The following is a 57671-nucleotide window of genomic DNA, read 5'->3' as shown; positions in this document are numbered from 1 at the left end:
ACTTTACGTTCTTAATGGGAGATCAGGTTTACCTCGATGTTGGTATTGATTCGTTAAGCCCTCGAACCGAAGACATCCAAGAACGTATCGCACAAGATTACGCTATTCACTGGAATGGGCTGCAAGGGGTCTTAAAGCATGGAGCAACGTGGTTTTTAGCCGACGATCATGAGTTTTGGAATAATTTCCCCTTTATTTCTGGAATTTATCCTTATATTCAAGCCCTACGCTTCGAAAGCATTCATAATACTTGGTTAGAGACTGCACGAGAGGCAGTGGATAATATTCAACGAGTCGAAAACATTCGTTTTGTTAATATTGGTGACGATTTGTCTTTTTGTCTCGCGGATTTTCGAACCCAGCGAACAGCAACGCATCTATTACAAGAAAAAGATTTTGAGCAGGTATTGTCGTGGATGGCTACGTTGAACTCTCCAGGCGTCTTAGTGATTTCCCAGCCGCTTATAGATGAGTGCAACAAGGAAGATAAAAAGCTTCCTGACTATGCGCAATACGGACAATTGCTTCAAGCAATACAACAAGCACCTCATGATATTTTAGTGTTAGCCGGCGACTTACATTGTGGCCGGATTTGTTCTTTTCAGTTCCAAGAGTCAAATAAGCATGGAGAACAAAGGGTGATGCATGAGGTGGTTGCGTCACCGTTATCGAACCTGTGTGGTCCTACAAGCTTAGCGGTTAGAACAACATGTCATCTTGATCGTCCTTGCAGCTTTCCCCCTGTGGAGGTGCCTTCTGTCAAGCAGGCTGAGCTTTTCTACCCAAATGATTGGTGCGTATCAACGGAATATTCTTTAATGGATGTCCGTTATTTTAAAGAGCGCACAAAAGAACACTTTAAAACCCTGAATTTTCAAAAAGTTGATAACGGAGTTGAAGTGAAAGTGAGGACTTGGCTTGTGCGCGAGATCGACCAGATGACAGGATTACCGAAGCAAGATTGCAGCGATCCGGTGACTTTATTGTTGCGTTAAGCGTAACAGTAGGCTTCGCTTACTTTTGGCATTTAGGGCAATAAACGGACGCTCTGTTATTTAGTTTAATGTCTTTCAGGGTTGTGTTGCAGGTGATACAGGGCAAGCCTGCACGACCATAAGTTAATAGCTCTTGCGCGAAGTAACCCGGTTTGCCGTCACCGCCAATAAAATCTTTGAGTGTTGTACCACCTTGGTGAATTGCATTTTCAAGAATTAATTTGGCAGCAGACACAAACTTTTGATACTGCGCTTTTGTCACTTTTGAGGCGGGTTTGTCGGGTCGAATACCAGCGCTAAATAAGGCTTCTGTCGCGTAAATATTGCCAATTCCAACAACGACTTTTTGGTCCATAACGAACTTCTTAACAGCACTGGATTTACCTCTTGAGCGCTGCCATAAATAATCGGTATTGAAGCTTTCCGATAGTGGTTCAGGGCCCAAATGGGCGAGCAGATTGTGGGAGAGTGGATTTTCTCCTAGCCACAGTACACAACCAAATCGGCGGGGGTCGCAATACCGAAGAGTTGTCTCATCTTCGAAGACAATGTCAAGGTGATCGTGTTTTTGCGGTGCAGCGTCATCTTGTATAACGCGTAGATTACCCGACATGCCTAAGTGGATCATCAGCGCACCGGCTGTCCCCTCTTTTTCAAATGTCAGCAGCAAATATTTGGCACGACGTTCTACAGTATTTAATCTAGCGCCATCCAGAATCGACTCTAAGTTATCCGTAATGGGCCAGCGTAGTTTAGGCTGGCGCACAATGACATGAGATACGTGTTTGGATGTTAGGTGAGGCTCAATGCCACGTTTGGTGGTTTCAACCTCAGGTAATTCTGGCATACAACTATTGCTTATTGTTGAACTTTTCTAAAAGTGCTTTTTCTACGATAGGGTGACAGAATTCGTTCACTCGTCCTCGGTGTAGAGCCACCTCTTTTACGAGAGTGGAGGAAATAAATGAATTTTCCTCCGCAGGTGTGAGGAAGACGCTTTCTAGGTCACGGTTTAATCGGCGATTCATATTAGCCAACTGGAATTCGTATTCAAAGTCCGAAACTGCTCTTAGGCCCCGAATCAAAATGCTGGCATTTTGTTCTTTCGCAAAATCAGCCAATAGCCCCTTAAACCCAATCACTTCCACGTTATCTAAGTGGCCTGTAATTTGTTGAACAAGATCGACTCTTTCTTCAAGTGTAAATAGTGGCTTTTTACTTGGACTATAGGCCACACCTACGGTTACTTGATCAAAGAGTTTTGATGCACGCTCAATGAGGTCGGCATGTCCGTTTGTAATCGGATCGAATGTACCGGGATAGATAGCTTTATTATTCATAAGAGGTTTCTGTCGGCATAAATTTTACTCTGCGAGTTCATACTTTAACGCATCATAATTGAGCATTCCACAGCATGGAATCGCAAAAAAGAGCGGAGCATTATGCATGAGCCGGAACAAATTTGCACATTTTACTGATTTTCCCGAATTTCATTAAAGGAGGCAAGCATATCGGTTACTGTGATGTCATTGATGATGGAGTGCCCGAATAGCACTTTGTTTGCATTAACGGGCTGCCATTGCTTTGCAGATTCCCTCATGAGTACAAGCTGATGGGCATTCAATCCTGAGGCTAGATGCATCACGGCGGTTTCTACGGTGATAACAACATCGCTTTGTAAGATAAGGGCTGGCAATTGAAAAAAATGTTCAATGGCAGAAAAGGCCGTAATGTTGATGCCATTGAATGCTTGAGTTTCGGCAATTTTGTTTTTGATTGGCGTGAGTTCTGCGGGAGGCAGATTTAATACAAAAGCGTACTCTGGGAACTGCGTATGAATGCCCGAAATCAATTTAACCAAATGGTTCCAAGATAAATCTCGTTTAGGTGTTGTTGATAAGTGGTTAACCAATACAAGCTTGTTTGTTTCTGCTTGCTTGGCTTTAAAATCCTCAACCCATAAGCGCATACTTTCTTGCTGCTCAGACGGGACATCTAACCCCAAAATAGGCATATTAGCGTCGAATTTAACGCCAAATAAGCAGGAGAAATGCAGTCGGTATTTATCGTTGATATGAGCAACTTTAGGGCTATTATCAATATTGATGTAATCATTCAGCTTCTTGAACGCAAAAAATTTCTTTAACCACTTTTGTTTTGGCTTAGCCAATGTGCCAACAACCCAGCCTTTGGGGGCGATCTGCCTAGCGATTGAGGCAAAGTTTTCCGTTCGCTTATCAGCGAAAAAGATTACCAAATCGTAATTTTCCTGAACGGCTTTTTGTATTGTTTCTTTACGTTCTTTTTTGCTCGCTGCAATCGGATAAATTCGACGAATATGTGGCTCGGTACTCAGCCATTGTCCTAGCACTTGATTTCTTCCGGTATGCCAAGATTTTGGGCGATAGCGGCAGTCATCAATCCATATATCTAATTCGATATGTGGGTAGCGCCTTTTTAAATCAGCTAAAAAACCACGCTGATAATAATAATCACCAATGGCAAGGTGTGTCATGTACAACACTCGCTTGGCATCTTTCCATTGTTCATCGGAAATTAGCGGCTTCAATTCATCTTCCTCAAAAAGGTATTACCAACGGTAGAAACCTGAAACGCGACTAAAGTTATCGCCGAAAACGTCTCGTCCAGCATATACGCCTACACCCCAAAATCCTTGAGATGTTGCATAGCTGTATTCTGCTTGTATTTCATAAGCCGTTTGATAATTGGTGACAGTATTGTCTTGATTACGGGTAGCGCGCAATGTCACATCCAGAATCTGATTGGGCGCTAAATTCCAATTCACATTAAAGCTATGAGCTTGTGCTGGGGTATCGTCGTTAAATGTTCGATTATCACCACCCCAATGGCCCAATACGTTGCCTTCATTGGTGTAACCTTGTTGGTAGAGGTGGTGCACATACCAAGCGGTGGTCCAGTCGGAAAATTCGTACCGGACAGCAATATCATCGGTTAGCATGGGGAGATAAACACCTAAAGAAACAGCGTTGTTCCCGAGGCTAAAGTTACTGCGGTTAACGGTATCTTCCCCCGCGTATTCAGCATAAACCGAAATAGGTATCCCCAAATTGAAGTTATATTTAGCCGTAATTGATGCCTGTTGATTACCAAACTCAAAATTAGGGTCCGTACCGTCCGTGCCATCTATATTGTCTTTTCCTGATGGGTCAAACAGCGCCTCAAAAAAGTCGCCAAAGTCAACCGAGCGTTTTCCGCCGCCAAATTGCAGAGTCCGGTTTAAGCCAATGGTGAGGTTATCAATGGGGGAAAAACTGATGTGTAACCCTGCATGCCGAGGCTTTCCGGGAAAGATTTCCTCTCCCAAGCGAATCCCTTCTACACGCTCAAGTTCGCTATAAAAGATCTCATAACGAAAATCCCAACCTGTGATGGGCGTTGCATTGCTGATTGTAATTGAAGGAGAGGTTTTGGCATTGGTGCTCACTAACATGGCGCTGTCTTGAAACGGAGAAAACCAATGCTCGCGAAATCCCACTTCAACTTGGGCGTATTCAAAGCCAAAGCCAATGTGCGTGCTGTGATGCTCTAATCCTTTATCATCTGAATATTGCGCGCCCACCGCAGCGTATAAATAGGGATTAATGAACGCATAGGCGGACCCAGCAATTTGATATTGGTTTTCAGCACTTAAACCGCGTTGGTTGGGTAGTGATTTTGTGGTGTCATTGCTGGCTGCAATTTCACTGTTTAAGTTGGCGACAAATATTTTCGTTTTATAGCGAGCTAGGTAAGCACTCACTCTTGAAAAAAGCAAAGGGTGGCTGTGCTTGATAAGCTCCAGCCGTGTCAAAATGTCTGTTGCTTTGTAGGGTTTACTTAATGGTGCGCTTGGGGTTATTGCGAGCACTTTTTCAATATGTGCTTCAACTTCTGGCGCCATTTTTAAGGGTAAATAAGGAGAAATACCTTGGGCTGCAACAGATGCGCTAAATAGCGGTGCAGCGATAAGTAGTGAAGCGATAATATTGCGTTGCATTGGAAGTAAGAAATCCCTTAGGACAAAAACTGCGGCTATTCTACCAGCATGGTTGAAAACATTCATGTAAGAAGCGTGAACTCCTGTAAAAATGTGTGACCCACCGTTAAATGACGTTTTCCGTCGAAAACACCTGATAAATACGAATTATCTCTGGGAAGAATAATTCACTCAAACTTACTCTTTAACCTCCAGCACAAAACGTAATTGCGTTTGGAAGGTTTTCGCTGTGCTTTTGGAGGAGAAGGGTCATGGTTCGTAAGAAATTCATCGTTTTATTAGCTTGGAATATAGTCTTTTGGGCGGGATCTTCTCTGGCTCATTCTAACGAACTTTGGGTGTCTGTGAAAAAAGAGGTTTGGGACAACGCAGAAGTTGGAGAGGCTTCGAATACGGCTATTTACCTTTATTCTGAAATTCGACAAAGAGAGCAAGAACGTCAAATTTACGGTGCATTTAACGGAGTTGTTTTGCGTCACAATATCAATCCTTTCCTGCAAATTGGTGCGGGCATTAAATACATCACATTTCGTTCAGAACGAGGAGGATTTGATCCTAGATTTAGAACTGAATTGGAAGTCACATCCAGCACTCTCATCGGTGATGGAGAGCCAATAAAACTAAGTCTACGGAATCGTTGGGAGTTATTTAAAAATCGAGGAAAGAAGGATGTTAACCGACTACGCCACCGTATTCAGCTTCAAGGTCATTTACGCGCAGATTATGGCCTCCACGGTTGGTTTATGAGTCATGAATTAATTTATACACAAGAACGTGGGGCCTATCATTTTCAGCAATATCGCTTTACCCCGCTCGGACTGAAATTCAAGCCATCAGAATCCGTACGAGCTGATCTTTTTTACATGATAACCCGACATTACGTAGGGCAGTCAGAAGATGGATATGTCCACGTTCTCGGGTTGAATGTCACTTTTTAACAGGAGAGTTAACATGCACAGTCAAGAATTGTTGTTGCTCTTCGACAGCGTTCGGCGTCATGCCGAAATTGCCATAATTTACTCAGGTGATCCTGATGATTCGAAACATGTTTTGTATCGCAGCGTGAACCCGAGGAACTGGAAAAGCTATAAGGATGTGGCGGGTAATATTGCGTCGGCATTAATGTCCTTAGGATTTAAAAAAATACATCTGATGGAAGAGGGGGCGGGACTTGCCGCAGAATTGAAAAAAAAGCGGATACAATATGCTTGGCTAAACACAGCAGGGGTTCAAGGTTTCGATGCCGTAGGGCATTGCGCTGCATTACTGCAAAGTCTAGGGATTCCTTATGTTGGGCATCTTCCTCTGCAAACTGCATTGATGGACGATAAGGAGATCTTCAAGCAGTTTTTAACTGGAGCGGGATTCCGTACCGCGCCTTTTGTTACTTGGCACCCTCGTCAAAATGGTTCACCTCAATCAAAAGAGATGTTTTATCAAAAACTGAACAACATTCTGCCGTGGCATAGCGGCAAGTGTGTGGTGAAGCCTGCTTCTGGGCGGGCGTCGCAACATGTTTATGTGGCAAATAAACCGGCAGAAGTGCTTGAACTTGTGCAACATGTCTATTCCGAAACTGGCAATAAGGTGCTAATTGAGCAATTTCTTTCAGGAAAAGAATATTGTATTTCGGTAATGGGCAGCCTGATACAAGAAGACAGTAGTCAAGGCCCAAACTGGATGACTCGTCACCAATCGCCATTTTGCTTTGGGCAATTCGAACGTGTTCTCGATAAAGACAGCGATATTTTCACTTCAATGGATGTTCGTCCAATTAGTAAAAATGTGGTGCATTTTCTTGATCCCATTCATAACGGCAAGGTTATTCGGGAACTGAATCATATTGCAAAATCAATATATACCCGTCTAGGGCTACATGGGTTAATTCGTTTGGATTTACGCATGGATGCAGCCGGTCGAATGCATGTTTTAGAGGCTAATCCTAAGCCCGATTTGAAGGCGCCAGAGCAAGGTGTGTCCAGTTTAGTGGCGATGGGAATTGAGCAAATTGGTTTGGATTATAACGAACTGATTCGCCAGCTTTTTCTGCAAAGTTTAGATTATCAGTTGTCCTATACCGTTGTTCCAACTCAACTTAGTTGGATGCATGGCGAGATAGAGGCTCAATGGCGAAAGCGAAAGGCATTGCTATGAAGACATGGCTGGACTTTTCGACCACCGTGAAAAATATTATTTCGCTGCAACTGGTGATGGGGCTATCAATTGGCCTGCTGTTTTTCATTGGTGTTGGTGAGTCGTATCGGGTTGCACCGTCCCTCATCCTGACCAATGTTTGTAATCAAGGAGGGTTATTAAAAGAAGCGATTAATAACAGCCTCAAATTGGGCTTACCAATTGAGTTCCCGGGGTTTCAAACTCGCGCGGCAACGCTGTATTTGCAAAGTGATTACATTGACTACGCAGAAGTGCTGACTGATAAAAATCAGATAACGAGAGACGATAAAAGTAAGCAAGTGCTTACATGTAACATTGCTGGTGAATCGCTGCTGGAAATTATAGAGATAGATTGGCTGGGGATATTGTTGCAACGCGAGCCTAAGCAGGCGTTTGAAATTCAGTTGCTATTAGAAGATAAGTTTGGCCCTGTTGGACGCCTACGCATTGTAACCGAGCAGGGGGTTTTTAGTCAGGATATTAACCAGATTTTTAGCGAAATTTTTATCGTTTCATTGCTGGAGGTGTTGTTGGTGCCTATTTTAGTTTCCCGCATTCAAGGTTACTTAGGTAAATACCAACGGTGTCAAAGCATCATTCAGAAGGGGCTCTATCACGGCGCCTTTGTGTTGGTTGCGCTTATTATTATCGATCATCAAATTGCGCTATATGCAGAACAAATTAAGTCTCAGTCTCACTCATTAGCGAAGAACCTTGCAGAGCGCCTAAGCGTATCGGATCAACTTGGCTTTGATTTACAGGAGGATTTCACCGGATTAGAGCGGTTATTGCATGCTTATCGCGCTGAAAGTCAGGATATTAGCCACGTGTATTTATTGCATCATGGCAAGGTGATTGGCAGCGCCACATCCTCCCAATATCAATCCTATACAACCACGGAAAAGACATTTGCGTCGCCCTTTCAGTTTCTAACACCCGAACAAAACGCCGCTTGTGTCTCGTTTAAATCATCGCACGATCAGGGCGACTTTATGATGAGTTGTTTACGTGTCGGGGGCTCTCCTTATCAAGTTTTAGTTCAAACGCCTTGGAACACGGTGTATGGAAAAATATGGCGTTCTAGCCGCAATTTCTTCATGTTATTTATCGCATCAGCGTTGATTTCTAACATCTTTCTTAATGCGTTAGTGTCGATTCGAAGCCGGATTGCTAAAGCTGAAAAATGTAATTCTCCCGTACTCGATTGCGATGTTGAACCTTTGCTGGCTATGCAACTGGTTAAGCCCATCTTGGCATTGGGTATTCTAATGGATGCGCTTAATATTGCATTTTTACCTGCTTATCTGGAAACCCTATTTTTTCGTTCAGATTGGTCTGTTTCTAGCGTATTTGTTGCTTATTTCATTGGTTTTGCTGTCGTATTAATCCCCGCAGGACGCTGGGCAGAGTCCAACAATTTAAAGTTAATGATGTGGGTGTCTCTTTGTATTAGTGCAAGTTCTTTATTTGGGATGGCCGCTACTCAATCACCTGTCTTTATTTTGGTGTTAAGAGTGCTTGCTGGGATTGGTCAGGGCATTTTTTTCATATCGATGCAAAGTTACTTAATCGAGATTGAAAGACAAAATCCCGGAGTCTCTGGGCCTCGGCAATTAGTGATTGGTTTCAATGTAAGCACGGTTTCTGGCGCGGCAATTGGCGCGTTATTAATGCCAATGTTAGGAGAAGCGATGGTCTTTATTTCAGGGGGAGTCATCGGTTTGGTGTGTGTACTTTATACGCTGCTAGTCATTCAAGATTTAACTCAAAGCTGGTCGCCAATTCGACGCTCTCCCACTAGAAAATTACCACGAATACAAAGAATTCAGCGCTATTTAGCGGAGCAACCAAAAAAGTTACGCAGCCACCTTTCATGTTTATTTACCGATATTGAATTCAGTAAAACCCTCTTTTTTATCGGTTTGCCCACGAAAGCCCTATACACCGGCTTATTGATTTTCATCATGCCTATCTTTTTGAAAAGCTTAAACTTAAACACGGAGCTAATCGGGCAAATATTAGTTTTTTATTACTTTGGCGTACTATTAACAACATCCCTAGGTGCCAAGTTTAAGCAATGGGCTTGGCCTCCAAGAATTCTCATACTTGCAGGCGCGCTAGGCAGTGGTGTTGGGTTGATTCTTATTGGCGTGAGTGAATGGGTGCTAGCTTATTACAATGTTCCTGTCTCCCAAGGAGAGAGTCTTCATAACTGGCGCTTGGCTTTGGTGACAATTGGTATTTTAGTTTTAGGTTTGGCTCATGGTTGTATTCATGCTCCGGTGGTGTCTCATGTTACGCAAATATCATTAGCGAAAGTCATTGGGCCAGCAACCACAGCAACCTATTATCGTTTTTTTGAGCGAATAGGTCATGCCTTTGGACCTAGTTTAGCCGCAGTGTTATTCATTGATTTGAACGGGAAAACGCAGCCTCAGCAATTCCTGATGGTTGGCTTGAGCCTCATGCTGATGGGATTAGCCTTTATGTTAATAAGGCCCATTAGCTGGTCCCGAAAAGGCGCGGCGCAAGGGCTGAAGCAGTCAACGAGGGAGAAACACTCATGAGTCGTTACTTTTACCTACTGTGCTTGATTCTTCCATGCTGCGCTGCTGCCAATGTCAATGTGATTGATGTCACCTTTTGTGAGCGCATACAAAATGCTCTTTCTCTGTTGGAATCTGAAAACAGCGTGCAGAGGGTCGATTCCAGTTACACTTGCGAAGTTGCTCCTCGGTCTTGGTTATTTGGCCTGAGGCCCGACGACGCCTTTTCAATGCCGATCATTATTAAACCAAAGGCTTTATTAAATAAGCGAAAGGCAAGCTCCGAAAATGTAAAGCCTGTGCTTCTATTATCGCCTAAATGGTCAGATGCTTACGATGAAGCCAGTGCCACCATTATTGATCAATTCACCAATAAAGGGCTGCTGAGAGAATATATTCTGTTTAATTACCAAGGGCAGGAGTCTCAAGCGGACAATATGATAAAACAGGCAGAGCGCTCAGGCGTTGAGCTGATTTTTTCCGTTGGTTCAGCGGTCACAGAATATATGACCCAAACCTATTCCGATGGAAGTATTCCCGTTGTGACGGCATGTAGTAAAGATCCCTATTCCATTGGTCAAGTGGACCCTGCCATTGGTATGAGCCAGAACAATATTGCTTATACCTCGTTAAATATCAGTGTCGAAACACAAGTCTCTTATTTAAAAGAGCAGTTTCTTTATCACCTGAAAAAGATCGTTGTGATTTATGACCAAGCCAATACCAGTTCCATCATTACCCAAGTTAAGCCACTTGAAAACTATCTTAAAAATGATGAGTTCGGCATTGAGCTGGATAAGATCAAAGTAGATTTAACGCGCGTTGAAGAAACCTTATATCAACCGATGGAGCGGGTGGTTGACTTGTCAAAAGACTCCGGCGATACCGTATTTCTTATTACCGGAAGCACCGAACTTTTCAATTTGATTGGTTATGTCAATTATTTTGCGGGCCATGTGCCTATTTTAAGCGTGACGCCTAGCCACGTAAACGAAGGTGATAAAAGCGTATTTGTGTCTATTGGTGTGAGTTTTCGGACCAATGCCAAGTTAGCCGCCGATTATGGCGCCCGTATTATTCAAGGTTTAGCAAAAACCGAAACCCTGCCGGTTGGGGTGGTGTCCATGCCGGATATTTCCATTAACTTCCTACGTAAACCGAGCTACCAATTGAAAGTGCCTTTTAGTTTTTTTGAAGATTCTTCCTTTATTTACAACTACCACGGTGAAGCAGTACGCAGAAATGGTGCGACTGTGGTCCGATAATGCGAGGTGGGTATGGGGATAGATCATGAGCCTGTTTGTGGAGAGGATTTAGAATTGGTTGAGGTTCCGACAACCAGCCCTAATGATGACGCAGCGGAAAGCATGTATCACGCTTTTCAAAATTGTTCGGAACTCATGCTCGCAATGGAAGAAGTGGAACTACTGATTGCGTATTTGTCTCGTAATGGGAAAGAGCCCAGTTTTGAATTGTTAAAATCGACCCTCGCTCAACGCAATCTTTACCTTCAAGATGGGCGTCTTCACAGTGACATTGAGTCAGAGTTCTGGGTGAATTATCGTGCTTTGGTTAGAGCGATCTACCCGGCAACGGTTTCAAGTATCAAAGAAACCTGCCCGTCAGGTGTGTGGAAAGAACGTTTCCCGAATACAGTTCGTCGAGTCAAGCGTGTCCCCATCTATTATGGCATTTCAGTGTTCTTATTAATTTTGTTTACGGTGAGTTTGCAAACCTATTCCATGATTGGCGCTGGGGTGCTTAACAAAACATTCGATTTGTTTAATAAACGCAATGCTATTCAAACCGAGTTGAGGCAGTTGAAGCAAATCCAAGGGGTTGACCCTTCGGGGAATCATATTCGTCAGTTGATTAAATTTGAGCGAGAAGAACAGCAACTCGATCAGGAATTCGACGCGAATCGCACCTTGCTCTATAAATGGAATGATGTGTGGCAACTCGGGGCCGATGAACCGGTTCGCTTTTCATCTTTTGATGAATATAAATACCAACATCAGGCTGAAGTGATTAAAGAAAAAATTGAGGCGCTAGAGTTTGAACAGACATTGCAACAAAATCCGCAGGAGTTAACGGTGGTGAAGTTGAGCTTGCAAGAAAATCAGCAGGCTTTGCATCAACTGGAAATCAACCGAAAATTAAATGAGTCCCGAAATCTGTTTTTTTCAGAGCGCTTATCGGCAGTGTATGTGGTTAACCTATTAGAGCACTACATCTTGCCGTTACTTTTCGGCTGCTTGGGCGCGTTTACGTTAGTGTTAAGAACACTCCATGAGGCGTTTAAGTTAGGGACATTTACCCTTAAAAATGTACTCGATTACAATATTCGAATTGTCCTCGGCGGTGTGACGGGGATTTCTAGCGGTATGTTTTTTAGCGACACCTCGATGCTTCCATCCGGTGATTTTGCACCGATGTTGGTAGCTTTTGTTGTGGGATACAATGTCGAGATTTTGTTTATGTTAATGGATGACATCGCATCCCGGCTTTCAACCAGACAAAAGAAAGAGGAAAATAAAATGAAGTCAAGTAGTCACGACAATTCGTCGGATTAACTTACATCACATTAAAGTGAGAATTTCGTCTAGGAATATTTTCCACAAAGTTTTTCCAGCGTTGAAATTCAACTAATTTAGCGTCTGCATCGGTCATATTCATAATGTCTTGATGCCACGTAACCGCGCGCTCATAAACCGACATCGGGACTTCTTTAACATTCACTTTTTTCTTTAACGTCAATAAGCTGAAAGCAATATTACCCACGAGGTAAACGACGAAAACTAACTTTAATATCAACATCGACTATATTCCATATCAGTGCCCAAAGAAGAAACAACCCCATGCCTAAGTTGGTCAAAGCCATGGCATAGGTATACCAACTAGTGGCGTAACTTGGGAGAGACGCCAAGCCCAATACATAACGCAAAAGTATAAATACTGAGGTCAGAATTAATAGGCTTGAGGCGATCTGCGTTTCTCTCGACTTAGCCACATTTAGCGTTTTGTGAGCCTTGTCAATTAAAACTAATGTGAGCGTGTTCAGTGTGACCCAAGCTCCTCCCCAAACCTCTTGTTTTATACTTACACCAAAGAGATATGTATCGGGATGAATAAGCTGCCACAATACTGGATCGAGAATAAACTCGGAAAATTCCAATAAAGTGAAAAGCGAAGCGGTAATCATTAAAGAAGAAAACGTTTTAAAGTACCAAGTGCTCACAATAAAAATGAAAGCAAAAATAAAAGGAAGACAGTTATTAATTGTTATGACAACTTCAATCATTGTGTTTCCTTTTTAATGAACTAATTTGCATGTATTGATTAAATCTCGATGCAAAAACCTAAAAGGCAAAGAGATTGGCTTAGCAGTTGTTGACCTTCATCTGGCCATTTTCCATCTCCACCAATATTCGTTTCAATCTCTTTGGCCGTTTGGCTTTCAATTTTTTGAGGCCCTTCTGTTTGCTTTATATCGAGCGTTACAGTTTCTTCCGAACCTGCGACGCTAAGAGCTGAAAACAGCACGGTACAAAGTGACAGTGTTTTTAGCGTATTATTGTTTTTCATTGTGTGTTTCTCTTTTGGTTAAATAGGGTGTTTTAACGCTTTGAAACAGCAATGTGAGTGTGTGTTTTAGGCAATATGCTGAAAATCAAAGCGGTTTGTATTATTACCTTGATTTTCGTATATATAAAGATGATAAAAATATCCTTTGAGGATTCAATTTTACAAGTTATTGATTTTTAAGGTTAAGTATTTCATTAAGGTGAATTTCATTTTCAAATATTTGTTATTTGTTTTGACAAATCTCTAAAGCTTCTAGTGCTCTTTTTCGTGATGTTGAAAGATCGACAATAGGAGACGGGTAACTCTGACCGAGTGTTATGCCATAAAGTTTAAGCTCGGAAGATGAAGCTTCCCAAGGTGAGTGGATGTATTTTTTCGGTAGACGACTTAATTCAGGAACAAAACGTTTTACGTATTCACCTTCTGGGTCGAACTTCTTGCCTTGTGTTACGGGGTTAAAAATGCGGAAGTAAGGAGAGGCGTCTGCGCCAGAGCCTGCAACCCACTGCCAACTAGCCGCATTGCTAGCAAGATCGGCATCTAATAGGCAGTCCCAAAACCATTGTTCCCCTTCTCGCCAATCGATTAACAGATTTTTCACCAAAAAAGAGCCAACAATCATGCGAACTCGATTATGCATGTAGCCTGTTTGCCAAAGTTCTCTCATGCCCGCATCAATAATAGGATAACCGGTTAAACCTTGCTGCCATCGCTCAAGGGATTGTTGATCACGTTGCCAAGGGAAGGCATTGAATTTGGGCTGGTGGTTTTGCTCTGGGATATAAGGAAAGTGATATAGCAAATAGTAAGAGAATTCGCGCCAACCTAATTCGGATAAATAGCAATCTAAGTTACTGTCATCGAATGGGTTAATGCCTTGTTCTTGCGCCGCTTCAAAAATGCCGTGCCATATGCGATTAATGGAGATTTCACCAAAGTGTAAATGTGGAGATAAATGTGAAGTGCCAGTAATGCTAGGGAAGTCTCGTCTATCTTTGTAATAAAAAGCCGACTGTTGTTTAAACTTCAAAAGTTGTTTTTCTGCGCCGTCTTCTCCGGGTTGCCATAATGGGTAGAAGCCTTTGTCCCAGCCTAATGATGAAAGTAGGTTCAAGTCGTTGATGCCTTGGTGCGCAACGCAGGAATGATATTTCTTATCCACTTTTATGAATTGCAGTGCTGTAGGTGAAGGTTCTGGTGCGCGCGGTTCGAGCTGCCTTAAACAGCCTTTTCGATAATACGGTGTAAAGACCTTGTAAGGCGTGCCGTCAGATTTAAGTACCTGAGTGGGTTCCCAAAGTAAGCTGCCATTAAAGCTCTTTACTGCAATATTGTGCGATTTGAGCGAGGCTTTAATATTAGTGTCGCGCTTTATACGCCAAGGTTCGTAACAACGATTCCATACCACACTTGTACAAGCGTGATCATGACATAATTCGGGAATAATTGTGCTTGCATCACCACTGAGGACCAATAAATTGCCTTGTAGTTTATCGTTCAATGCCGTGAGCGAATGATGTAACCAAGAGCGTGAAGCCGCGCCCATTCTCCATTGCTCAGCATTAATGTCATCAAGAATGTAAACTGGCAAAATAGCGCCATTATTGGCGGCATCAATCAATGCCGGGTTGTCGTGTAAACGCAGATCTTGCCTAAACCAAACAAGGGTTTTTATTGTAGAGGAAAATGTGGTGTCAGAAGTCATTGCGCTTTCCTTAGAATGGATTTGCTGAACATGTCAGCTACTTTCACATATAGAAAAGACACTACGTGTGTCTAGGCGGAAAAGATCGCTGTATAAGTGCGTAAAATCGCGCCGCTGTTCTGTTCTATTACCTGAGAACCTGCTAATCCGGCTGTTTTTGCAAGTTCTGTATTGTCTAACCAAAAGTGTAGTTGTTGAGTGAGTGCTTCGCTATCGCTTACCAAATGTAATGCGCCAGCCTCCTTAAGTGCATGGCAGATGGCAGGATTATTGTAAATGTGTGGACCCATAACAATAGGCAATCCGAGCATGGCTGGTTCAAGGGCATTGTGACCGCCTTTTTCTGCCAAACTTCCCCCTACAAATGCAATGTTGGCTTTCGCATACAAAGGTTTAAGCACTCCCATTTTGTCGGCAAAAATGACGTCGGTATCTGCGCTAAATTGTTTGGCGGCAGAAGCGTCACTAAGTTTTATGTAATTTAATCCCGATTTTTGTAAAAGCTGCGCGACTTTATCGAAACGCTGAGGATGACGCGGGACTAAAATCAGGAGTAAGTTTGAATGACTTCTTTTAAGCTCCTGATAGGCGTTAATTAATGTGCTTTCTTCTGGTTCATGGGTGCTGCCTCCAATAATGACGTTGCGGTTATTGGTATCAAATAAGTGGCCAAATTCTTCAATATTTAGCTTATCTTGCTCAGAAAGTGATTGGTCGAACTTGATGTTGTTGGTGAGTTGAACTTGCGATGCGTCAGCACCTAATTGACGGTAGTTGTGGTAGTCGACTTGGCCTTGAGCGCAAATGCCACTGAGCTTGTGAAGCATGGGAGTAAATAACGCACTGATCTTTTTATAAGAACGACATGAGCGTGTGGTCATTCGCGCATTGATAATGTGTACGGGAATATGCTTTTTCCAAGCTAAGTGAATCAAATTTGGCCAAAGTTCTACTTCTGTCACTAGAATCTTTTGGGGTTGTACTTTCTTAAGCAAATTCGCCATCGCAATGGGCGTGTCGTAGGGTAGATATAAATGGGTGACGCTATCTCCAAGTAACTGAATTGCTTGCGCTTTTCCTGTGGCAGTGGTGGTGGTGACAGTAAAGTGAAGCTCTGGATGTTGCGTTTGAATCTGTTTAATCAACGGTGCGGCCGCAACCACTTCTCCTACCGATACACAATGAATCAACACGCCGTTTTTATGTGTGAGGTGAGGCAAAAAGCCGTATCGCTGCACAACTTTCGCGCCGAAGCTGTTTTTACCTGTGAGCAATTTATAGGCGAGTACCATTAGCAATACGGGTAAAAGTAAGAAAGTGACAAGTGAATATGCCCAGCGCGCCAACTCTTGCGCGAAGCTCGGCGAAAATGCATAAGGCGTGTAACGGGAAGGATTTTGCTTATCTGGCATAAGAGTCAATGTCACTTGGCTAGTGTGCGGCGAGTTTAACAGATTTTGCGTTGTACTCTCATGTGACTTTTACGCCAAATTATGGGGTTTACGCTAAAATTACATTCTTTTTTCAGGCGGTGCTTGTCTCGCTAACTAGGCCGCGATTAACATATGCGCAACTTTCCAATCCATACCCAAAAGAGAAAGGCGAGTACAAGAATTTAGAATAAGCGTTTCTACTTTTGTTTTGGGTTTTAGGCACGTTCTTTGTGTCATGGATTACCACACCATCAACGACTAGATAAGGTTTTAACATGATTGAGCATTTAAGGCAGGAACTTGCTGTATTAAAAGAAGAAGGTCTATATAAAGGGGAGCGCATTATCACTTCCCAACAAGATGCTGATGTAGAAATTCTTGGTGGCGAGCACGTACTGAATTTTTGTGCGAATAACTACTTGGGGTTGGCAAACCATCCCGACCTTATCGCGGCGGCAAAAGAAGGGTTAGATGAACACGGTTTTGGGATGGCATCGGTACGATTTATTTGTGGCACTCAAGATATTCATAAAACCTTAGAGCAGAAAATCAGTGATTTCCTTGGCATGGAAGACACCATTCTGTATTCCTCTTGTTTTGATGCCAATGCGGGGCTATTTGAAACCTTATTAGGCCCAGAAGATGCCATTATTTCTGACGCACTGAATCACGCAAGCATCATTGATGGCGTGCGTTTATGTAAAGCAAAACGTTACCGTTACGCCAATAATGATATGGCGGAATTAGAAGCTAGACTTAAAGAAGCAACGGAAGCTGGCGCGCGCTTTAAATTGATTGCCACAGATGGGGTATTTTCGATGGATGGCATTATCGCCAATTTACAAGGCGTATGTGATTTAGCAGATAAATACGGCGCAATGGTGATGGTGGATGACTCTCACGCTGTTGGTTTTGTGGGTGAAAATGGTCGTGGTAGCCATGAACATTGTGAAGTCATGGGGCGTGTCGACATCATCACTGGCACATTAGGTAAAGCGTTAGGTGGGGCCTCCGGTGGTTTCACCTCGGCGAAAAAAGAAGTGATTGATTGGTTAAGACAGCGTTCTCGCCCGTACTTGTTCTCGAACTCACTGGCCCCGGCTATTGTCAATGCCTCTATTAAAGTATTGGACATGTTGGCCTCGGGCGGTGAGCTACGCGATAACTTGCGTCGCAATAGCGCGCATTATCGTAAGCGTATGTCAGAAGCTGGCTTTACATTGGCTGGAGCAGACCACGCCATCATTCCTGTTATGTTAGGCGATGCGGCCCTTGCGGCGAAAATGGCAGATAAAATGCTAGAGCGCGGTATTTACGTTGTCGGCTTCTCGTTTCCTGTTGTACCCAAAGGTCAAGCACGTATTCGTACGCAAATGTCGGCGGCGCATACCCTTGAACAGTTAGACAGAGCCATCGATGCCTTCATCGAAGTTGGCAAAGAATTAGGTGTTATTTAATGAAAGCACTATCGAAATTGCACAGAGAAAAAGGCATTTGGATGACCGAGGAAGAAAAACCCACGGTTGGACCAAATGACATCTGCATCAAAATTCGCAAAACCGCCATTTGTGGCACCGATATGCATATCTTCAACTGGGACGAATGGTCACAAAAAACCATTCCCGTGCCTATGGTTGTTGGTCATGAGTATGTAGGCGAAATTGTAGAAATTGGCTCAGAAGTTTGCGGTTATGCTGTTGGCGACCGTGTTTCTGGTGAAGGCCACATCATCTGCGGGCATTGCCGCAACTGCCGTGCGGGGCGTCGTCACTTATGTCGAAACACCATTGGTGTGGGCGTAAATCGACCGGGGGCTTTTGCCGAGTATTTGGTTATTCCTGCGGTTAACGCATTTAAAATTCCCGATAACATTAGCGATGAAATGGCCGCGATTTTCGACCCCTTTGGTAACGCAGTTCATACGGCATTATCCTTCGATTTAGTGGGCGAAGACGTTCTGATTACTGGTGCTGGGCCAATCGGTATTATGGCGGCAGCGGTTGCTAAACATGTGGGTGCGCGTCATGTGGTGATAACCGACGTGAACGAATATCGTCTTGCGCTTTCCGAGAAAATGGGGGTAACACGCGCAGTCAATGTTGCCAAAGAAAAGCTCGAAGATGTAATGGTCGAGCTGGGTATGACAGAAGGCTTTGATGTTGGTCTTGAGATGTCTGGCGTTCCATCTGCGTTTTCTCAAATGTTAAGCAACATGAACAATGGCGGCAAAATTGCGCTATTGGGTATTCCGCCGGAAGACATGGCTATCGATTGGAATCAGGTTATCTTCAAAGGTTTGGTCATTAAAGGCATTTATGGCCGAGAGATGTTCGAAACTTGGTATAAGATGGCAAGCTTGCTACAAAGTGGTTTAGACTTAAGCCCAATTATTACGCATGAGTTCGATATTCAAGACTTCCAGAAAGGTTTTGAAGTGATGGGCTCAGGGCAGTCAGGTAAGGTGTTATTACAATGGTAGACAAGTTTAAGCATATCTCTGTGGCGGATTCTCGCAAAATGTTGGCGGAAGATGTGGCTATCTTCGTTGATATTCGTGATATTACTGCGTATGCCGCGGGGCACGTAAAGGATGCTGTGCGTTTGGATAACGCGAGCATTCCCGTTTTCTTGCAAAAAAACCCCAAGGAAACTCCTATTATCGTGTATTGCTATAAAGGCATTTCTAGCCAACAAATTGCTGATTTTCTAGTTGGGCAAGGTTTTGAAGATGTTTATAGCATGGATGGTGGTTACGACGAATGGGCCGCAACCGCGCAATAAAGGTGGTTGGTTAGTGACGATGAAAAAGGGTCTTTTGTGGAGACCCTTTTTTGTGCGCGTTGGCGTGGTGATGGCTACCCCTGATACAGATATTTGGTGAAGATCACATCTTTGATCATAGGAGCACCGGTTTCTCTGTCCATTAACTTGCGTAATTCTTTCAAAATAGCACGGCGAATTTCTTCACGGCCAGTCAGTGATTTCACTTTCTCCTCCGGTTGGCGACCAAAAAGCTCAATAACTTTAGAGCGTAAATAAGGAGAATGGTGTTCTGCGGCCTCAATAAAAGAGCTGTCTTCTAACATTAATTCAACTGTTACTCGCACATAACCTAAACTTTGAGTGCTAGGACCAATATAATTAGTGACAATATCCGGCTCTAAACCAAAATAGGCGAAATCTGCTTTGGCAGAGGCTGACATCAGTAACATCGTGAAACAAAGCCAAAATCGTTTTTTAATTTCCATTAATTCGTCTCAATAAAGAAAAAGATGCCCATATCAAGGGCTGTCACTGAAAAAGAGCGGAAAAACATTATCAGACAGTGGTGTTCCCCGCCACGAATTATTTTAGAATAAAAAGGCGCACAACTTTAGTTTATTTTTATAACGATTTTGATTGCGCCTCAACTGCTTACAACCCAAACCCAAATGAACGTGACCTTCTATGACGCACCAAAGTTATCCTGTCGGAATTCAAGGACAGTGGCACCAACCTGAATCGGTCAATATTCCCGATGCGCATTTAAAAAACTGGTTGATGGATACGGGATCGTTAACCGAAAGGTTACAGGCATCAAGCCATCACTTTGCCGTAGAAGTGCTTGGCCATGAAGTCGCCATTATTGCTCCTGAAGAGGCCGTTCAGTTATATCAAAATAAACCTGTTCAAGAAACATACACGCCTTTGGATCAACGTACACAGGTACGCGAAGTTTTACTTAAAGGCAATCACCAAAACTGGGTGTTTGCGCGTTCGCTTATGCCACAAATCTTTATAGACGAATGTATGCAAGAATTAGGGGTGCTGGGGAATCAACCTTTAGGCAAAATTCTATTTAATGATGCTCGCTTCCAACGTTTGGATTTCGAACTTATTCAATGCCCACTCTCTCACCCTATTTGCGAAGCGTTAGGTATGGTGCCCAAACATCCGCTTTGGGGACGACGTTCATTATTTCAGTTTCAAACCCATTGCATTATGGTGTGTGAGGTGTTTTTGCCGGATTCTCCGGCGTATCGGGATATGGAGACAAAGTAATGCAGGAATCTTCGGAGCAACCACTGAAACAACCGTCTTGGCGAGGTTATTGGTTGCTAATGCGCGCAGACAAACCCATTGGCACTTACCTATTGTTGTGGCCAACATTGTGGGGCTTATGGGCTGCGGCAGACGGTTTTCCGCCGCTTTCTGTGCTGGTGGTGTTTGTGCTCGGCGTGTACTTAATGCGAGCCGCGGGCTGTGTTATCAACGATTTTGCAGACCGTAAAGTCGATGGCAAAGTGAAACGAACGAGTCAACGACCGTTGGTAACGGGCGAAGCAACCGTAAAAGGCGCGCTTTCCTTGTTCTTTGCGCTAGTGTTGGTGTCGTTTTTTTTGGTGCTAACTCAGAATATCGAAACCGTACTGATGTCGATCGTTGCCGTATTGTTGGCATTTTGCTACCCCTTTATGAAACGGTTTACCTATCTGCCTCAATTTGTTTTAGGGGCCGCGTTTAGTTGGGCAATTCCAATGGGGTGTACTGCTATTTTGGGCTCAGTGCCTTGGTGGGGGTGGCTATTATACATTGCTAATTTAGTGTGGACGGTCGCCTACGACACCATGTATGCCATGGTAGATCGCGACGACGATCTTGAAATAGGAGTTAAATCCACAGCCATATTATTCGGGCAATACGACAAACTGATAGTAGGACTGCTACAAATTCTCACGTTAGCTTTGTTGTATTGGGTTGCTGTTATCAAACAGTGGGGCAGCGTATTTTTCCTTTCTTTGCTGGTTGCGGCAGGTATGTTTATTTATCAACAATGGCTTATTCGTGCCCGTGAGCGCGATCCTTGCTTCAAGGCTTTCCTACATAATCATTACGTTGGCATGGTGATTTTTATTGGGATTTTTCTCGACTATCTATTGCGTTGAATTCAGTCCCTACCGGTGATTCTAAGCCGCAGTTCATCAAAAAGATCATTTGGAGTGTAAACGCCGCCTGCTTCCCTTTCTCAAAGGCGCTTTCGCATCCCTGCTCGCTCAGACTTTTCGTCCTGAAAAGTATGCTTTTCGAAAGTTAATCAGCCGCATGGAAGCGGCTGCGGAGCGTACAAGGAAGTATTCACAGCGAATTTGCGATAAGTCTTTACCGGTGACTGACAATTGAACACAGCTATTTAGTGTTGATGCCTTTTAATGGCAAATACTTCACTTGTTGCACGCGCTGGGCATAGCCCGGTGAAACCAAGGTGAGCAATTCCTCTTTTAGTGCCTTTGTTTCCGCATCAGGAACCAATAAACCATTACTATCTTCGCTTAGCAGGTTATTGTCACGCATCGCAGCAATAAAGGTATTCAACACGTTTTTATCGTAGAACTCCGGTGCGTTTATACCGTGTAGCATCGACATTCGTTCCGCAACTCTTTGGCTCTGTTCTTCCAATGTTGGACGAGAAATTCGCTCCACATCTTCCAATTGGCTTAACACTAAGGTGTAACGTTGAAGTGTTTCTTGTACTACACGGTTAAGTAACCAAAGCGTGTATTTCGGGTCGCCTTTGCTTTCATTAGAGCGGGGAGGTTGGGGTTCTACTAACTGACCATCGTGCTCTGCCAGTAGGCCAATGTCCAACATAGTGTCGATGAGATTGCTGGTATATTCTGCCGCTTTTTCATCCGACATATACAAGAAAAGCTCCCGTTTTAGCAGCGGATATAAACGACTAATTAATCCCGTTAATTTCTCCCGAGTGCAACCTCGTTTGCCAATGACAACAGCAGCAATCAGGCTCGGGATAGCAAACATATGTAGAATATTATTGCGGTAATAGGTAAGCGTGATGGCGATGCGACGATCTAACGAGAATACTTGCCCGAATTTATCTTCATGAATACTGAATTTACCAAGTTTAATGGTGTCTTCCAGCAGAGCGTCGGCGTCTTGCTCGGGTAATGTTGTGGAATGGCTAAATGGCGATTTACGCTGCATATCGATAAATGTTTGCATACTAAACACTAATTCTTCACGAGACAGCGTGTGTTTTTTCGCACATAACAAACACAATGCGGCGAGTGTCATACCGTTGACAGCCGCTGCACTATTAATGCGTTGAAGGATGTCGACACCCAGTCGGTTGACGGTTGGCGTAAGCCAATTAGGTTTTGCGCCGTCTTGTACAAGTTCACGGCCTTCTCGCCAATTCGGTGTTACATCATCTAAATACTGGCTTAAATTAATCGGGTCGCCAAAATTAAGGAATCCATGACCATAGTTCTTTAAGTTACGAATAGCCGAGAAGATTTGGGTAAAGGATTCTTTTTGTTTTTTCGTCCCTTTCAGCTCTTTCAAATAAGTGCTGACTTCCATAACATGCTCATAACCAATGTACACTGGCACGATGCTAATAGGGCGGTTCACGCCTTTTAATAGCGCTTGCACAGTCATGGCTAGCATTCCGGTTTTTGGTGGAAGTAAACGCCCCGTGCGACTTCTGCCTCCTTCAGCATAATACTTGACTGAGTAGCCGCGCTTGAATAGTTGCTCAAGGTATTCCCGGAAAACCGCAGTATAAAGTTTGTTACCGCCAAAGGTGCGGCGAATAAAGAATGCGCCACCACGGCGGAAAATACCGCCAATCGGCCAAAAATTAAGGTTAATACCGGCGGCGATGTAAGGTGTCATTAAACCCTCGTGATAAATCACATAAGTAAGAAGCAGGTAATCCATGTGACTGCGATGACATGGAACGTAAACGATTTCGTGACCATTGCGCGCAAGTTCGCGAACTTTATCTGCATGATGTACGTTAATTCCGTTATAAATTTTATTCCAGACTTTAGTTAAAACACGGTCAAGTAAACGAATCAAAGTGCTGTTGTAGTCGGCTGCAATTTCTTCAATGTACTTTTGTGCGCGTGCTTTGGCTTCTTGCAGCGGGACTTTCTCAGCTTCTTCTTGAATGGCTGCTTTAACAGCATCAGCGCCCAGAACGCCGTTAAATAATTCGGTTCTGTGTAATAGACGAGGGCCTGTCATGGCTTGCTGTTTGCGCACAAAATGCGTTCGTGCTAGGCGCACCAGTTTGTGAGCGAGTCGTTCGTCCGACTCTTTAGACATGGTACTAACCATATTGCGGGAAGATACCGCACGACTAAACCCAACCACGTTATCGCGACCTAAAAACAGCACAATGAAGAATTTCCGTAGCCAGCCGGGAGAGTTTCGCATGGTGAGTAAATCGCTCCAGCCTTTGCTTTGTTTTTCGGGATCGCGTCCCCAAAAAATCGAGACAGGAACAATTTGAATATCAAGATTTTCATCTAACCGATGCAGCTTGAACATTTCTGCACTGTTGCGCGCTAAATCAGATAATTTACGACCATTTGAGAAAAATGAACGTGGCTTGTCCACGAACAATGTCGCTGGGGTTTTTGTGCCTGCGAGGTTGATTGCCTTGAAAGGATTGGGAAGTCCAAGCTTTTTGGTGACTAGCTCAAGAGCAATCAAGTCCGTGGCAGAGTCAGACTTCAACAAATAAATGATAGGTTTGTCTTTAGATATACCTAATTCGCCTTCAAGGTCGGCAGGCGTGTGATTTGCTTTTAGTAAAAAGCGAGTAGGATGTTTAATAATTTGTAGAAATAATTTACGGAAATCCAGCATTTAAAAAGCCCGTTTCTTAAGACGCGCGCATTCTAACACGCTCATAATGCACCTGTGTAATGCCAATGTGAATAAATTGTAAGTGTAAAATACCGGCATGTAACACAAGTCATGAACCACAAGATCCCCTGTTAGACCTTCATTAGTACAATTAATTTCAAATAAATGTTTGTCAATCTGGTTGTTGGGTGACATTTAGCGTTTGAGTTTTTAATTTGACTGTATATACTACCAGTAAAACTGTATGAAATAACAGGCTGTTTATGCGTCCACTAACTCCCCGTCAGGAACAAGTTTTAGAACTTATTAAAAGCACCATTTCAGATACTGGAATGCCGCCAACTCGGGCTGAAATTGCCCGGCAGCTTGGGTTTCGTTCAGCCAATGCTGCCGAAGAACACTTAAAAGCGCTGGCCCGAAAAGGCGTTATCGAGGTGTTGCCAGGTACTTCTCGTGGTATCAAATTAAATGTACCGCTCGACGATCACGCCGAAGATGAAGGGCTTCCTTTAATTGGGCGCGTTGCAGCAGGTGAGCCGATTCTGGCGCAAGAGCATATCGAATCTCATTTCCAAATCGATCCGGGCTTCTTTCATCCCAAAGCCGATTATTTACTGCGCGTAAACGGCGAAAGTATGCGCGACATAGGCATTATGGATGGCGACCTACTTGCTGTGCATAGAACAACTGACGTTAGAAATGGTCAAGTCGTGGTAGCACGGGTTGGCGAAGACGTTACCGTGAAGCGTTTTGAGCGCAAAGGCGACGAGATTCTACTTCACGCAGAGAATGAGGAATTTAAGCCAATTCATGTTGATCTAACAACGCAGTATTTTGAAATTGAAGGCTTAGCTGTTGGCGTAATGCGGAATAATGCCTTGATGTAACCTTGCCTTATTGCTTGAGTTAACTAATTTTTTGAGCGGGCTTTCATAATTGGAAGCCCGTTTTTGTTTCCAGCGGTTTGTGTGAAGCTTTGAAAGGTTAAAGCAAGCCAAAGTCGCTCAAGGTATCGTACTTTTTAAAGAGCGCTCGCTCAAATTTGCATTCAGAAAAGTATGCTTTGTCTTGCTCCAATCCTTCCAAATCTTTTTAGATCTGCGCTAACCCTTGGTTCACATGAAAACCCTAGGGGTCTAGCGCATACTAAATTCATATTAAAAACAGAGGTTTATAGTTTTTGGTTAAAATTTGGACGCCGAAAAAGTGCGTAAAATTCGAGGTTAGCGCAAAATGCCATTTCGCCCCTTGCCACTTCTGGCTTGCAGAAGGGGCAGTCGCTCCCTTCGCGGGAGCGTGGATTGAAACGGTTAACCCTTTGTCCCATGAGTTAGAACCAAAATGTCGCTCCCTTCGCGGGAGCGTGGATTGAAACTTGTTTCCCTTGGTGCGGTACTGGTCGGAACCTTGTCGCTCCCTTCGCGGGAGCGTGGATTGAAACCACAAACTCAAGCCAGCAAATATCCTAAGTCCAGTCGCTCCCTTCGCGGGAGCGTGGATTGAAACTTGCTGAGCTTCGTTTGCAAACCGCTTCGAGGCGTCGCTCCCTTCGCGGGAGCGTGGATTGAAACACAAGGTTTGATTCGCTCTTGCTGTTACGGCCTCGTCGCTCCCTTCGCGGGAGCGTGGATTGAAACATACCTTGGGCAGAGCGTGGAAGAGCAAAAAGAAGTCGCTCCCTTCGCGGGAGCGTGGATTGAAACTGAAACGTTTAGTGTTAATCCCTCGCTAGAACAGTCGCTCCCTTCGCGGGAGCGTGGATTGAAACTTAAAGCCGCGCCAAATTGGCGCAACGTTTTATTGTCGCTCCCTTCGCGGGAGCGTGGATTGAAACATTTGAACCATCCGATGAGAGAAATCCACCTAAAAGTCGCTCCCTTCGCGGGAGCGTGGATTGAAACATCAATTTGAGGTAGGTTTTTGATTTGTGCTAAAGTCGCTCCCTTCGCGGGAGCGTGGATTGAAACATCATTTTGCTTTTGAAGCCGCTGCCGTGGTCCGTCGCTCCCTTCGCGGGAGCGTGGATTGAAACTTCGATATTAAATCCGGTGAAAAGCTTGAGGAATGTCGCTCCCTTCGCGGGAGCGTGGATTGAAACGCTCTGGTCGATAGAGCCTGTGTTATTGGCGTTGTCGCTCCCTTCGCGGGAGCGTGGATTTATCCTCAGAAGCGATGAGTGATATGCCCTTTTAAAACGCTCCGAGACAGGATGTCGAGGTGCAGCGGTCATGGATGACGAAAAGCGTGTTTTAAAAGGGTATTCACTTAGCGCAGAAGCACCACTTAGCGCAGTTGCTTAGTTTCGATAATAGCGCTGATTTGAGGTGCTCACTTAGCACAGTTCACCAAATTCAGAGCGATACGTTGCAGTAAAAACTAAATAATCATCGGCGACTTAAACGCATCAAAAGCAGGCTTCGCACCATGATGTTCCACCTTTTTCTGACCATTCTTCCCTAACTTATAAAACCGCAAACTATCAACAGAAGCATCGTAGGCCGCGAACAACTCCTCCTGCAATCGCACCCACTGCGCTGGGTCCACATCACACTCAAAAACAGAATACTGCACGCGAATACCGTAATCTTGACAAATCTTCGCAATGTTCCTTAAACGCCGTTTACCGCCTTCCGTTTCAAAACTCACATCATAAGTAATCAAAACCAACATAATTCCAGCCTCCTAGCGCGATAAAAACGGCGGGTATTGCGCCATATCACCACGTAAATGCCGTGCCAATAACATGGCTTGAATGTGCGGTAACAAACCAATTTCCACCTTCTCGTTTAAAAATGGGTGAGTGATCACTTCCTGCTTACGTTGCTGTAGAGTAGCAAAAAGCAACTTGCGCGCATCATCTGTTAAACGAACCGCGCCGCTAACTTCCGTGGTGAAGTCTTTGGGCTTTAGCTGCCCTTTATTAATTAAAGATAGCACCAAACTATCCGCCAAATACGCGCGTAATTCTTCAAGCAAATCTTGCGACAAACTGTCTCGTCCCGGCCTGTCGGCATGTAAAAAGCCGACCTGCGGATCTAACCCTACAGCGTGCAACGCGCCCGAAATATCTTGGCCTATCACCGAGTACACCATCGAAAGCAGTGCGTTTATTGCATCTTTCGGTGGGCGTCGGTTACGCCCATTAAAGGCGAAGTTTTTGTGTAAATCGTCGCGGATCAAATACTGAAAAACCGAAAAATACTGTGCGGCTGCGTCACCTTCGATGCCGCGAATTTGTTCTAAAGATTGCGCGTTTTTCACTTGCTCAATGGAAAAGGCTAAGCCAGAAACCACATTTGCCATTGCAGGGTGGTCGCCATGATTACGTAAACGGCGTTGAAGCAGCTTTCGAGCATTTTGCATTTTGGCAGCAATGATGTTTTTTGCGATGTTTTCCGGATCGCTATCACTTAAGCGATACTGCGCACGGCGCAACAAAACATTGCCCGAAACCCTTCCTTGAATACGCGCCTGATAACGACCAAATAGGTCAAAATAGGCGAGGTTCACGTCATTTTCGCAGCAATGTTGCATTAAACTCGGCGACACTTTTGCCTGCCCAAAACAGTAAATGTGCCCAATCGTGTGAATAGGAATTTTCAGCAGCGTGGCTTTTTCTTCTTTGATAACAATCGCTTCGCGTTCTTTGTGGGCGTATAGCGTGTCCCGAGTCAGATAAAGCGTATTTTGAAGCTTTTTCATGGTGTATTTCGGCCTGATTATTCTGGGTCGAACAGCCTTTGCACATACTGCGAACTTGTGTCTTTGGCGAGTATTTTAGGGTTGCATATGTCGATGAGAGAACAGGCGTTACAGCGCTTTTCAAACACGGGACGAGGCAAGGTTGAACACGAAAAAAGCGCTTTTACCTTGTCGATAACATCCAACGTTTGTTGGCGTAATGCATCGTCGAAGGGAACGTCTAATCGATGCCGCGTTTCCCAATACCACAAGCAGCCTTGCGCGATGGTTTGCTGAGTCATTTCTTCCAAGCATAACCCTTGTGCGCAAAGCTGAATTTTGTCCCAATTACCGGGCTTTTCCTTGCCTTTTTTGTATTCGACAGGGGTGAGTTGCCCTGTTTTCAAGTCCTTTTCGACAAGATCCAATTTGCCGGTGATGCCCAATTTCTCCGCGCTCACCATTACCGCGCGCTCAAAGCGCACACCTTTGCGCGTTTCCGGCTCGCCACTGTCTACACGCTTGTGCAAACGGTTGCCAGTGGCGGTCAGGAAGTTGTCTGCCCACGCTTGCTCGTTATGAATTAACGCACATTGGCGCGGACAAAACGCATAGTGCTGCAGCGCCGATAAAGGAATGAGGCGAAGATCGGGCATTAGTTAATTGCTCTTAGTCATTAACAATTAAAAACCCGCAATGACTTCGGTTTTTAAGTCAGGGAAAGCGGTAACAAGGGAGTCTTGAATGCTGCCTTGTGTGAGCGCTTTGCCTTGTTCAATGTGCTCTCTTAATGCGCGATGTACTTTTGCCGAGGAATGCTGACCAGATTTGCTGTTGTGTTTCCACCAAACGAGGTATTCAACCGCCATGCTACCTTCCGGTCTGGCAGAGGAAGCATCACCTTCGAATAATTTAGGGAGTACATTTTTTAACGCTTCGGCATCTTCTAAATTGAATCCAGTTTTTTCAGCAAGTTGAGGTGACATTGCGCCGTAAGCAACGTAAGTGGCATCATCAACGCGATGTTTCATGCCCATTGTATCTGAGCCTTTCTTCTCTCCATTACCTTCACCACTGACGCTTTTGGTAATTTGCGTGCTGGTTACGCTTACAGGCTCAATACTGAACGCGGAGTGTAAAGAAACGGGACCTCGAATTGGAATTGAGCAACCTTCACCTTTTTTGTCGCCTTTGTAAGCGAAGATTTGACCAAAAGCGCGCACATCAAACCATTTCTCGCTAGCGTCTTTGATTGTTTTCTCGATAGGCGTTTTTTTAGAATTGAATGCATCTTTCCCTAAACCGAATTCATCGGAATATGCACGGTTTTGTAAACTCGTCATTCCGTCGGTTTTGCTTTCATCCGACTGTACAAAAATCGCTTCTCCTGCATCTTGCAAGCGATCTCGAATTTTACGTTTTAAGCACACATCGGAAATCTCGCCAAAACCTGCGTAGTCGGTGCGCGGGCGATTGCCGTTTAGTGGGTCGCCATTTGGGTTGGCGTTTTTCACAGTAAAAATCAGGGCAAAATCAATTTTGTTTTCTAGGCTCATGAGTTGGTTCTCCTTAAAATTCCGTATTATTCGGCAGCGGTTGTGGTTTCAGTTTCGGCGTTGGTGTCGGGTGTGTCTTTTTTACTGCTACGCAATGCCATTCTTTGGCAGTGGAACCCAAGTAAATACTCGCCTGTGAGTGGTGAATCATTAGTAAAATCGGTGTCTTCAAATGCACTGGTTATTTCGTCTAAGTCCATTTTTCGGTTGTGAATAAAGCCTTCTCTGCTAACGGTAAGTTGCTGAATATAAGGCTGAATTTGTCGGTAAAGCGTATTCCATGTACTAAAAGGTCGCTGAGAAAAGCGCTGCATTAAGCGTGCTGCGGTAGTTGTTCGTTTTACCCCTGCAACATAAAGCGCGGTTTCTTCAATTTTTTCAGCTACGGCGAGTAAGCGACCGTATAAATAATCTCGTGAGCGATTGTCTTTGTTCAAGCTCATGGTGCATTCCTTTTGTTTGGATTTTTTAGGTTGGCGATTGGGGTGGTGGAATCCTCGGTATAATGCGCAGGCAACGCCTAAATTGCGCTCCCACTCCCAATACTCCCCGCTATTTGGATTGCTCGCCCGGTTAACCGCGAGATTGACTAAATCTTCTGGAAAAGGGCGACCCTCAATAATGCAAGGCATAATCCTTTCATTTAGGTTCTTTTTCAGCGTTTCGTTGCTTTTTACAATGTTGCCGTAGGTGGTCTGCAGAATGCTCCACGGTGAAGGTGCGCTGGGTATCCATCGCGTAACAGACTTGGGCTTTTTCCCTTCCTGTTCTTCTTCTTTGGTAATGCGTTGCGGCCACGCAAATTCACTGTGCCAACGCTCAATCATTTGCACGTATTCTTTGGCGCGAAAATCTCGGTAATACACAATGCCCATTCGGCCCGGAGTGGCTGAATCCAGTGCCATGATGCAAACTGTTTCATCGGGTTCAAGGGCGTTTTTACCTTGCCAATAACCTTTCATGTAACGTTGTAGTTGAGCTGCAAATTGCTGGCCTAGGTCTATGGTGAGGTCAACCGTGGCATCTTCATGATTCGCTGACTGATCAGCATTATCGCTGTCGAAGTCATCCCAATCATCAAGATCGACGGTGCTGGTCATCGCTGGCAGTGAGTCTTTACCAGATATAGCCCATACAACAATGGCTTGGTCGCCATTTCTGCCTTTGGGCTGGCGATCTATTAGCCAGCGAAGCGCATTATGTGCTTTTTGCGTTACTTCAACACTGACGTTAGAAGCTTGTGAGTCACTTTCAAAGCGTCCTCGGTAGGTAAAGCCGGAACTATCGTTGGCGGAAATGAGTTTGGCTTTATCGCCAGTATGGCGCAGTTTAGCGGGGTGGTTACTGGCAATAGGTTTGATTTCACCAGTAATAAAACACATGGATTGTTTGCCAGCATTGATTGCGTCAAAGTCAATCCAACGTTGTTGAACATCGGGGTGCAACCATGTTTCAGAAGGTAAATCACCATCGTTTTCAACTGTCCAGCATACCAAAGCGTTACCTTGGTCTAGCTTTCCTGCTTCTTTTGGTAAGGCTTTGAAAAGTGTCGGGACAGGGTTTTCCTCAGTGACTTCGTAAGGCCATGTAGTGAGCAGTGTGTTTTCATCATCAACATAACAAACTTTGGCTTTAATAAGGTCGCTAATAACGGAACCTTTAGATATGTAATTTAGCACTGCTTGTATTTTGGGGTGAGCAAACTCCGAATCACACCACGTTTTTAATTGTTCTTGGTAGCTAGCGAAGTAGTGCTTTTTTTGTCCGCCAAAACTTGCATAGTCCCCGGCTACGTATTGTAGCTTGTCGGCTAAGGGATGGGGCGCTTCGCCGCTGCTTCGGCCTGCGGATTTTTCTGTGGCAGGTAGAACAACCTGAAACTTCTCTTTAGGATTGGCGCGAACGAAGTTGCCTAACTTGTCTATTACAATTTCAATATGCGCATTTTGAAGTGTGTGGCTAATGGGCATTGGCTTTTGATCTTCATCTAGATCAAGTGTCATGCCTCTTTCGTAGGTGTCGTAAAGGCGTTGCATCCAGCTCATAGAGGCTTCTCCAACTGACTTTCTAACACTTCAACATGGGTCATGTTGGCGTCGATATCGAAGGCTTTGGCTGCCATGTTTCGAACGAAGTGGCGGTGATCGCAATCTTCTGGACGGGGAAACTGAATTTCACCATGTTGCATTTTGGCGTGCCAGAATCGGGAATGCATCTCTTCTGTTCCGGTTTCGTCTGGGTAGTCGAAACCATGAAACATCATGCCAAAACTTAATTCATCCAAGTCATCATAAGGGCTATCGCCTTCGCCATATTCGCAAGGCTCAACGTAGCCTTGGCAGTCTCTTGTACCGAGGAAAATGTCTTGTCGCCCGCCTTTTTCTAACATGCGTTTAGCAATAGAAAAGTGTTTGCCATCAATACGGTCTTTTTCTAACTCTGGGCGATGTTCGTTCCATTCAAAGTGCGCTTTCACTTGGTATTCAACATCGTGAAGGAAGGTATAAATGGCAAGGCTATTGCCACCGTTCCACACTAATGGCTTAGTGCCTTTGGTTTGTGTGCGAATCGACTTCATTACTCGCACTTTATCGACATGCCAAATAAGTGTTGGCTTCCAATAAATGGATTTAAGCACGCCTTTTAATGCCTCGTAGGTAGGGATATGGTATGTGCATTTTTCCCCGCCAACTTTGGTTATTGGGTCGGTGAATAAGGCATACCTTCCCGACAGTTTAAAACTGATTTCGTTTTTCATTTTGCAGTCCTTACTTGTTCTCCCACCATGAAAGTATCGTTGTAACTATTTGCATCGATCTCTCTAGCGCGAGTTCGATTACCCAACTGATACGTTCAAATTTTCTCAATACATCAAATACTTTGAAGCCTTTATCCCAGAGAACTAAGACGGATACTGCTGTCCTTACTGCGTTCTTGAGTTTCTTCAACCAATGTTTCATTAGTTAATTCCCCTCGAACTTTAATTTGTCGAAGGGATAATATGATCATTACTTTTCTAAAACAACTTCAAACCTATAAATATTGTGAGTTTATAATCAAAGGCGTTTTACTTAGCTCTACTTATGTTCGACAATACCCGCTTCGTAACCAGTGAACTCTCTGGTTACGTGGATTGAAATAAACCTATAAACATTGTTGATAGGTAACGGCACCCCTAGTGGGTGCCACTTTATAAAGAGAAGTCACTCATTTTTCCTACTACTTCTGTACTTAACCCAAACGCTTCGTGGTAATAACGTTCGGTTAGATAGAAAATGCCTTCCCCTTGTATTTCTTCGATTGCGTTTTCTTGTTCCAATTGTTTCCACACGTTAGGAAACACATTGACTGAATATTGTTGTGCGCTTCTAAGTAATTCGTAAAAGCGGGTTGCGTTAAACTCTTTTGCTACTGATAACAGCTCCGAGATAATTTCAACGCCTTTACCATGCTCAATAATAAGTGCGCGGGTTGGAGCGTCGATGGCTTCAAATTGTTTTCCTGCATCCATGAAAGCATGTCTCATAAGCGGTACTTTTTTGTGCTTTTCTCGTGAATCAGGCACAAGGCAACGTTTTCTGTTGCTTAATAAATCCAGCAGATTGTCCATGCTCGTTTTATCGCCAATTGGGTAAGCCATATCGTTAGAGCGGTTATAGTAGTATTCCTTGAAATATTGTTTGATTGCCGCAGGGCAAAGAGGGTCGTCGTAGCCAGCGTTTAACACCGAAAGCGCCTTTTCTTTTCCAGCTTCGATGTCGGGCAGTAAGTCGGTTTTTTCCTTAAAAGGGTTAACGATGAATACGTTACCTTTTCTTTGAATTCCATTTGCGTCTTTTAATTTTCCAGAGCGGTTACAGCGCCCAGCCGCTTGAGCAATGCTATCTAGCCCTGCGAGGAAGCGAATTGCACTGGCAAAATCAACGTCGACGCCCGCCTCTATTAGTTGTGTTGATATGCATAGCACTGGCAACTTGTTTGCTAAACGCGTTTTGATTTCTTCCAATAATGCTTTCCTGTGTATTGGATATTGGTTTGTGCTGAGATGAAATAGTGCACCCGAGTCGACTTGTTCTGCACATGCGTTATAAAGATTTTTGGCCCAGTTCTTGGTGTTCACAATAACAAGGCAACTGCCTTCTTGGGCAAACTGCTGTGTAGCGAGTTCGGTGAGTTCTTCTAAGCTCCAGCCGCCAGCTTTGCATTCATTGTGTATTTCCACTCTTTGAAGTTGCTGGTAGTAACGTTGGTAGTCGCCAATAATTTCACTATGTTCTGAGAGTGCTAACATGCCCCTTTCCGAGCGTTTTAATTCGTTTAAACCCGGTTGTGTGGCGGTACACAACACCACAGTGGTTTGGCAATAATGGGTTAAAAAGTTGATAGCGTTGCAGAACATATGTGTGCATTTAATGGGCAAGGTTTGTGCTTCATCAAAGATAACAACGCTCTTTGCCAGCTGGTGTAACCTGCGAGCCGACTTTGTACCACCTGCAAACATCGCTTCTAACAGTTGAACCGAGGTGGTGAGGACTATAGGGGAGTCCCAATTTTCCGATACTAACTTGCTATGCCATGTTTGTTTATCAGGTTCTAAATTTGAGTGATGCTCAAGCACCCATGATTGTAGCTCTGCATCATCTTCAAAGGCTTTGCGAATAGCTTGTGCGTTTTGCTCAATGATGGAGGTGTAAGGAATAACAAAAATGATGCGATCAAGCAGATGCGTTTTAGCATGGTGCAATGCATAGCGTAAGCTAGCATAGGTTTTACCGCCCCCTGTAGGTACGGTTAGTGTGTATAACCCTTGAGGTTTTGATGCATGGTTTAAACACTGCTCGGAGATTTCCGCTCGTATTTTATTAACGTAATGTTCCTGATCGCTGAACTTAGCGATAAATGCTTCAAGGGCGTTAATGGGCCGTGTCCAATCAACAGGTTGCGTGTTTTGTTCTCTTTGTTCTTTTCTTTCTGGTTCTTCAAATTCAGCGCTGTTCAATCTGTCGGCATCAATTAGGCAACTAAATAAGAATCGCGTGAGAAAACCAAGGTGAAATTGCGCTTGTTGGCTTTTGTATGGTTTCCCCAACTCGCCAAAGTGGGCATTAAATTGATTTGTGAAGCCGATCACTTCTTTTATCAGATCAACGCTTAGTAGCTTATCGGCGACTTGTAATATTTCGGCATCGGCTTTTTCTATGCATTCTTGGAGATGTGTATCATCGTCTATCTTATTGATACGTTTGAAGAATGTTAGGGTATTATCCATGCCAATGATGTTAATTAACCCACTGTGATGGGACGCGATGCAAATGCCAAGCATCTGGCCGACTAATTCCCCGTACCCTTTGTTTTGTGCTAATTGAGATAACTTTTGATAAAGGTACTGAGCGCCAGCGGTAGAGTGATCAACTTTTCCTTTTAGTTTGCCTGAATCCACCCATTCGTCTTCATCTGGATTAATTCGACCTTCTGCGGAATTTATGTAGCTCTGAAATTTTTGCGCATATTTACCGAAGTCGTGTAGTAACCCCAGTATTAATCCCGCATTTTTCAAACCAATTTTGTTTGCAAATTGAGCTGAGAAGTAGCTGGTTTCACTTAAATGATCTTTTAGATATTGAACATTTCCTTGTTTATTTATATGAGCTACATATTCTTTCATTGGTTCCTGAGTCCTTTATTTTTCACTTAAAACACCACTCTGGGAATATTTACCCTCAATCCGTATATAAAATAGGTCTTATTTATGTCCTTTTTTAAGTGGTGAAAATTGTGGTCTAGCGCATCTTGGCTGTCAATTAAAAAGTGTTTATTTATACACTTTCTTTTCTGGGAAAGGTGTAATCAAAAAAAGTTTGGTACGACTTCTGTACGAAAAAATATCTCTTTATTTCCTTGAAAATTGAACATTACCTGCTTTACTCAATTTACAAGGTGTTAACAAATATCGATTTTTTAGGGTAAGTCGGACGATTGAAGTGCTTGTTGGAACAGTGACGATCCGTGGTTACAAGCCTTTGTTTATTTCTTGCCTTCGTTAACACAGCTTCTACTCAAAAATAAAGTAAACCTAAATATATAAAATGGGGAAGTGGGGGGATTTAGCGCGTGTCTGGACTCAACTTGTTTAGCTTGAGGCTTTTGCTCGTGGTGTTTGCATTGCCTGTTTGGGCAGCAGACCAACAGCAACGAGAGCCTTATCAATTGAATCTGCGTCAAGGGGTGACTGACATTAGTCATCAAGTTTATGACTTACACATGATCATTCTCACGATTTGTGCGGTGATCGGTGTAGTTGTTTTCGGTGTGATGCTGTATTCCATCCTGTTCCATCGAAAATCCCAAGGTGCTAAGCCTGCAAATTTTCATGAAAGTGTGAAAATTGAAGTTGCTTGGACCGTTGTGCCTTTTCTCATCCTGATGTTTATGGCTGTGCCTGCCGCTCGTACGTTAATCGCAATGGAGGATGCCAGTGCGGCAGATGTATCTGTTGTGGTGACAGGTTCTCAATGGAAGTGGCATTACAAGTACCGTGATCACGATATTGAGTTCTATTCCCTGCTTGCTACGCCGCGTGAGCAAATTAATAACAAGCTCAAAAAAGGTGAAAACTACCTGCTTGAAGTCGATAGGCCGTTGGTTATTCCTACCGATCGAAAAGTTCGTTTCTTAATTACGTCTGATGACGTAATTCATTCTTGGTGGGTTCCTGATTTTGCCGTTAAAAAAGATGCTAATCCGGGCTTTATTAATGAAGCTTGGACGCGCGTCAATAAACCCGGTATTTATCGGGGTCAGTGCGCTGAACTGTGCGGAAAAGATCATGGTTTTATGCCAGTTGTGGTGATTGCAAAAGAGCCCGCAGAGTATGCGAAATGGGTGGAAGAGCAGGAATTAGTGCGTCGTAAAGCGAAGGAAGAAGAACAACGACTTTTGGCAATGAATATGGATATGGATGAGTTGATGACAGTCGGCGAGAAGGTTTATATGAAGGCTTGTGCAGTTTGCCATATGCCAAATGGCGAAGGTTTGCCGGGGGCTTTTCCTGCACTTAAAGGCAGTAGTATTGCGTTGAATAATAAAGCCAAGCATATCGATATTGTGGTGAATGGCGTTTCTGGAACGGCGATGGCGTCTTTTGCTAAGCAATTGTCGCTGAAAGAAATAGCCGCGGTTATTACCTATGAGCGCAATGCGTGGGGCAATAACACAGGTGAAACGGTGCAGGCGAAAGATGTAAACGCCGTGGTTAATGGCATTTAGGAGGCGCGGCTTATGAGTTCTATTAGTGACGACGTTCATTCAGATAATCAGCATTCTGACGACCATCATCATGCGCCTGCGGGCATTAAACGTTGGTTGTTTACTACTAATCATAAAGATATTGGCACCTTGTATTTATGGTTCGCTTTTATCATGTTTCTGATTGGCGGTGCGATGGCAATGGTGATCCGTGCTGAGCTATTTCAGCCAGGATTACAAATAGTTGACCCGAACTTCTTTAATCAAATGACTACGGTACACGGTCTGATCATGGTGTTTGGTGCAGTTATGCCCGCTTTTACAGGGTTAGCAAACTGGATGGTGCCAATGATGATTGGTGCGCCGGATATGGCGCTGCCAAGAATGAACAACTGGAGTTTTTGGATACTGCCTTTTGCTTTTTTGATTCTTCTGTCTTCTTTATTCTTAGAAGGCGGCGGCCCTAACTTTGGTTGGACCTTCTACGCACCGCTATCAACCACCTACAGTAATGATTCAACGGGTTTGTTTGTGTTTTCGGTCCATATAATGGGCATCAGCTCCATTATGGGGGCAATTAACGTCATTGTGACCATTTTTAATATGCGCGCACCGGGCATGACCTTAATGAAAATGCCGTTATTCGTATGGACGTGGTTGATAACCGCGTTTTTGTTGATAGCGGTAATGCCTGTGCTTGCTGGTGCGGTAACAATGGTGTTAACCGACAAATTCTTCGGGACCAGCTTTTTTGATGCCGCAGGTGGCGGCGACCCAGTGATGTTCCAACACATTTTCTGGTTCTTCGGTCATCCCGAGGTATACATCATGATTTTGCCAGCTTTTGGCATTATCTCGCAGATTGTACCGACCTTCTCGCGAAAACCTTTGTTCGGCTATGCTTCGATGGTTTACGCCACGGCATCCATAGCGCTACTTTCGTTTATTGTTTGGGCGCATCATATGTTCACTACGGGAATGCCGTTATTTGGTGAGTTGTTCTTTATGATCGCAACCATGCTGATTTCTGTGCCAACGGGCGTGAAAGTGTTTAATTGGGTGGCGACCATGTGGCGTGGTTCGCTTTCCTTCGAAATGCCGATGATGTTTGCATTAGCGTTCATTGTGTTATTTACCATTGGTGGCTTTTCTGGATTGATGTTGGCGATTACGCCAGTCGACTTCCAGTATCACGACACCTATTTTGTGGTTGCACACTTTCATTATGTGTTAGTGACCGGTGCTATCTTTTCGATTATGGCGGCGGTGTATTACTGGTTGCCAAAATGGACGGGCAAAATGTACGACATCTCCCTTGCTAAGTGGCATTTCTGGTGTTCGTTAATTTCGGTCAATGTGTTGTTTTTCCCAATGCACTTTGTAGGTTTGGCAGGTATGCCGCGCCGTATCCCTGATTATGCGTTGCAGTTTGCTGATTTCAACAAGTGGATCAGTATTGGTGGTTTTGCCTTTGGCTTGTCGCAACTTATTTTCTTGGCGTTATTGATTAAAGCTTGTCGCAAACAAGGTGAAGCGGTAGATGCACGGGTATGGGACGGCGCGAAAGGGTTGGAATGGGAAGTGCCATCACCAGCGCCATATCATACGTTTGAAACGCCTCCAGAAGTGAAGTAGGGAGCGATGATGCAACCAGAAGAACAGTCAAAAGGGCAAAGGCCACCTCAATCAGCGAAACCGAATAATGCCAAATTGGTGGGGAAGCTAGTGGTTGTTGTGTTTGGCATGTTTGGTTTTGGTTTTGCGTTGGTGCCTTTATACGATGTGTTTTGTGACATTACTGGTATTAACGGCAAAACAAATGATACTGCGGCAACTTATACCAATGTCGAGATTGACCAAAGTCGAGAAGTCGTCGTGGAGTTCATTACACGAACCAACAAGCAGATTCCTTGGGAGTTTGAGCCGGTTATCAAACGGATGGTTGTTCACCCCGGGGAAATGTATCAGGCTGACTTTGTGCTCAGAAACTCTGAGTCCCGCGATGTTATTGCTCAAGCGGTGCCGTCGGTGTCGCCAGGGCAAGCCGCGCTTTATTTAAACAAAACAGAATGCTTTTGCTTTGAACAACAACCTTTGGTTGCAGGTCAACGAGTGGTGATGCCAATGCGTTTTTATGTTGACCCTGACCTGCCGAAGGACATTGAAGTTTTCACTTTAAATTACACCCTTTATGACGTCACTGGTACTACAACTGGCTCAACCCAAATGGGCCAGAAGTAAGCGCCATTGGAGAGAATTATGTCTGAACAAGAATACGAAAAATACTACGTTCCCGACCAAAGTCCATGGCCGTTTGTTGGTGCAGTGGCTCTATTTCTTATTGCTGTTGGAGCAGGAAATTTTGTGGTGGAAGTCACCAAAGACAAAGAGGGATATGGAGGGGTAACGCTCGGAGTTGGGGTGCTGATATTGCTGGTGATGTTGTTTGGTTGGTTCAAAAACCAAATTGATGAGTCAATGTCAGGACTATACAGCAAGCAGCTAGACCGCTCGTACCGTCAGGGTATGAGCTGGTTTATTTTCTCTGAAGTGATGTTTTTTGCGGCGTTTTTTGGTGCGCTGTTTTATGCGCGCGTGTTTTCTGTGCCGTGGTTAGGAGGGGCTTCAAATAATGCGATGACCGCAGAAGTGTTATGGCCGAGTTTTGAGGCAATTTGGCCCTTAGTAAAAACGCCAGGAGGCACAGAAACCCAAGCCATGGGGGCTGCGGGTTTACCACTTTATAACACCATCATTTTATTAATTTCTTCTGTGACTTGTCATTTCGCCCATGTTGGTTTGGAACAGAACAATCGAAAAAAACTGACGCTATTTTTAGGAGCCACAATCTTGCTCGGCATCGTGTTCCTAACCCTGCAAGTGGAAGAGTATATACATGCATATACAGAAATGGGGCTAACGCTTGATGCGGGGGTTTATGGCAATACGTTTTTCATGCTCACCGGGTTTCATGGAATGCACGTTACTCTGGGAACCTTGATGTTGATTATCATGTTTTTACGAGTATTGAGCGGTCACTTCACTTCTAAGAATCACTTCGCTTTTCAAGCGACAAGTTGGTACTGGCATTTTGTGGATGTGGTGTGGGTGTGTTTGTTTGTCTTCGTTTATTTGATTTAACGTCTTCGTTTCCCTCCTACGCCCTAGTAAGGGCGTGGGTTAGGGGTAATGAGTCCAGTCGCTACTGCTATCACGATAAGTAATAGAATGATGGCAGAAGTAAACACTCTACGACCAATGTATTTACTCATTTTTTCATGTTGGCCATCATTTTTTAGCATGATCATCATGGCTCTAAACAGGTTATAAAACATTAGAAGCAATAAAACGGTTAAAACAATTTTAATAATCACAATAATTTCTACTCTGTGTATAAGGTGAATATGAGGTCGATAAAATCCAAAACACTTACGCTAGTAATGATTGCTGTTGTATTACTTGCTATTGCGCTTATGTTGCGCCTCGGTGTTTGGCAACTTCAACGTGCAGAGGAAAAGCAGCAACAATTGGATGACATTAACCTACGAAATCAAGGTACTGAGTTAACGTTAGAAGAAATTTCCGGTTTGGGCAAAGTTCAGGGGCAACCAGTGTCTTTTTATGGTGAATTAATGCCAGAAAAGCTCTTTTATTGGGATAACCGAGTTGTGAATGGTGCCGCAGGCTATGAAGTTATTGTTCCGGTGCAAACGCATCTGGGTATTGTGTTAACTAACTGGGGCTGGGTAAAAGGCTTAGCTTATCGTGATCAACTCCCGCGTGTCTCTTTTCCCAGTAAGGTTGATGTGTTCAAAGGTGTTGCATGGCAACCCGGGAAAAACCGTTTTATTTCAACTGCGGCGCTGAACACCACAGGTTTAGCGCATTGGCCTAAGGTCATTCAATCTGTGGATTCTACGTTGCTACAGGGCCTTTTTGATACACCACTCTTGCCTTTTGGTGTGGTACTGACAAAACCGAAAAACCCCAATCTTGTTAACAATTATCATCCCGTGGTTATGCCGCCGGAGAAACACATCGCTTACGCAGTGCAATGGTTTGGTTTGGCATTGGCGTGTGCGGTGGTGGTTATTGTAAGTATCCGAAAAAATGGTTTAAGCCTAAAGAGAGGAAAGCATGAATAACAAAAATACAGTGACTCAACGTCGTACAGTTTTTCTATTCTTGTTGGTTTTTGTTGTGCCAATTGCGTTGGCAAAGCTTGCGCTCGAAGGGGAATGGTTTAATCGTGCGGCAACGAATAAAGGGGAATTGATTCATCAAAATGTGAATCTGTCACAGATGTATCCTGCCAGAGAAAAGAAATGGTATTTGGCGTATATGTCTAATCAACCTTGCCAAAAGCCATGTGAGCTAGCGCTGTACAGTTTACAGCAGGTTCACACTGCATTAGGGCCTGAACAAGATAGGGTGTCGACGTTGGCGTTGTTTACTGACGAAAATGAGCTGTCGAAGGCAAAACATTCCGAATTTGCACAACATGTCTTTTTAGAACAGACCGATTCTCAGCCGCTTAGTCCGTTACTAAGAAATGAAAAGCTAAACGATATTTTTATCATTGATACGTTAGGTAACGTTGTTTTGCGTTACCCCGTTCATGCGGAAAAACAAGGCGCGGTTATGGCGAGTCGGGATATGCTTGCGGATATGCGTAAGTTGTTAAAACTATCGCGTATTGGCTAGGGTGCAAGCATGAGGACTCTCGTTAAATTGAGTTTAATACTGGCGTTGCTAGTGGTTGTGCTTGGAGCATTTACGCGGTTGACTGACGCCGGGTTAGGTTGCCCTGATTGGCCCGGCTGTTATGGAAAACTGTTCGTTCCAAGTCACCCTGATGGACTAGATGCGGCACAGGCCAACTTTCCAGAACGACCCGTTGAGGCCAATAAAGCATGGACAGAAATGGTGCATCGTTATTTTGCTGGAACCTTAGGAATATTTGTTCTTATTATTGCTCTATGGAGTATCAAAACTCGATTTAGTCGGCACCAAAATTATTTAGAACAGCCTTTGCATCAACCTATAAAGCTGCCTGTGTTGATGTTGATTGTGGTCATTATTCAGGCCGCACTGGGAATGTGGACGGTAACGTTAAACCTCATGCCAATAGTGGTTATGGCGCATTTATTAGGGGGATTTACCTTGCTTTCCCTCTTATTTTTAATGTTATTACGTTTAACACCGTTCCAGATCCCAAGCGGTGAAATTCGAGCAAGGGCATTAGCATGGGCTGCGAGCCTTGGTGGCATAATTTTGATTGCCCAGATTGCTTTAGGGGGATGGACTTCAGCTAATTATGCCGCAATGGCCTGTATTGAATTACCTGTTTGTGAGGGAAATTGGACGCAAAAGCTAGATTTCAAACATGCTTTTAGTTTGCCTGAAGCGGATGATTATGAATTCGGTCGGCACACTTATGAAGGCCGTGTCACCATGCATATTATGCATCGTTTTGGTGCGCTGGTGACGTTTGTATTTCTATTGTGGCTTGGGGTTCGGCTTTACCGCGCTACTTTGTCGTCAACCATAAAAAAACAAGCCTCTTTGTTGATTGGGCTTGTGAGTCTACAAGTGCTACTCGGTTTGAGTAATGTGGTATTCAAACTGCCTTTGTCTGTCGCGGTGATGCATAACGCCGTGGCGGCATTGCTCCTGCTGTCATTAGTGCTCATTAATTACACCCTTTACCGAAAAACATAGGAGTGCAACTTATGCAAAAAGTCCTTAATACGACCCATGCAAATACGCGACGCACCCAAGCTGCGAAATGGCGAGATTACTATGAAATGACCAAGCCTAAAGTGGTGTTAATGCTGCTTTTGACCGTATTAGTTGGCATGTGTTTATCGGTTGATACTTGGTTGGATTGGCAAAAACTAATTGCAGGATTGATGGGGGTTGGCTTGCTGTCTGCTTCAGCCGCAGTCATCAACCATGTTGTTGATCACCAAATCGATGCCAAAATGGCACGAACCTATCATCGTCCGATTGTGAATGGCCGTGTTACGCATAAACAGGCAATTGTTTTTGCGGCGAGTATTGGTCTGCTTGGATACATGGTATTGGAACTATGGGTTAATCGCTTGACTGCATTGTTAACCTTAGCAAGCATGGTGGGCTATGCGTTTATATACACCATGTATTTGAAGCGGGCGACACCACAAAATATTGTAATTGGTGGGCTTGCAGGTGCAGCTCCTCCACTTTTGGGATGGACGGCAATGACGGGGGAGCTTCACCCCAATGCTTTGTTGCTAGTCTTAATTATTTTTACTTGGACTCCTCCTCATTTTTGGGCGCTTGCTGTACATCGAGTGAAGGATTATGAGAAGGCCGGAGTCCCAATGTTGCCTGTTACTCATGGCGTTGAATTCACCAAGACCTCAATCTTTTTATATACGATCCTATTGTTTGTTGTGTGTCTTTTACCTTATTTGGTTGGTATGTCCGGCATCATTTATCTGTTGGGCGTTTCTGTATTGAACAGTGTTTTCTTCTACTATGCATGGAAATTGAAGTTTTCTTCGACAAACAAAACTGCAATGGCGACTTTTAAATTTTCAATTGTGCATTTGATGTTATTGTTTGTGCTTCTTCTGATAGATCATTATGTATAGGCCACTTAGTGAAGAATTTAACGTTAGTTGTTATTGCTTGTATCGCGCTGTTCGGGGGAGTTTGGTTTGCTAACGGGTTGATGGTACCAAAGGAGCCCGAGCACGCTCGGTTGTATCCAAAGCCAAGGTCGATTGGGGAAGTTAATTTGGTCGATCAAAATGGTGAATCAGTCACAGCAGAATGGTTTGAAGGAAAATGGACGCTGACGTTCGTTGGTTATACGTTTTGCCCTGATATTTGTCCCACTACCTTAGGTGAGTTGAAAGCAATTTATCCCCAACTTCAGGCGATTGATAGTGAATATCCAATAGAAATCATGTTTATGTCGGTTGATCCTCAGCGCGACACCGTGGCGCGATTAAAACAATATATAGACTTCTTCAATCCCGAATTTCATGCGGTGACTGGAGAGCATAAGGCGCTTTTTCCTGTTGTCAGGGCTATGGGAATGATGTATTCGTTCCCTGATAGTACGGAAACAGAAGATTACCTAGTGGACCACAGTGCATCCGTCGTTATCATTAATCCGCGCGGAGAAGTCGTTGGACGCTTTATGCCACAGCGCAAACCGGGGCAAGTTTCAATTAGTGAGGGCGCGCAAATTGTTGCTGACATGCCAACTTTAGTTGCGTCATTTAAAGGTTAAATCACTCAACCCTATAGTTACTACTTCAATGCTAGGACCTTAGTTTAACGTATTGATCTGCAGCTTTCTTTCCCATTGTGACAAAAGCTCGGGTGAGTTGATGAGGGATGGATTCAGACGTTTTTTTAAGCTCGTTGTAATACTTTTCATGTAGGGAGGCATCAATGGGATTGCGTTCTAAAAGTGTTTTATGAGCGTTGTCAGAAATTGTCACTTTTACCGGTGATTTGTTTTGCGTGATGTACAAACTAAAAGGGCTGAAACCAAGCATTTTGTTAATTTCAATAAATGCATCGTCAAAAAGTTCAGTTACGCCAACAAAATCGAAGTGCTTGGCAATGTTCTCTTCGGCTATATCCAAAAGGTGTGCAGTGTTGCCATCTCCGATAAGCAGATCTTCACCTGCAATCATTTTGCTTTGGCCATCTTCTAGTATGTAATTGAGTTCGTGCACACCGGACTTCTCAATATCCTTTTTTTCCATTTCAGCAAACTGCTCGAAACTAACATTATTGTCTTTTAGATATTGATAAATCTTAGAGCCTTCATTTTTCAATGAGTATGAATAGTATGAGCGGGCCCTATTGACGGGGTCTCGCAATAAAGTGAAATAACGGGATTCACCTTCTAATAACTTGTGTAATCCGTAAGGATAATGACCTGAGACCGCCTTTGCTTGGTTAATTTCAGCAATCTTTTTTTGATCTTTAGAATCCAAAATGGAAAAAATATTTTCAAGGGATTCTTGTTCAAAAACGATAGTGGTTTTACGGAAATCTTCTTGGAATTTTCGGAGCAAGAATTTTTCTACTGTTTTACCAGCAGTTTTAACTTGATGAAGAAAAATAATTCGTTGCATAGGCCAGAAACAAGTTGCTCATTAAAAGTGCATTAATATTAGAGATGACGGGATTGGCCTTAAAAAAATTTACAGGCCACGCTGGATACCTATCACCATTATAAGGTTAGATGCCGAGCTCAATATATTCCATCAAATCACTACTTAGAATTTTAAATAGGAATAGCAACTGTGTTTACACCGATTGAATTGACTGGCTTCAATTGCATCAAGTGCTGCGGCGAATTCTCGCGGTATGATATGAAAAGATAGGTAGTATTTAAAGGCTTTTTTAAAGTGTAAGGTATGTGTGTGAGATAAAGGTTGTGACGGAACGTGAGTTTTTCTCTATTTGAATATAGACCCGCCGACCATATTCTACGGCGAGTCTATTGTATTGCTGCGAATACTTTAAAAGCTTTAGCCTTCAAGTGCTTGTTTAAGGTCTGCAATCAGATCGGATGGTTCTTCGATACCGATGGAGATACGAATTAAGCCTTCTGTGACTCCAATTTCATCGCGTCTGTCTTTCGGAACACCAGAGTGGGTCATCGCTGCTGGGTGTTGGGCCAAACTTTCTGTCCCACCTAAGCTTACCGCAAGTTTCACGAGCTTAAGGTTATTGAGCACGGAGAAAGCTTTTTCTTTTCCACCTTTCACTTCAAAGGAGAAGGTTGAACCCGCACCTTTACATTGTTTCTGATAGATAGCGTATTGAGGGCTATCTTCGGATAATAGTCCCGGATAGTCGATACGTGTAATCAAAGGATGATCTTTTAGGAAATCAACGACCTGCTTTGCGCCTTCTGTTGCGGCTTGAACACGTACTTTTAGTGTTTCTAAAGAGCGAAGAATCAACCAAGCTGTGTTGGAATCCATGGTTGTGCCAATGGCGTTTCTCACTCGACGAACTTTAGTCACTAACGCTTTGCTGCCTGATACGCTACCACCTACTAAATCAGAATGACCGCCAACGTATTTAGTGAGTGAATACATGCATAGGTCGGCGCCATGATCTAACGGCTTTTGCCAAATTGGGCCAAGCATTGTGTTGTCTACGGCAAGTACCGGTTTTTCTGCTTGTTCAGCGCAAACTTTATCGAGGTAAGCTCTGCAAGCTGCAATATCCAATAAGTTGTTGGTTGGGTTGTCTGGGGTTTCTAACATTACAACGGCAACGTTGCCTAAGCTTTGTGCTTTATTAACGGCATCTTCGAAAGCGGAGGTTCCTTCGCTCGACATAAAGCCAACTGGGATCATACCTAATTGCTTTAATAAACCATTTAGTAGCGTGTCAGTGCCGCCGTAAATTGGCTCCGAATAAACAATAACATCACCGGGTTTAGCCAACGCTAAAAGCATAGAAGAAATAGCAGACATGCCGCTGCCGGTAATGGTGCAGTCTTCTGCGCCATCCCAAATGGCGATACGGTTTTCCGCGATTTCAATATTTGGGTTGTTGAAACGAGAATAAACTAAACCTGCTGTTTCGCCTTCATTAAGTTGTTTGCGACCAGAAACAATATTGAAGAAGTTTTCACCGTCTTCTGCAGATTTAAAAACAAACGTTGAGGTTTGGAAGTTAGGGCACTTAATTGAGCCTTCTGAAAGTTGAGGATCGTAGCCGTATCCCATCATTAAAGATTCAGGGCTTAAGGCATGGTTGCCGATTTTCGTTTTGTTGTAATTTGCGGACATAGTCACTCCAAACAAGTCGAGGCCAATTAGGCTCTATAAACAAATTCTTGAATTCTTAATAAAAATAACGGGGCGTAATATACAGTATTTATCGTTTACTTAGAATTTATGCGTGCTTAAATCGGTGAAAAAATAACACTAACTGTTTGCTATTTGTTACGGATGGTGGTAAATAAATAACGCGAAGAGTTTCAAATTTATCAAAATGCTAACGAGGGCATTAGGATAATAGGCGGTAACGAAGCTCTCTAGGTTACAACAATAATATTTTCAATTCAGGAAACTATGATGAGAAAAATGAAAAACTTGCTTGTGGCAACACTTGCTACCGCAGCTGCATTAGCTTCTACATCTGTTCTTGCTGCATCAGAACAGGCTCTAGCAAAACAACTCGCGTTGAAATTACAAAATTCAAAAGATGTTTCAGAAACCGTGAAACAAGTTGCTAAGGCGGAAGTTCCTCTTTTAATTAAACACGTGTTACCAAATCTGGAAACTTCTCGCACTTTCCTAGGCACGGGCAAAACAGATGTAACAGAAGTTTGGTTACACCTCCCAGAGACTCGCGCATTAGGCGGCGATATGTCTGACCTTGTGGTTGCATTCCCGCCAGCAGGTAATGAAAGTAGCTGGACTGAAGTAACTGGTTATGACCTAAAAGGTCGTACGGTTTCTATGGATGTTAACGAAGCGCCAGACTTTCCTGTAATCGTTGTTGAAGATCATGGTTATCATGCCATGCAAAGAAAGCTAACAACGTTAAATGAAGCCTTGAGACAAGCAGGTTTGCAGAAATCTGCTCCAGCGATTGCTTCTGCAACGGGCTTTGACGCTAAAAAGCTAACTAAAATCCGTTTGGACGATGATCAAGAGCCTTGGGTAAAAGGTTCTGCTGAGATCTATGGTTTGGTAACGGGTGTACTTGCAGGTAACGAACCTCAAGTTGTTGCAGTTGATATGCCTTACCTAGATAAAGACGGTACAAACTACTATCCGAATCAATTATTCATCAACTGGAGTCAATATGAGTATCAAGTTGTTGATATGTTGCTTTATGAAGATGATGGTGATGACGTTAACTACAAAGAGTTGGTGAAAGCGTTAATCACAGCCGTTGGTGCTGTTGGTAGCTTAGCGGGTTATCCACCTGTTCAAGCCGTTGCTGAAATCACTAACCGTGTTATTGATGCAACGCCTAGCCATTGGTACACGGATGACGATGATTTCGTTGATGCGTGTTACACCATTGAAAAATTCAAAAGATATACAGACTACAATTGCGCTGGCGGAAATGCTCGCGTAAACATGGAACACTTCTTCGTTCAATCGAACTAAGAGCGTAATAAATACAATGTGTTAGTTTGCCTTTAGTGCAAATAAAAAGCTGAAAATAGGCAGTTCTTGTGGGGACTGCCTATTTTTTTATGTGTTTTAAGGTTAGAGAACTTGCCTATATTAAATTCCTTGCCTACCTTTGAATCTGGCGTTACGCAATTTAGCGTCTTTTATATTCGGTCATAGTTAATGTGAATAGGAAGTGGGATATACAAACGTACACCCAAAATCGAATTTATATCGATGTGTTGTTCGTTTAGATAAATATGTAAGCCAGTTCGGATGGTTACACGTATCCTTTTTAACGATCTAACAATGGAAATACTATGCAAACTGTTCTTATCACGGGAGCGACGTCCGGGATAGGTGAAGCACTTGCTTTGCTTTACGCTAGACAGGACTGGAATGTTATCGCTTGTGGCCGAAATCAACAAAAACTGACCGCACTTACCCAAATGGACTCAAAAATAAGTCCCTTGAGCTTTGATGTAACTCAACAGGGAGAAGTGGCTGGTGCAGCGCAACAACTCACTCGAGATATTGACTTACTTATTCTAAATGCAGGTGACTGCGAATATATTGACAACCCATTAGAATTTGATAGCAGTTTGTTCGAACGAATTATCAAAGTGAACTTAATTTCAATTGGCTATTGTCTTGAATATTTCTTAAAGCGCATTAAAAAAGGGGGAAGGCTCGTGCTAATGAGTTCTAGCGCTACCTATTTACCCTTGCCCAGAGCTGGTGCTTATGGAGCAAGTAAATGTGCCATTAACTATTTAGCCAATACGCTCCGAATCGAATTATGTAAATTTGATATTGGAGTGAGCTTAATTTGTCCGGGTTTCGTAAAAACGCCATTAACTGACAAAAACGAATTTGCAATGCCATTGCGAGTAGAGCCGGATCATGCCGCTAGAATCATTTATTTTGATTTAGAAAGTGGTGAGGACGAAATTCATTTTCCTCAGGCGTTTACTTCGATTATGAAGTTTTTGTCATTATTACCTGTTCGAGTGTGGCGCAAAATCGCTTCTTTAATGAACCGTTAAGATGCGAATAAAACTATGGAGACGCCTCACCGTTACGCGAAATGTAAGTGAGGAAAGAAGAATATGGAGCAAATCCAAGTACAAAGAGAAACGACATTAAGCTGGTTTCAATCAATAAGTCAGTCGATGCTGTATAAGGTGCTTGATAAAGTCGAGCACGGGTATTTATCAGTGAAGTTTGGCGAGCATACTCGTGACTTTGGTGATGCTTCGAGTTCGCTTAAGGCCGATCTTTGTATCAATGACCCTGTCGTTTTTTCCCATTTAATAACGCGCGGAAGCATTGGCGTGGCAGAAGATTTCATTGCCGGGTATTGGTCCTCATCCAATCTGACTAATGTGATCCGATTTTTCGTTGTTAACATGGAGACGCTTGATGCAGTCGAGAGTAAGTTAGGTAAGCTCGGGAAGGTAGCGCGACTGGATTATCTGTGGAAGAAGCTATCGTTCCGAAATAGTGAAACTCAAGCGAAGAAAAACATTCTTGCACATTACGACCTTGGTAATCATTTATATCAACGCTTCCTTGATCCTGAAATGCAATATTCGAGTGCCATTTACCCTGATTTTTGTGCAGGATTAGATGAAGCGCAACAATTCAAAATGGCAGCCATTTGCCAAAAATTACAGTTAAGTGCAGACGATAACGTCATTGAAATTGGGACGGGCTGGGGAGGGCTGGCGATTTATATGGCACAGCACTATGGATGCCATGTGACGACAACAACAATTTCAGATGCTCAACATGAATACGCGGAAGCGAGAATAAAACGTCTCGGTTTAGAAGATAAAATCACCTTGCTTAAGCGTGATTACCGCCGCTTAGAAGGGCAATTTGATAAGTTGGTCAGTATCGAAATGATCGAGGCGGTAGGCCATGAGTATTTGGATACTTTTTTTGAAAAGTGTGGGCAGCTTTTGAAGGCTAATGGTTTAATGTTGATTCAAGCGATTACGATTGCCGATCAACGCTATGAACATTACCGAAACAATGTGGACTTTATCCAAACCTATATTTTCCCCGGTGGATGTTTACCTTCCATCACTCGTATGACAAATAGCATTACCAAAGGAACAGACTTAGTTGTTCATCAACTAGATGATATTGGTTTGCATTATGCTAAGACGCTATCCGATTGGCGTCAGAAGTTTCTACAAGCTTGGCCTGAATTGAGTCATGAAGGATTTGACGAAAAGTTTAGACGCCTTTGGGTATATTATTTATGCTATTGTGAAGGCGGCTTCCTAGAGCGAGCGATCAGCACTGTTCACTTAGTTGCAAGGAAACCACAACATCGCAGCTGACTTTACAGGAAAATTTATGCACGTTTTCTCTCGATATTGGTTTACTGACTTCTTCTTATTTCAGGCTGTTTGGGTATTTGCTGTGGTTTTCCACTCACCCTTCATCTGTATTTTATTGTTGCTGGCGCGTTTATATGTGTCGCAGGATTTGCGCAAAGAGCTAGGTATTATGTGCTTTGTGGCACCGATAGGTATCGTTGTAGATTGGCTGTTGAGCGTATTCGGTGTGTTCCATTTTGAGGGCGGCGGCTTTCCATTTTGGATGATTTTGCTGTGGTGCGCTTTTTCTATCGCATTAACACAAAGTTTTTATTGGCTATCGATGCATAAAAAATGGATTCAAAGCACTGCTGGCGCGATTTTTGGTCCATTAAGTTATATTGCTGGCTGGGTGGTGGGGGCTGTTGATTTTGGCTTGCACTTCATTATTACAACGGCGCTATTAAGTGTGATTTGGATGTTTATGCTACCCATATTGTATTCGGTTCAAGCACGCGCCGTTAACGCTCAGTGGGTCACAGAAAACCGCTAACTATCGTCTTCGTCTTCCTGTTCATTAAACAGGTGTTGATCAAATTCATGACCCAGTTTGTTGGTTTTGGTTTTGATGTAGTAACGGTTGTCTTCGGTGATGCCTTCATTAATAGGAAGACGTTCAATCACATTGATCCCCATTGATTTAAGGGCCGCAATTTTCTTTGGATTGTTGGTCATCAATCGAACATGCTTGACGTTCAATGTGTCGAGCATGGTTTTGCAGATGGCATAGTCACGTAAATCGGCATCAAAACCAAGGTGTTCATTGGCTTCAACGGTATCGTAACCTTGATCTTGTAAGTGATAAGCACGGATCTTGTTAAGTAAGCCAATGCCTCTGCCTTCTTGGCGTAAATATAAAATCACACCCTTACCTTCAGCAACCACTTCCTTCATGGCTTTCTCTAACTGGAAGCCGCAGTCACAGCGTGTACTAAATAGGGCGTCACCCGTTAAGCACTCAGAATGGATGCGGATAGTGATGATGTCGTCAGGTTGCCATTCGCCATAGGTAATGGCGATGTGTTCTTGTTGTGTTTCAGTTTCAACAAAGCCGTGTATACGGAATTTTCCCCAACGAGTAGGGAGTTTAGCTGAGCTGACAAACTCGTACTTAGATGATTGTTGCATTGAGCTTCCTGACAGGTATCTTCATAGCAGCAAGCTTGCGGTTTTCAGGACTTGCTGAGTTTGAACACTATATATTGACTTTCTCCACACATTTCAAGCTCTAGCACGTATTTTGTCTGCTTTTTGCCGTGGATTTTCGCAGTATCGATTGTCCTTGCATCAAGGGGAATATTGTAGCGAAATTTCATCCAAGGGCACTGGTGGTGAAATGCAGTAGCCTTGAGCGTAGTCTACGCCTATTTTGCCAAGCTCTACCATGATTTGTTTATCTTCTACGTATTCGGCTACAGATTGCATTTTCATGGCGGTTGCGATGTCGTGCATAGAGCGCACCATGGCTTTGTCGATAGGATCTTTAAGAATATTTCGTACAAAGTTGCCGTCAATTTTCACAATATCAACAGGTAGGTTTTTCAGGTATTCGTAAGAGGAAAAACCAATGCCAAAGTCATCTAAAGCAAAACGGCATCCCAATGTTTTAAACTTCTCCATAAACTGAAGGGTTTCTTCAAGTTTGATAATAGCCATGCTTTCTGTAATCTCAAAACAGATTTTATGATAGGGGATTTGATATTTTTCAAAGGCTTGGTGAATGAACAATTGAAGCTCTGGATCGCCAAGGGACTGCCCACCTAAGTTGATGTTACATTGTTCTAAATGTTCGAGATGTTCTCTATTAGCGGCTAACCAAGAAAAGTATTCCTGTACAACCCAGCGGTCGATTTTGGTGATCAGTTTATATCGTTCAGCGGCAGGTAAAAATGCGCTTGGAGGGGTAATTTTGCCATCGTGATCTTTCATTCGAATCAGCAATTCGTAGTGATAACCAGAAGCAACGTGCTTCAAAGAGCGATATTCTTGGAAATACAGCACAAAATTACCGGCATCAAGTGCGTCGTTAATGTGGCTCAGCCAACTCAGTTCCATTTCATACCGTTGTATGTGGGTATCTTGGTCTGAATAGCAGTGAATTTGTCCTCGACCTCTTTCTTTGGCGATATAGCAAGCGGAGTCCGCCATGCTCATCATTTGTTCTGGATTCGTAATATTGTTGTTGAAATGAACAAGGCCGATACTGGCTCCCACAGAGAAAAGCCGATCTTCCCAAAGGAAACGGTGCATTTGAACGGCTTTAAGCAAATGCTCGGCTAATGTAAATGCCTCATCTTGATCTCTCCCCGTCATTAGAATGGCAAATTCATCCCCTCCCATACGACCCAAAATACTTCGGTCATCTAAGCTGTTATCCAGTTTCTGACATAGGGTTTTCAGTAATTCGTCACCGGCTTTGTGTCCACAGGCGTCGTTAACGGATTTGAATTGGTCTACATCCAAATACAGCAACGATAAAGGCGTTGCATTTTTTTGTGCTTGCCTTATTGCATCGGTAAGTTCGTTTTCAAAATGACGGCGGTTGTAAATGCCTGTTAAGGGATCATGTGTGGCGAGGAAGGCTAGGCTGATATGGTTTTGCTTACGCTCTGTAATATCCACTACCGAACCAAATAGTAGGTGTTGCCCGTTGTCTTCTTGTGCAGCAACGGACAAGGAAATCCAAAATTCGCTGCCGTCTTGTTTAATGGCTCTTATCTCTCGTCCTAAAGCGGTGTGCTGGTGGGCGAGTTGCTGCATGATATTTTCGAGATCAGTTGAGCTGGTAATGAGCTTATCAAGGCTATTCGCATATTGTAGGAGGTGCGCTTCATCATTGAAGCCAAAGAGTGAGCACATTGCTGGGTTAACAGAAATAATGCGTCCATCATAATGTGTGGTAAACAAGCCTTCGGCGGAGTTTTTAAAGAAGTCGTAGAAGCGACGCAAGTCAGAAATGGCATTCGATTGCTCTTCTTGTCGTCCTTTAATTAGTACGTTTTCGTGCGCTTCAATTGCTACCCCCAGCATTAAAATACTGAGCATCAGAAGCACATCCAGCACTATGCTGCTGATGTTGGAAAGTAGCTGACCTTGATAGAACAAATATAAATACGGTAAGACTAACAAGCTGATAAAAACCCACGCAAGGGTGTATATCTTATTGGGTAAACTGTTGTAAGGGTTGGAATAGACGAACGCCATACCTGCATGCAAGAGAATGATTAAGCTGGTGATAACAAGGCTAAGAATAATTTGCCAGTAAGATGAGACAACCGTGACCGACAGCATTAGTGAAATTGCGGCGATATACGAAATGATTCGCAGTCGATTTGGCACGCCATGAAGCAGTGTGTGAGATACCTTGCCAACGCAGAATAGGGCTGCGGCGAGCAAAATAGTGGTCATAGAGGAGGAATATTCGGTGAAATGCGTGAGTTGGCCTAACATGCCTTCAAGATTTAGAAAAAGAAAAAAGGCCGCTAGATTAAACACGCTAAACCAAAATCTCGCGCGGCTCTTTAACAGGATATACGTCACCAAGAAATAGCAGGCAAGGATCATTAAGGCGCCGCTGTAGATACCCACAAGTAGCAATTCAGTTTGCTCAAAATCGAGCAGCTCACCGGTTTCCCAAATGGTCACAGGAAAAACGACTGGACCATCATCTTGAATACGAATATAGAGGTGCAAGTTGTCGTTGGGTTGGACGTTGAAAGATAACGGAAACTGTCGAAATGGCGCTGGTCGATTATGAAATGGTCGTTTTGTTCCCATCAGAGCGGACTCAATAATACGTCCTTTTCCATCGACCAGAAAAATATCAACGTAGTTGAGCCTTGGATTATTCACTATCGCGGTTAAACGTGAAGGGGAATCGCCCTGATAGAGTAAGTGGATTCTGCTCCAGTAGGCTTGGTTAGGCTTTAAATATTTTTGCTCTGTAAAGCGCCAATCCTGTTGCTGTATAACGTAAGACAGTTGGGCCGATGTGGGGAAAGTCCCAATTTGCATTTTTCCATCTAACGCAACGTGAGACTGCTGCCCATCAAGTACAACTGTGTTAGCCCACGCCGAGGCGGAAATAGCAATACAGCAGAAAATGCAGCAAACGAGTCGAAGCATAGGGTCTTATCCAAATTGCGGTGTCCTATGCAGTTATACCAAGTTTACGGGTGGTATGACTATGTTCTGCTGAACTTTTATGCAATGTGCTAGCTGCTACAGGAAAGTGGTACACCCTTTTCGGCGTCTGGTGGCAGTTGTGTAAACACTTCAAACCCTGTCCGTTCTGTAAAGGGCGCTTGTAGGGCTTCAAGCAATTTTTCGAAAACACTAAAGTCATTGTTATGGGCCGCGTCAATGGCTTGTTGAGCATAGTGATTACGCAATATATAGACTGGATTCGAGGTGCATAACGTGTGCTCTTGTTGTTCTTTATCTAGGTTGAGTTTAAGAACATGTTTTTGGTAGGTAGTAAACCAATCGTTTGCCCATTGTTCGTCGATAAAATAATCCGTTAGTCTTTGTTTATCTGCATTAATCACGGCGTTCAATAAGTGACGGTGGGTTTGGTTATAATCGCGGTGTTCTTTGTTCAGTTGTTGCAGCCAGTCAAAAATAAGATGTTTTGTGGTTTCTTTATAAGGAGGTGTTAGGGCTGTTTCATTGCTGTCTGTAACCAAACCAAGACGCCTACACATTAGCCGATAGAAATGATTGAGCATAATGGGTTCAAAGGTAGATAGCGCGGTTGTGATGTCTTTTTCTGGAACATAATCTAAAAATGCGTGAGCAAAAGCATTTAGATTCCAAAGTGCAATGCCGGGTTGTTGATCAAAGGCATAGCGTCCTTGCTGGTCAGTGTGATTACAAATGTAATCCGAAAAGAAATCATCCATAAACGCGTACGGGCCAAAGTCGAAGGTTATGCCATGAATCGACATATTATCTGTATTCATCACGCCATGATTAAACCCATAAACTTGCCACTTAGCCAACATCAGGGCTGTGTCTTCAATGACTTTTTTGAGCATGCTTAAATAAGGGTTTTGTTGCTGTTTTAGCGAAGCAAAATGATGTTCAAAGCAGAAATCAAACAGGGCTTGTAGCTTTTCTGGTTGTTGGGAGTGATGGAAATATTCAAAGTGACCAAAGCGAATGTGACTCTGACAAACACGAATAAGCATTGCTGCGGGCTCTTGTGTTTCTCGTTGTACAGCTTGTTCGCTGGTCAGTAAACAAAGGGCTCTTGAACTAGGTATGCCTAAATGGTGTAAAGCTTCACTGGCAAGAAATTCCCGGATTGTTGAGCGTAATACCGCGCGTCCGTCGCCCGAGCGTGAATAAGGTGTTGGGCCTGCCCCTTTTAAGTGAAGGTCCCATAATGAGCCATTTGGTGCAACATGCTCTGCTAACAGTAAGCCTCGACCATCACCCAGTTGAGGGTTCCAGTAGCCGAATTGATGACCGCCATATTTTTGCGCGACTGCGTTTTTCGCAAATGTGCCGGACTGCGCAAATAAAGCATCCAATAATTGGGTCTCATCTTTAAGGGGTTCTGGTAATCCTATTGCGTCATGTAGCGTACTATTATAAAAGGCGAGCTTAGTGCCTTTTAGTGACAGAGGCTTGACGGAACGGGTTAATGAACTAAGTTGTTGAGCATAATTGTTAAAAAATTGCACGATTCCTCAATATGGTTTGATAGTATTAAACGGCCAAAGGCTTTGTGTTTACGTTTTGGTTCCCTGACTTCGATCAAAATAACATCTTTTAATAAAACAAAATGTTTATTTTTTGCGTATACAATAACACGCTCATTTCCTGCTCTTGGAAAGTGTGAAAATGGTATTAAATGACCCTGTTCGGACAATATCAGAGTTTAAACACAAAAGATAAATTCGCCCTGATTATTCAATTAACTTTGGAGGAAAACCCTCAATGCGTATTTCTAGCTCCTTAAAACGCGCAATGTTGGTCGTTTGTACCGTCGTTGCGGCAACAAGTGCTTCGGCTGCTGATATAGGAAAAGGTAAGGCAAAAGCGGCAATGTGTGCGGCTTGTCATGGTCAAAATGGTAAGGCTATGATCCCTAATTACCCCCATTTAGCCGGTCAGAACGCAAAGTACATCGTTAAACAACTGCGTGCATTTAAAGACGGTATTCGCAAAGATCCTATTATGTCAGGTATGGCCTCGGGTTTATCTGATGAAGATATGGAGAACTTGGCCGCGTACTATGCAAGCATGAAGCCTTAGTTTACACGCGCTGAGCCGCAAAAGAACAAACCTCGCCATTAATGCGAGGTTTTGTGTTTTTAGTCGTTTGGTTATGTTTCTTGATGTTTTGATATAAGTGCCATGAAGCGCTCTCCATAACGACGCAGTTTAGAATCACCTACACCACTAATATCTAGAAAGTCCGTGCTATTTTGAGGTAAATGCCTCGCCATTTCGGCTAATGTCAGGTCTGTGAATATGACAAAGGGGGGCACCTCGTCTTCTTCGGCAATCCGTTTCCTTAAGTTCTTTAACTTGGCAAAAAGTGCCCGGTCATAGTCTGCTGTGTTAGCGGTTTTTTGCTTATCCCAAATGAAGCTCAATCTCGGAACCGCAAGCATCAAGGCTACATCGCCTTTTAATACCGGCCTAGCACCTTCTGTTAAACACAAGGCTGAGTGACGGGTTAAGTCGATTCTAACTAACCCTTGGTGAATGAGCTGATTGATAATATTAAGCCAATAGGCGTCGGCTTTGTCTTTACCAATGCTAAAGGTGCTTAATTCATGGTGATTTGCCGAATGAATCGCCTGTAGTTGTTTACCCCTTAGCACATCAATCACATATTGATTGGCGTACTTTTGTTCTAAACGATAAATACACGACATCACTTTTTGTGCGTCTTCTGTGCCATCGTAGCGTTTTGGGGGATCAAGGCAAATGTCACAATTACCGCAGGCTTTGGGGCTGTACTCCGAAAAGTAATTCAACAGTATTTGACGCCGACAGGTTTGGGCTTCACCGAAGGCCACCATAGCATTAAACTTTTGCAGCTCTATTTGTTTTCGTGCTTCGTTTTCTGTGAGGCTAATCCATTCGCGACTGCGAGCAACGTCTTTCTCATCGAATAACAATAACGCTTCTGCGGGCATGCCATCTCGTCCTGCGCGTCCTGTCTCTTGATAATAAGACTCAATGCTGCGAGGTAGGTCATAGTGGATAACATAGCGCACATTAGACTTGTTAATTCCCATACCAAAGGCGACCGTTGCTACAATCACTTCGATGTCGTCACGAATAAAGCCGCGCTGCACGTATTCACGAATATCGCTGTCCATTCCGGCGTGGTAAGCCGCGCTATTGATACCTTCTTTAGCTAAGTTAGCACTTACTTGTTCTACTTTCTTACGGCTATTGCAGTAAATAATACCGCTCCCATCTTGCCGAGAGATAAAGCGCTTGATCTGCTGCATCGGCTTATATTTTTGTGCTTGCATATAGCGGATATTGGGACGGTCAAAG

Annotated in this window: 51 protein-coding genes and 1 CRISPR repeat array (2 of these 52 running past the window's edge); of the genes, 26 read left to right on the top strand and 25 right to left on the bottom strand. The window is 43.6% G+C overall.

Features of this window, described 5'->3' with window-relative positions; all coding sequences use genetic code 11:
• A protein-coding gene (locus HJG39_RS10080; RefSeq protein ID WP_268408925.1) for a hypothetical protein crosses the window boundary here: on the top strand, positions 1 to 995 show its 3' portion. 457 nt of this gene lie to the left of the window's left edge; only the last 995 of its 1452 coding nucleotides appear in the window; its start codon lies beyond the left edge, outside the window; it ends in the stop codon at positions 993 to 995.
• Between the two features lie 19 nt (positions 996 to 1014).
• Here HJG39_RS10080 and mutM read toward each other — a convergent pair whose 3' ends face one another.
• The 4 genes from mutM to HJG39_RS10060 all read right to left on the bottom strand — a co-directional run bounded on the left by mutM (position 1015) and on the right by HJG39_RS10060 (position 5079).
• Positions 1015 to 1842 carry a bifunctional DNA-formamidopyrimidine glycosylase/DNA-(apurinic or apyrimidinic site) lyase gene (mutM, locus tag HJG39_RS10075; RefSeq protein WP_268408923.1) on the bottom strand — a complete coding sequence of 276 codons (828 nt, stop codon included), beginning with the start codon at positions 1840 to 1842 and terminating at the stop codon, positions 1015 to 1017.
• Between the two features lie 4 nt (positions 1843 to 1846).
• The gene (gene coaD / locus HJG39_RS10070; protein ID WP_268408921.1) at positions 1847 to 2335 is read right to left on the bottom strand and encodes a pantetheine-phosphate adenylyltransferase; all 489 of its coding nucleotides are present in this window, start codon (positions 2333 to 2335) and stop codon (positions 1847 to 1849) included.
• Between the two features lie 131 nt (positions 2336 to 2466).
• Complete coding sequence (locus HJG39_RS10065) at positions 2467 to 3564, bottom strand: glycosyltransferase family 9 protein (RefSeq protein WP_268408919.1); 1098 nt, start codon at positions 3562 to 3564, stop codon at positions 2467 to 2469.
• 21 nt (positions 3565 to 3585) lie between these two features.
• Entirely contained in the window at positions 3586 to 5079 is a 1494-nt protein-coding gene (locus tag HJG39_RS10060) for a capsule assembly Wzi family protein (RefSeq protein ID WP_268408917.1), read from the bottom strand.
• A 185-nt stretch (positions 5080 to 5264) separates the two neighbouring features.
• Between HJG39_RS10060 and HJG39_RS10055 the strand changes: the two genes are divergently transcribed.
• From HJG39_RS10055 to HJG39_RS10035, 5 genes are read left to right on the top strand one after another with little or no spacing between them, the layout of a single operon-like run.
• Positions 5265 to 5951: a DUF2490 domain-containing protein gene (locus HJG39_RS10055; protein WP_268408915.1), complete on the top strand. Its 687-nt coding sequence runs from the start codon at positions 5265 to 5267 to the stop codon at positions 5949 to 5951.
• A gap of 13 nt (positions 5952 to 5964) precedes the next feature.
• A complete protein-coding gene (locus HJG39_RS10050) occupies positions 5965 to 7167 on the top strand; it encodes a hypothetical protein (RefSeq protein WP_268408913.1) in 1203 nt (400 codons plus the stop codon).
• Positions 7140 to 9755 (top strand): MFS transporter, encoded by a 2616-nt coding sequence (locus tag HJG39_RS10045; RefSeq protein WP_268408911.1) that lies wholly within the window; start codon positions 7140 to 7142, stop codon positions 9753 to 9755. Before HJG39_RS10050 ends, HJG39_RS10045 begins: the two co-directional genes overlap by 28 nt.
• Positions 9752 to 10999, top strand: coding sequence for a hypothetical protein (locus HJG39_RS10040; protein ID WP_268408909.1), 1248 nt, complete (start codon positions 9752 to 9754; stop codon positions 10997 to 10999). Before HJG39_RS10045 ends, HJG39_RS10040 begins: the two co-directional genes overlap by 4 nt.
• Positions 11000 to 11011: 12 nt before the next feature.
• The gene (locus HJG39_RS10035; protein ID WP_268408907.1) at positions 11012 to 12307 is read left to right on the top strand and encodes a hypothetical protein; all 1296 of its coding nucleotides are present in this window, start codon (positions 11012 to 11014) and stop codon (positions 12305 to 12307) included.
• 1 nt (position 12308) lies between these two features.
• Here HJG39_RS10035 and HJG39_RS10030 read toward each other — a convergent pair whose 3' ends face one another.
• The 5 genes from HJG39_RS10030 to waaA form a co-directional block, all read right to left on the bottom strand.
• Positions 12309 to 12473: a hypothetical protein gene (locus tag HJG39_RS10030; protein WP_268408905.1), complete on the bottom strand. Its 165-nt coding sequence runs from the start codon at positions 12471 to 12473 to the stop codon at positions 12309 to 12311.
• A gap of 34 nt (positions 12474 to 12507) precedes the next feature.
• Positions 12508 to 13035 (bottom strand): hypothetical protein, encoded by a 528-nt coding sequence (locus HJG39_RS10025; protein WP_268408903.1) that lies wholly within the window; start codon positions 13033 to 13035, stop codon positions 12508 to 12510.
• A 38-nt stretch (positions 13036 to 13073) separates the two neighbouring features.
• On the bottom strand, positions 13074 to 13319 hold the full coding sequence (locus tag HJG39_RS10020) for a hypothetical protein (protein WP_268408902.1): 246 nt from the start codon (positions 13317 to 13319) through the stop codon (positions 13074 to 13076).
• A gap of 223 nt (positions 13320 to 13542) precedes the next feature.
• Positions 13543 to 15024, bottom strand: a complete 1482-nt coding sequence (locus tag HJG39_RS10015; RefSeq protein ID WP_268408900.1) for a cryptochrome/photolyase family protein — start codon at positions 15022 to 15024, stop codon at positions 13543 to 13545.
• Between the two features lie 71 nt (positions 15025 to 15095).
• Entirely contained in the window at positions 15096 to 16436 is a 1341-nt protein-coding gene (gene waaA, locus HJG39_RS10010) for a lipid IV(A) 3-deoxy-D-manno-octulosonic acid transferase (RefSeq protein WP_268408898.1), read from the bottom strand.
• A 296-nt stretch (positions 16437 to 16732) separates the two neighbouring features.
• Here waaA and HJG39_RS10005 point away from each other — a divergent pair, with 296 nt between their 5' ends.
• Genes HJG39_RS10005 through glpE form a run of 3 tightly spaced genes read left to right on the top strand, consistent with a single transcriptional unit; the run spans position 16733 to position 19238 of the window.
• Positions 16733 to 17914: a glycine C-acetyltransferase gene (locus HJG39_RS10005; RefSeq protein WP_268408896.1), complete on the top strand. Its 1182-nt coding sequence runs from the start codon at positions 16733 to 16735 to the stop codon at positions 17912 to 17914.
• Positions 17914 to 18936 carry an L-threonine 3-dehydrogenase gene (gene tdh / locus HJG39_RS10000; RefSeq protein WP_268408894.1) on the top strand — a complete coding sequence of 341 codons (1023 nt, stop codon included), beginning with the start codon at positions 17914 to 17916 and terminating at the stop codon, positions 18934 to 18936. Before HJG39_RS10005 ends, tdh begins: the two co-directional genes overlap by 1 nt.
• Positions 18930 to 19238, top strand: a complete 309-nt coding sequence (gene glpE / locus HJG39_RS09995; RefSeq protein ID WP_268408892.1) for a thiosulfate sulfurtransferase GlpE — start codon at positions 18930 to 18932, stop codon at positions 19236 to 19238. The genes tdh and glpE overlap by 7 nt, the downstream gene beginning before the upstream one ends.
• Before the next feature lie 74 nt (positions 19239 to 19312).
• On the opposite strand, the gene HJG39_RS09990 is transcribed toward glpE, so the two are convergent.
• Positions 19313 to 19669: a flagellar basal body-associated protein FliL gene (locus HJG39_RS09990; RefSeq protein ID WP_268408975.1), complete on the bottom strand. Its 357-nt coding sequence runs from the start codon at positions 19667 to 19669 to the stop codon at positions 19313 to 19315.
• 235 nt (positions 19670 to 19904) lie between these two features.
• Between HJG39_RS09990 and HJG39_RS09985 the strand changes: the two genes are divergently transcribed.
• Both HJG39_RS09985 and ubiA read left to right on the top strand, forming a co-directional pair.
• Complete coding sequence (locus tag HJG39_RS09985) at positions 19905 to 20498, top strand: chorismate--pyruvate lyase family protein (protein WP_268408890.1); 594 nt, start codon at positions 19905 to 19907, stop codon at positions 20496 to 20498.
• Positions 20498 to 21382: a 4-hydroxybenzoate octaprenyltransferase gene (ubiA, locus tag HJG39_RS09980; RefSeq protein WP_268408888.1), complete on the top strand. Its 885-nt coding sequence runs from the start codon at positions 20498 to 20500 to the stop codon at positions 21380 to 21382. Before HJG39_RS09985 ends, ubiA begins: the two co-directional genes overlap by 1 nt.
• Before the next feature lie 241 nt (positions 21383 to 21623).
• Here ubiA and plsB read toward each other — a convergent pair whose 3' ends face one another.
• Complete coding sequence (gene plsB / locus HJG39_RS09975; RefSeq protein WP_268408887.1) at positions 21624 to 24113, bottom strand: glycerol-3-phosphate 1-O-acyltransferase PlsB; 2490 nt, start codon at positions 24111 to 24113, stop codon at positions 21624 to 21626.
• Between the two features lie 263 nt (positions 24114 to 24376).
• Here plsB and lexA point away from each other — a divergent pair, with 263 nt between their 5' ends.
• A complete protein-coding gene (lexA, locus tag HJG39_RS09970; protein WP_268408885.1) occupies positions 24377 to 25000 on the top strand; it encodes a transcriptional repressor LexA in 624 nt (207 codons plus the stop codon).
• 389 nt (positions 25001 to 25389) lie between these two features.
• Positions 25390 to 26276: direct repeats of the CRISPR family, unit length 32 nt; unit sequence GTCGCTCCCTTCGCGGGAGCGTGGATTGAAAC.
• Between the two features lie 213 nt (positions 26277 to 26489).
• Here lexA and cas2 read toward each other — a convergent pair.
• The 7 genes from cas2 to cas3 all read right to left on the bottom strand — a co-directional run bounded on the left by cas2 (position 26490) and on the right by cas3 (position 35015).
• On the bottom strand, positions 26490 to 26783 hold the full coding sequence (gene cas2, locus HJG39_RS09965; RefSeq protein WP_268408883.1) for a CRISPR-associated endonuclease Cas2: 294 nt from the start codon (positions 26781 to 26783) through the stop codon (positions 26490 to 26492).
• A gap of 12 nt (positions 26784 to 26795) precedes the next feature.
• Positions 26796 to 27815, bottom strand: a complete 1020-nt coding sequence (gene cas1c / locus HJG39_RS09960; protein WP_268408881.1) for a type I-C CRISPR-associated endonuclease Cas1c — start codon at positions 27813 to 27815, stop codon at positions 26796 to 26798.
• A gap of 17 nt (positions 27816 to 27832) precedes the next feature.
• Positions 27833 to 28450 (bottom strand): CRISPR-associated protein Cas4, encoded by a 618-nt coding sequence (cas4, locus tag HJG39_RS09955; protein ID WP_268408879.1) that lies wholly within the window; start codon positions 28448 to 28450, stop codon positions 27833 to 27835.
• A gap of 27 nt (positions 28451 to 28477) precedes the next feature.
• Positions 28478 to 29350, bottom strand: a complete 873-nt coding sequence (cas7c, locus tag HJG39_RS09950) for a type I-C CRISPR-associated protein Cas7/Csd2 (protein ID WP_268408877.1) — start codon at positions 29348 to 29350, stop codon at positions 28478 to 28480.
• Between the two features lie 26 nt (positions 29351 to 29376).
• Positions 29377 to 31395 (bottom strand): type I-C CRISPR-associated protein Cas8c/Csd1, encoded by a 2019-nt coding sequence (cas8c, locus tag HJG39_RS09945; RefSeq protein WP_268408875.1) that lies wholly within the window; start codon positions 31393 to 31395, stop codon positions 29377 to 29379.
• Positions 31392 to 32108, bottom strand: coding sequence for a type I-C CRISPR-associated protein Cas5c (cas5c, locus tag HJG39_RS09940; protein WP_268408873.1), 717 nt, complete (start codon positions 32106 to 32108; stop codon positions 31392 to 31394). The genes cas8c and cas5c overlap by 4 nt, the downstream gene beginning before the upstream one ends.
• Before the next feature lie 432 nt (positions 32109 to 32540).
• Positions 32541 to 35015 (bottom strand): CRISPR-associated helicase Cas3', encoded by a 2475-nt coding sequence (cas3, locus tag HJG39_RS09935; protein ID WP_268408871.1) that lies wholly within the window; start codon positions 35013 to 35015, stop codon positions 32541 to 32543.
• A 470-nt stretch (positions 35016 to 35485) separates the two neighbouring features.
• Here cas3 and coxB point away from each other — a divergent pair, with 470 nt between their 5' ends.
• From coxB to HJG39_RS09915, 4 genes are read left to right on the top strand one after another with little or no spacing between them, the layout of a single operon-like run.
• Positions 35486 to 36616, top strand: a complete 1131-nt coding sequence (gene coxB / locus HJG39_RS09930; RefSeq protein ID WP_442781020.1) for a cytochrome c oxidase subunit II — start codon at positions 35486 to 35488, stop codon at positions 36614 to 36616.
• Between the two features lie 12 nt (positions 36617 to 36628).
• Positions 36629 to 38230 (top strand): cytochrome c oxidase subunit I, encoded by a 1602-nt coding sequence (ctaD, locus tag HJG39_RS09925; protein WP_268408869.1) that lies wholly within the window; start codon positions 36629 to 36631, stop codon positions 38228 to 38230.
• Positions 38231 to 38239: 9 nt separating this feature from the next.
• Positions 38240 to 38836: a cytochrome c oxidase assembly protein gene (locus HJG39_RS09920; protein ID WP_268408867.1), complete on the top strand. Its 597-nt coding sequence runs from the start codon at positions 38240 to 38242 to the stop codon at positions 38834 to 38836.
• An 18-nt stretch (positions 38837 to 38854) separates the two neighbouring features.
• Complete coding sequence (locus tag HJG39_RS09915; RefSeq protein ID WP_268408865.1) at positions 38855 to 39736, top strand: cytochrome c oxidase subunit 3; 882 nt, start codon at positions 38855 to 38857, stop codon at positions 39734 to 39736.
• Between the two features lie 23 nt (positions 39737 to 39759).
• Here HJG39_RS09915 and HJG39_RS09910 read toward each other — a convergent pair whose 3' ends face one another.
• Positions 39760 to 39969, bottom strand: a complete 210-nt coding sequence (locus tag HJG39_RS09910; protein ID WP_268408863.1) for a DUF2909 domain-containing protein — start codon at positions 39967 to 39969, stop codon at positions 39760 to 39762.
• Positions 39970 to 39999: 30 nt separating this feature from the next.
• Between HJG39_RS09910 and HJG39_RS09905 the strand changes: the two genes are divergently transcribed.
• Genes HJG39_RS09905 through HJG39_RS09885 form a run of 5 tightly spaced genes read left to right on the top strand, consistent with a single transcriptional unit; the run spans position 40000 to position 43880 of the window.
• A complete protein-coding gene (locus tag HJG39_RS09905; protein ID WP_268408861.1) occupies positions 40000 to 40740 on the top strand; it encodes an SURF1 family protein in 741 nt (246 codons plus the stop codon).
• A complete protein-coding gene (locus HJG39_RS09900; RefSeq protein ID WP_268408859.1) occupies positions 40733 to 41299 on the top strand; it encodes a hypothetical protein in 567 nt (188 codons plus the stop codon). Before HJG39_RS09905 ends, HJG39_RS09900 begins: the two co-directional genes overlap by 8 nt.
• A 9-nt stretch (positions 41300 to 41308) precedes the next feature.
• Positions 41309 to 42316 carry a COX15/CtaA family protein gene (locus tag HJG39_RS09895; protein ID WP_268408857.1) on the top strand — a complete coding sequence of 336 codons (1008 nt, stop codon included), beginning with the start codon at positions 41309 to 41311 and terminating at the stop codon, positions 42314 to 42316.
• Between the two features lie 11 nt (positions 42317 to 42327).
• Entirely contained in the window at positions 42328 to 43233 is a 906-nt protein-coding gene (gene cyoE / locus HJG39_RS09890; protein WP_268408855.1) for a heme o synthase, read from the top strand.
• 8 nt (positions 43234 to 43241) lie between these two features.
• Complete coding sequence (locus HJG39_RS09885) at positions 43242 to 43880, top strand: SCO family protein (RefSeq protein ID WP_268408853.1); 639 nt, start codon at positions 43242 to 43244, stop codon at positions 43878 to 43880.
• A 31-nt stretch (positions 43881 to 43911) separates the two neighbouring features.
• Here the strand turns inward: HJG39_RS09885 and HJG39_RS09880 are convergent, their stop codons facing one another.
• Both HJG39_RS09880 and HJG39_RS09875 read right to left on the bottom strand, forming a co-directional pair.
• A complete protein-coding gene (locus HJG39_RS09880; RefSeq protein ID WP_326849252.1) occupies positions 43912 to 44679 on the bottom strand; it encodes a hypothetical protein in 768 nt (255 codons plus the stop codon).
• Positions 44680 to 45138: 459 nt separating this feature from the next.
• Positions 45139 to 46416 carry a cystathionine gamma-synthase family protein gene (locus HJG39_RS09875; RefSeq protein WP_268408849.1) on the bottom strand — a complete coding sequence of 426 codons (1278 nt, stop codon included), beginning with the start codon at positions 46414 to 46416 and terminating at the stop codon, positions 45139 to 45141.
• 297 nt (positions 46417 to 46713) lie between these two features.
• On the opposite strand from HJG39_RS09875, the gene HJG39_RS09870 reads away from it, so the two are divergent.
• From HJG39_RS09870 to HJG39_RS09855, 4 genes are all read left to right on the top strand, one after another.
• The gene (locus tag HJG39_RS09870; protein ID WP_268408848.1) at positions 46714 to 47751 is read left to right on the top strand and encodes a DUF3103 family protein; all 1038 of its coding nucleotides are present in this window, start codon (positions 46714 to 46716) and stop codon (positions 47749 to 47751) included.
• A 326-nt stretch (positions 47752 to 48077) separates the two neighbouring features.
• On the top strand, positions 48078 to 48803 hold the full coding sequence (locus HJG39_RS09865; RefSeq protein ID WP_268408846.1) for an SDR family NAD(P)-dependent oxidoreductase: 726 nt from the start codon (positions 48078 to 48080) through the stop codon (positions 48801 to 48803).
• 63 nt (positions 48804 to 48866) lie between these two features.
• Positions 48867 to 50108 carry an SAM-dependent methyltransferase gene (locus HJG39_RS09860; RefSeq protein ID WP_268408844.1) on the top strand — a complete coding sequence of 414 codons (1242 nt, stop codon included), beginning with the start codon at positions 48867 to 48869 and terminating at the stop codon, positions 50106 to 50108.
• A 16-nt stretch (positions 50109 to 50124) separates the two neighbouring features.
• Positions 50125 to 50640 (top strand): DUF2878 domain-containing protein, encoded by a 516-nt coding sequence (locus HJG39_RS09855; protein ID WP_268408841.1) that lies wholly within the window; start codon positions 50125 to 50127, stop codon positions 50638 to 50640.
• On the opposite strand, the gene ribA is transcribed toward HJG39_RS09855, so the two are convergent.
• The 3 genes from ribA to HJG39_RS09840 all read right to left on the bottom strand — a co-directional run bounded on the left by ribA (position 50637) and on the right by HJG39_RS09840 (position 55834).
• On the bottom strand, positions 50637 to 51275 hold the full coding sequence (gene ribA / locus HJG39_RS09850; protein ID WP_268408839.1) for a GTP cyclohydrolase II: 639 nt from the start codon (positions 51273 to 51275) through the stop codon (positions 50637 to 50639). The two genes, HJG39_RS09855 and ribA, sit on opposite strands and share 4 nt — an antisense overlap.
• Positions 51276 to 51434: 159 nt before the next feature.
• A complete protein-coding gene (locus HJG39_RS09845) occupies positions 51435 to 54272 on the bottom strand; it encodes an EAL domain-containing protein (protein WP_268408837.1) in 2838 nt (945 codons plus the stop codon).
• An 89-nt stretch (positions 54273 to 54361) separates the two neighbouring features.
• A complete protein-coding gene (locus HJG39_RS09840; protein ID WP_268408836.1) occupies positions 54362 to 55834 on the bottom strand; it encodes a protein adenylyltransferase SelO in 1473 nt (490 codons plus the stop codon).
• A gap of 256 nt (positions 55835 to 56090) precedes the next feature.
• On the opposite strand from HJG39_RS09840, the gene HJG39_RS09835 reads away from it, so the two are divergent.
• Complete coding sequence (locus tag HJG39_RS09835) at positions 56091 to 56408, top strand: c-type cytochrome (protein ID WP_268408834.1); 318 nt, start codon at positions 56091 to 56093, stop codon at positions 56406 to 56408.
• A gap of 71 nt (positions 56409 to 56479) precedes the next feature.
• On the opposite strand, the gene recQ is transcribed toward HJG39_RS09835, so the two are convergent.
• A protein-coding gene (gene recQ / locus HJG39_RS09830) for a DNA helicase RecQ (RefSeq protein ID WP_268408832.1) crosses the window boundary here: on the bottom strand, positions 56480 to 57671 show its 3' portion. 626 nt of this gene lie beyond the right edge of the window; only the last 1192 of its 1818 coding nucleotides appear in the window; its start codon lies off the right edge, out of view; it ends in the stop codon at positions 56480 to 56482.

This window comes from Alteromonas sp. a30 (assembly GCF_026788005.1).
Classification (GTDB): Bacteria; Pseudomonadota; Gammaproteobacteria; order Enterobacterales; family Alteromonadaceae; genus Paraneptunicella.
The sequence above is the reverse complement of the archived record's forward strand: the minus strand, read 5'-3'. Positions and strand labels throughout refer to the sequence as shown.

Excerpts from the sequence above, each read along its gene's own strand:
- mutM (WP_268408923.1), bottom strand. The coding sequence starts at position 1,842 with ATGCCAGAATTACCTGAGGTTGAAACCACCAAACGTGGCATTGAGCCT.
- coaD (WP_268408921.1), bottom strand. The coding sequence starts at position 2,335 with ATGAATAATAAAGCTATCTATCCCGGTACATTCGATCCGATTACAAAC.
- HJG39_RS10060 (WP_268408917.1), bottom strand. The coding sequence starts at position 5,079 with ATGAATGTTTTCAACCATGCTGGTAGAATAGCCGCAGTTTTTGTCCTA.
- HJG39_RS10055 (WP_268408915.1), top strand. The coding sequence starts at position 5,265 with ATGGTTCGTAAGAAATTCATCGTTTTATTAGCTTGGAATATAGTCTTT.
- HJG39_RS10050 (WP_268408913.1), top strand. The coding sequence starts at position 5,965 with ATGCACAGTCAAGAATTGTTGTTGCTCTTCGACAGCGTTCGGCGTCAT.
- HJG39_RS10045 (WP_268408911.1), top strand. The coding sequence starts at position 7,140 with ATGGCGAAAGCGAAAGGCATTGCTATGAAGACATGGCTGGACTTTTCG.
- HJG39_RS10040 (WP_268408909.1), top strand. The coding sequence starts at position 9,752 with ATGAGTCGTTACTTTTACCTACTGTGCTTGATTCTTCCATGCTGCGCT.
- HJG39_RS10035 (WP_268408907.1), top strand. The coding sequence starts at position 11,012 with ATGGGGATAGATCATGAGCCTGTTTGTGGAGAGGATTTAGAATTGGTT.
- HJG39_RS10025 (WP_268408903.1), bottom strand. The coding sequence starts at position 13,035 with ATGATTGAAGTTGTCATAACAATTAATAACTGTCTTCCTTTTATTTTT.
- HJG39_RS10020 (WP_268408902.1), bottom strand. The coding sequence starts at position 13,319 with ATGAAAAACAATAATACGCTAAAAACACTGTCACTTTGTACCGTGCTG.
- HJG39_RS10015 (WP_268408900.1), bottom strand. The coding sequence starts at position 15,024 with ATGACTTCTGACACCACATTTTCCTCTACAATAAAAACCCTTGTTTGG.
- waaA (WP_268408898.1), bottom strand. The coding sequence starts at position 16,436 with ATGCCAGATAAGCAAAATCCTTCCCGTTACACGCCTTATGCATTTTCG.
- HJG39_RS10005 (WP_268408896.1), top strand. The coding sequence starts at position 16,733 with ATGATTGAGCATTTAAGGCAGGAACTTGCTGTATTAAAAGAAGAAGGT.
- tdh (WP_268408894.1), top strand. The coding sequence starts at position 17,914 with ATGAAAGCACTATCGAAATTGCACAGAGAAAAAGGCATTTGGATGACC.
- glpE (WP_268408892.1), top strand. The coding sequence starts at position 18,930 with ATGGTAGACAAGTTTAAGCATATCTCTGTGGCGGATTCTCGCAAAATG.
- HJG39_RS09990 (WP_268408975.1), bottom strand. The coding sequence starts at position 19,669 with ATGTTACTGATGTCAGCCTCTGCCAAAGCAGATTTCGCCTATTTTGGT.
- HJG39_RS09985 (WP_268408890.1), top strand. The coding sequence starts at position 19,905 with ATGACGCACCAAAGTTATCCTGTCGGAATTCAAGGACAGTGGCACCAA.
- ubiA (WP_268408888.1), top strand. The coding sequence starts at position 20,498 with ATGCAGGAATCTTCGGAGCAACCACTGAAACAACCGTCTTGGCGAGGT.
- plsB (WP_268408887.1), bottom strand. The coding sequence starts at position 24,113 with ATGCTGGATTTCCGTAAATTATTTCTACAAATTATTAAACATCCTACT.
- lexA (WP_268408885.1), top strand. The coding sequence starts at position 24,377 with ATGCGTCCACTAACTCCCCGTCAGGAACAAGTTTTAGAACTTATTAAA.
- cas2 (WP_268408883.1), bottom strand. The coding sequence starts at position 26,783 with ATGTTGGTTTTGATTACTTATGATGTGAGTTTTGAAACGGAAGGCGGT.
- cas1c (WP_268408881.1), bottom strand. The coding sequence starts at position 27,815 with ATGAAAAAGCTTCAAAATACGCTTTATCTGACTCGGGACACGCTATAC.
- cas4 (WP_268408879.1), bottom strand. The coding sequence starts at position 28,450 with ATGCCCGATCTTCGCCTCATTCCTTTATCGGCGCTGCAGCACTATGCG.
- cas7c (WP_268408877.1), bottom strand. The coding sequence starts at position 29,350 with ATGAGCCTAGAAAACAAAATTGATTTTGCCCTGATTTTTACTGTGAAA.
- cas8c (WP_268408875.1), bottom strand. The coding sequence starts at position 31,395 with ATGAGCTGGATGCAACGCCTTTACGACACCTACGAAAGAGGCATGACA.
- cas5c (WP_268408873.1), bottom strand. The coding sequence starts at position 32,108 with ATGAAAAACGAAATCAGTTTTAAACTGTCGGGAAGGTATGCCTTATTC.
- cas3 (WP_268408871.1), bottom strand. The coding sequence starts at position 35,015 with ATGAAAGAATATGTAGCTCATATAAATAAACAAGGAAATGTTCAATAT.
- ctaD (WP_268408869.1), top strand. The coding sequence starts at position 36,629 with ATGAGTTCTATTAGTGACGACGTTCATTCAGATAATCAGCATTCTGAC.
- HJG39_RS09920 (WP_268408867.1), top strand. The coding sequence starts at position 38,240 with ATGCAACCAGAAGAACAGTCAAAAGGGCAAAGGCCACCTCAATCAGCG.
- HJG39_RS09915 (WP_268408865.1), top strand. The coding sequence starts at position 38,855 with ATGTCTGAACAAGAATACGAAAAATACTACGTTCCCGACCAAAGTCCA.
- HJG39_RS09905 (WP_268408861.1), top strand. The coding sequence starts at position 40,000 with ATGAGGTCGATAAAATCCAAAACACTTACGCTAGTAATGATTGCTGTT.
- HJG39_RS09900 (WP_268408859.1), top strand. The coding sequence starts at position 40,733 with ATGAATAACAAAAATACAGTGACTCAACGTCGTACAGTTTTTCTATTC.
- HJG39_RS09895 (WP_268408857.1), top strand. The coding sequence starts at position 41,309 with ATGAGGACTCTCGTTAAATTGAGTTTAATACTGGCGTTGCTAGTGGTT.
- cyoE (WP_268408855.1), top strand. The coding sequence starts at position 42,328 with ATGCAAAAAGTCCTTAATACGACCCATGCAAATACGCGACGCACCCAA.
- HJG39_RS09875 (WP_268408849.1), bottom strand. The coding sequence starts at position 46,416 with ATGTCCGCAAATTACAACAAAACGAAAATCGGCAACCATGCCTTAAGC.
- HJG39_RS09870 (WP_268408848.1), top strand. The coding sequence starts at position 46,714 with ATGAAAAACTTGCTTGTGGCAACACTTGCTACCGCAGCTGCATTAGCT.
- HJG39_RS09865 (WP_268408846.1), top strand. The coding sequence starts at position 48,078 with ATGCAAACTGTTCTTATCACGGGAGCGACGTCCGGGATAGGTGAAGCA.
- HJG39_RS09860 (WP_268408844.1), top strand. The coding sequence starts at position 48,867 with ATGGAGCAAATCCAAGTACAAAGAGAAACGACATTAAGCTGGTTTCAA.
- HJG39_RS09855 (WP_268408841.1), top strand. The coding sequence starts at position 50,125 with ATGCACGTTTTCTCTCGATATTGGTTTACTGACTTCTTCTTATTTCAG.
- ribA (WP_268408839.1), bottom strand. The coding sequence starts at position 51,275 with ATGCAACAATCATCTAAGTACGAGTTTGTCAGCTCAGCTAAACTCCCT.
- HJG39_RS09845 (WP_268408837.1), bottom strand. The coding sequence starts at position 54,272 with ATGCTTCGACTCGTTTGCTGCATTTTCTGCTGTATTGCTATTTCCGCC.
- HJG39_RS09835 (WP_268408834.1), top strand. The coding sequence starts at position 56,091 with ATGCGTATTTCTAGCTCCTTAAAACGCGCAATGTTGGTCGTTTGTACC.